Source organism: Microbacterium sp. MYb64, from assembly GCF_002979495.1.
Lineage (GTDB): Bacteria > Actinomycetota > Actinomycetes > Actinomycetales > Microbacteriaceae > Microbacterium > Microbacterium azadirachtae_A.
On record NZ_PCOW01000023.1, the window covers coordinates 1 to 52,904 of the forward strand.

68 protein-coding genes and 2 tRNA genes (1 of these 70 running past the window's edge) are annotated in these 52,904 nt (G+C 68.1%); 19 read left to right on the forward strand and 51 right to left on the reverse strand.

Features of this window, described 5'->3' with window-relative positions; genetic code table 11:
* Positions 1-29 precede the first annotated feature (29 nt).
* From CQ044_RS16305 to cydD, 5 genes are all read left to right on the forward strand, one after another.
* The gene (locus CQ044_RS16305) at positions 30-302 is read left to right on the forward strand and encodes a DUF6457 domain-containing protein (protein ID WP_105689440.1); all 273 of its coding nucleotides are present in this window, start codon (positions 30-32) and stop codon (positions 300-302) included.
* A gap of 152 nt (positions 303-454) precedes the next feature.
* The gene (locus CQ044_RS16310) at positions 455-1,180 is read left to right on the forward strand and encodes a metalloregulator ArsR/SmtB family transcription factor (protein ID WP_105689441.1); all 726 of its coding nucleotides are present in this window, start codon (positions 455-457) and stop codon (positions 1,178-1,180) included.
* Positions 1,167-2,579, forward strand: a complete 1,413-nt coding sequence (locus CQ044_RS16315; protein WP_045270734.1) for a cytochrome ubiquinol oxidase subunit I — start codon at positions 1,167-1,169, stop codon at positions 2,577-2,579. The genes CQ044_RS16310 and CQ044_RS16315 overlap by 14 nt, the downstream gene beginning before the upstream one ends.
* Before the next feature lie 14 nt (positions 2,580-2,593).
* Positions 2,594-3,619 (forward strand): cytochrome d ubiquinol oxidase subunit II, encoded by a 1,026-nt coding sequence (gene cydB, locus CQ044_RS16320; protein ID WP_105689442.1) that lies wholly within the window; start codon positions 2,594-2,596, stop codon positions 3,617-3,619.
* Positions 3,620-3,848: 229 nt separating this feature from the next.
* Positions 3,849-7,277 carry a thiol reductant ABC exporter subunit CydD gene (gene cydD, locus CQ044_RS19895; RefSeq protein WP_105689443.1) on the forward strand — a complete coding sequence of 1,143 codons (3,429 nt, stop codon included), beginning with the start codon at positions 3,849-3,851 and terminating at the stop codon, positions 7,275-7,277.
* Between the two features lie 237 nt (positions 7,278-7,514).
* On the opposite strand, the gene CQ044_RS16330 is transcribed toward cydD, so the two are convergent.
* On the reverse strand, positions 7,515-7,886 hold the full coding sequence (locus CQ044_RS16330; protein ID WP_258133351.1) for a DUF4406 domain-containing protein: 372 nt from the start codon (positions 7,884-7,886) through the stop codon (positions 7,515-7,517).
* A gap of 47 nt (positions 7,887-7,933) precedes the next feature.
* Here CQ044_RS16330 and CQ044_RS16335 point away from each other — a divergent pair, with 47 nt between their 5' ends.
* Positions 7,934-8,689: a DeoR/GlpR family DNA-binding transcription regulator gene (locus tag CQ044_RS16335; RefSeq protein ID WP_105689445.1), complete on the forward strand. Its 756-nt coding sequence runs from the start codon at positions 7,934-7,936 to the stop codon at positions 8,687-8,689.
* Between the two features lie 62 nt (positions 8,690-8,751).
* On the opposite strand, the gene CQ044_RS16340 is transcribed toward CQ044_RS16335, so the two are convergent.
* Positions 8,752-9,528 carry a hypothetical protein gene (locus CQ044_RS16340; protein ID WP_105689446.1) on the reverse strand — a complete coding sequence of 259 codons (777 nt, stop codon included), beginning with the start codon at positions 9,526-9,528 and terminating at the stop codon, positions 8,752-8,754.
* A 120-nt stretch (positions 9,529-9,648) separates the two neighbouring features.
* Here CQ044_RS16340 and CQ044_RS16345 point away from each other — a divergent pair, with 120 nt between their 5' ends.
* Positions 9,649-10,701, forward strand: coding sequence for a hypothetical protein (locus CQ044_RS16345; RefSeq protein WP_105689447.1), 1,053 nt, complete (start codon positions 9,649-9,651; stop codon positions 10,699-10,701).
* Between the two features lie 173 nt (positions 10,702-10,874).
* A tRNA-Ser gene (locus tag CQ044_RS16350) sits at positions 10,875-10,965 on the forward strand.
* 242 nt (positions 10,966-11,207) lie between these two features.
* Here CQ044_RS16350 and CQ044_RS16355 read toward each other — a convergent pair.
* The 3 genes from CQ044_RS16355 to CQ044_RS16365 all read right to left on the reverse strand — a co-directional run bounded on the left by CQ044_RS16355 (position 11,208) and on the right by CQ044_RS16365 (position 13,017).
* Entirely contained in the window at positions 11,208-11,405 is a 198-nt protein-coding gene (locus tag CQ044_RS16355; protein WP_105689448.1) for a hypothetical protein, read from the reverse strand.
* Positions 11,406-11,713: 308 nt separating this feature from the next.
* Positions 11,714-11,917, reverse strand: coding sequence for a hypothetical protein (locus CQ044_RS16360; protein ID WP_105689449.1), 204 nt, complete (start codon positions 11,915-11,917; stop codon positions 11,714-11,716).
* A 299-nt stretch (positions 11,918-12,216) separates the two neighbouring features.
* Entirely contained in the window at positions 12,217-13,017 is an 801-nt protein-coding gene (locus CQ044_RS16365) for a sulfite exporter TauE/SafE family protein (protein ID WP_219844987.1), read from the reverse strand.
* Positions 13,018-13,100: 83 nt separating this feature from the next.
* On the opposite strand from CQ044_RS16365, the gene CQ044_RS16370 reads away from it, so the two are divergent.
* On the forward strand, positions 13,101-13,859 hold the full coding sequence (locus CQ044_RS16370) for a helix-turn-helix domain-containing protein (RefSeq protein ID WP_105689450.1): 759 nt from the start codon (positions 13,101-13,103) through the stop codon (positions 13,857-13,859).
* A gap of 589 nt (positions 13,860-14,448) precedes the next feature.
* Positions 14,449-15,195: a GNAT family N-acetyltransferase gene (locus tag CQ044_RS16375; protein ID WP_105689451.1), complete on the forward strand. Its 747-nt coding sequence runs from the start codon at positions 14,449-14,451 to the stop codon at positions 15,193-15,195.
* A 77-nt stretch (positions 15,196-15,272) separates the two neighbouring features.
* Here the strand turns inward: CQ044_RS16375 and CQ044_RS16380 are convergent, their stop codons facing one another.
* The gene (locus CQ044_RS16380) at positions 15,273-16,583 is read right to left on the reverse strand and encodes an isochorismate synthase MenF (protein ID WP_105689452.1); all 1,311 of its coding nucleotides are present in this window, start codon (positions 16,581-16,583) and stop codon (positions 15,273-15,275) included.
* 74 nt (positions 16,584-16,657) lie between these two features.
* On the opposite strand from CQ044_RS16380, the gene CQ044_RS16385 reads away from it, so the two are divergent.
* Both CQ044_RS16385 and CQ044_RS16390 read left to right on the forward strand, forming a co-directional pair.
* Positions 16,658-17,308 carry a hypothetical protein gene (locus CQ044_RS16385; RefSeq protein WP_105689453.1) on the forward strand — a complete coding sequence of 217 codons (651 nt, stop codon included), beginning with the start codon at positions 16,658-16,660 and terminating at the stop codon, positions 17,306-17,308.
* Between the two features lie 120 nt (positions 17,309-17,428).
* Positions 17,429-18,154 carry a class I SAM-dependent methyltransferase gene (locus CQ044_RS16390; RefSeq protein WP_258133352.1) on the forward strand — a complete coding sequence of 242 codons (726 nt, stop codon included), beginning with the start codon at positions 17,429-17,431 and terminating at the stop codon, positions 18,152-18,154.
* Between the two features lie 62 nt (positions 18,155-18,216).
* Here CQ044_RS16390 and CQ044_RS16395 read toward each other — a convergent pair whose 3' ends face one another.
* Positions 18,217-18,630 (reverse strand): ester cyclase, encoded by a 414-nt coding sequence (locus CQ044_RS16395; protein ID WP_105689454.1) that lies wholly within the window; start codon positions 18,628-18,630, stop codon positions 18,217-18,219.
* Positions 18,631-18,776: 146 nt separating this feature from the next.
* Between CQ044_RS16395 and CQ044_RS16400 the strand changes: the two genes are divergently transcribed.
* A complete protein-coding gene (locus CQ044_RS16400; protein WP_105689455.1) occupies positions 18,777-19,838 on the forward strand; it encodes a polyprenyl synthetase family protein in 1,062 nt (353 codons plus the stop codon).
* Between the two features lie 28 nt (positions 19,839-19,866).
* A complete protein-coding gene (locus CQ044_RS16405) occupies positions 19,867-21,240 on the forward strand; it encodes an FAD-dependent oxidoreductase (RefSeq protein WP_045271017.1) in 1,374 nt (457 codons plus the stop codon).
* A gap of 46 nt (positions 21,241-21,286) precedes the next feature.
* Here the strand turns inward: CQ044_RS16405 and CQ044_RS16410 are convergent, their stop codons facing one another.
* Positions 21,287-21,721, reverse strand: coding sequence for a hypothetical protein (locus CQ044_RS16410; RefSeq protein WP_105689456.1), 435 nt, complete (start codon positions 21,719-21,721; stop codon positions 21,287-21,289).
* A gap of 88 nt (positions 21,722-21,809) precedes the next feature.
* Here CQ044_RS16410 and CQ044_RS16415 point away from each other — a divergent pair, with 88 nt between their 5' ends.
* Positions 21,810-22,853: an alpha/beta hydrolase gene (locus tag CQ044_RS16415; RefSeq protein ID WP_105689457.1), complete on the forward strand. Its 1,044-nt coding sequence runs from the start codon at positions 21,810-21,812 to the stop codon at positions 22,851-22,853.
* Positions 22,854-22,890: 37 nt separating this feature from the next.
* On the opposite strand, the gene CQ044_RS16420 is transcribed toward CQ044_RS16415, so the two are convergent.
* The 3 genes from CQ044_RS16420 to CQ044_RS16430 all read right to left on the reverse strand — a co-directional run bounded on the left by CQ044_RS16420 (position 22,891) and on the right by CQ044_RS16430 (position 24,391).
* The gene (locus tag CQ044_RS16420; protein WP_258133353.1) at positions 22,891-23,517 is read right to left on the reverse strand and encodes a GntR family transcriptional regulator; all 627 of its coding nucleotides are present in this window, start codon (positions 23,515-23,517) and stop codon (positions 22,891-22,893) included.
* Positions 23,518-23,702: 185 nt separating this feature from the next.
* Positions 23,703-23,987: a DUF1905 domain-containing protein gene (locus tag CQ044_RS16425; protein WP_105689459.1), complete on the reverse strand. Its 285-nt coding sequence runs from the start codon at positions 23,985-23,987 to the stop codon at positions 23,703-23,705.
* Positions 23,984-24,391 (reverse strand): VOC family protein, encoded by a 408-nt coding sequence (locus CQ044_RS16430; RefSeq protein WP_105689460.1) that lies wholly within the window; start codon positions 24,389-24,391, stop codon positions 23,984-23,986. Before CQ044_RS16430 ends, CQ044_RS16425 begins: the two co-directional genes overlap by 4 nt.
* 252 nt (positions 24,392-24,643) lie before the next feature.
* Here CQ044_RS16430 and CQ044_RS16435 point away from each other — a divergent pair, with 252 nt between their 5' ends.
* Positions 24,644-25,801 (forward strand): Fic family protein, encoded by a 1,158-nt coding sequence (locus tag CQ044_RS16435; protein ID WP_105689461.1) that lies wholly within the window; start codon positions 24,644-24,646, stop codon positions 25,799-25,801.
* Between the two features lie 16 nt (positions 25,802-25,817).
* Here CQ044_RS16435 and CQ044_RS16440 read toward each other — a convergent pair whose 3' ends face one another.
* The 6 genes from CQ044_RS16440 to CQ044_RS19650 all read right to left on the reverse strand — a co-directional run bounded on the left by CQ044_RS16440 (position 25,818) and on the right by CQ044_RS19650 (position 28,941).
* Entirely contained in the window at positions 25,818-26,303 is a 486-nt protein-coding gene (locus CQ044_RS16440) for a YajQ family cyclic di-GMP-binding protein (RefSeq protein ID WP_105689462.1), read from the reverse strand.
* A 9-nt stretch (positions 26,304-26,312) separates the two neighbouring features.
* On the reverse strand, positions 26,313-26,537 hold the full coding sequence (locus CQ044_RS16445; protein ID WP_146116814.1) for a DUF3263 domain-containing protein: 225 nt from the start codon (positions 26,535-26,537) through the stop codon (positions 26,313-26,315).
* 115 nt (positions 26,538-26,652) lie between these two features.
* Positions 26,653-26,886 carry a hypothetical protein gene (locus CQ044_RS16450; RefSeq protein WP_105689464.1) on the reverse strand — a complete coding sequence of 78 codons (234 nt, stop codon included), beginning with the start codon at positions 26,884-26,886 and terminating at the stop codon, positions 26,653-26,655.
* Entirely contained in the window at positions 26,883-27,356 is a 474-nt protein-coding gene (locus CQ044_RS16455; RefSeq protein WP_105689465.1) for a DUF2746 domain-containing protein, read from the reverse strand. Before CQ044_RS16455 ends, CQ044_RS16450 begins: the two co-directional genes overlap by 4 nt.
* Positions 27,353-28,201, reverse strand: a complete 849-nt coding sequence (locus CQ044_RS19645; RefSeq protein ID WP_181158348.1) for a peptidoglycan-binding protein — start codon at positions 28,199-28,201, stop codon at positions 27,353-27,355. Before CQ044_RS19645 ends, CQ044_RS16455 begins: the two co-directional genes overlap by 4 nt.
* A complete protein-coding gene (locus tag CQ044_RS19650) occupies positions 28,198-28,941 on the reverse strand; it encodes a hypothetical protein (protein WP_181158349.1) in 744 nt (247 codons plus the stop codon). Before CQ044_RS19650 ends, CQ044_RS19645 begins: the two co-directional genes overlap by 4 nt.
* 66 nt (positions 28,942-29,007) lie before the next feature.
* On the opposite strand from CQ044_RS19650, the gene CQ044_RS16470 reads away from it, so the two are divergent.
* Both CQ044_RS16470 and CQ044_RS19925 read left to right on the forward strand, forming a co-directional pair.
* The gene (locus CQ044_RS16470) at positions 29,008-29,196 is read left to right on the forward strand and encodes a helix-turn-helix domain-containing protein (RefSeq protein ID WP_105689466.1); all 189 of its coding nucleotides are present in this window, start codon (positions 29,008-29,010) and stop codon (positions 29,194-29,196) included.
* A 5-nt stretch (positions 29,197-29,201) separates the two neighbouring features.
* Complete coding sequence (locus tag CQ044_RS19925; protein WP_146116815.1) at positions 29,202-29,705, forward strand: hypothetical protein; 504 nt, start codon at positions 29,202-29,204, stop codon at positions 29,703-29,705.
* Here CQ044_RS19925 and CQ044_RS16480 read toward each other — a convergent pair.
* From CQ044_RS16480 to CQ044_RS16535, 11 genes are all read right to left on the reverse strand, one after another.
* Positions 29,693-30,376 (reverse strand): hypothetical protein, encoded by a 684-nt coding sequence (locus tag CQ044_RS16480; RefSeq protein WP_105689468.1) that lies wholly within the window; start codon positions 30,374-30,376, stop codon positions 29,693-29,695. The genes CQ044_RS19925 and CQ044_RS16480 overlap by 13 nt on opposite strands.
* The gene (locus tag CQ044_RS16485) at positions 30,376-32,145 is read right to left on the reverse strand and encodes a hypothetical protein (RefSeq protein ID WP_105689469.1); all 1,770 of its coding nucleotides are present in this window, start codon (positions 32,143-32,145) and stop codon (positions 30,376-30,378) included. The genes CQ044_RS16480 and CQ044_RS16485 overlap by 1 nt, the downstream gene beginning before the upstream one ends.
* Before the next feature lie 27 nt (positions 32,146-32,172).
* A complete protein-coding gene (locus CQ044_RS16490) occupies positions 32,173-33,249 on the reverse strand; it encodes a hypothetical protein (RefSeq protein ID WP_105689470.1) in 1,077 nt (358 codons plus the stop codon).
* A gap of 10 nt (positions 33,250-33,259) precedes the next feature.
* Positions 33,260-34,111, reverse strand: coding sequence for a hypothetical protein (locus CQ044_RS16495; RefSeq protein WP_105689471.1), 852 nt, complete (start codon positions 34,109-34,111; stop codon positions 33,260-33,262).
* On the reverse strand, positions 34,108-36,963 hold the full coding sequence (locus tag CQ044_RS16500) for a hypothetical protein (RefSeq protein ID WP_105689472.1): 2,856 nt from the start codon (positions 36,961-36,963) through the stop codon (positions 34,108-34,110). The genes CQ044_RS16495 and CQ044_RS16500 overlap by 4 nt, the downstream gene beginning before the upstream one ends.
* 254 nt (positions 36,964-37,217) lie before the next feature.
* Positions 37,218-37,598: a hypothetical protein gene (locus CQ044_RS16510; RefSeq protein ID WP_105689473.1), complete on the reverse strand. Its 381-nt coding sequence runs from the start codon at positions 37,596-37,598 to the stop codon at positions 37,218-37,220.
* An 80-nt stretch (positions 37,599-37,678) separates the two neighbouring features.
* Positions 37,679-38,386, reverse strand: a complete 708-nt coding sequence (locus tag CQ044_RS16515) for a phage tail tube protein (protein WP_105689474.1) — start codon at positions 38,384-38,386, stop codon at positions 37,679-37,681.
* Positions 38,387-38,498: 112 nt separating this feature from the next.
* Positions 38,499-38,571: transfer RNA gene (locus tag CQ044_RS16520), tRNA-Trp, on the reverse strand.
* Between the two features lie 33 nt (positions 38,572-38,604).
* Positions 38,605-38,790: a hypothetical protein gene (locus CQ044_RS16525; RefSeq protein WP_105689475.1), complete on the reverse strand. Its 186-nt coding sequence runs from the start codon at positions 38,788-38,790 to the stop codon at positions 38,605-38,607.
* An 18-nt stretch (positions 38,791-38,808) separates the two neighbouring features.
* Positions 38,809-39,267, reverse strand: coding sequence for a minor capsid protein (locus tag CQ044_RS16530; RefSeq protein ID WP_105689476.1), 459 nt, complete (start codon positions 39,265-39,267; stop codon positions 38,809-38,811).
* Complete coding sequence (locus tag CQ044_RS16535; RefSeq protein WP_105689477.1) at positions 39,264-39,683, reverse strand: minor capsid protein; 420 nt, start codon at positions 39,681-39,683, stop codon at positions 39,264-39,266. The genes CQ044_RS16530 and CQ044_RS16535 overlap by 4 nt, the downstream gene beginning before the upstream one ends.
* On the opposite strand from CQ044_RS16535, the gene CQ044_RS16540 reads away from it, so the two are divergent.
* Complete coding sequence (locus CQ044_RS16540; RefSeq protein WP_105689478.1) at positions 39,682-39,885, forward strand: N-(5'-phosphoribosyl)anthranilate isomerase; 204 nt, start codon at positions 39,682-39,684, stop codon at positions 39,883-39,885. The genes CQ044_RS16535 and CQ044_RS16540 overlap by 2 nt on opposite strands.
* 11 nt (positions 39,886-39,896) lie before the next feature.
* Here CQ044_RS16540 and CQ044_RS16545 read toward each other — a convergent pair whose 3' ends face one another.
* The 23 genes from CQ044_RS16545 to CQ044_RS16670 all read right to left on the reverse strand — a co-directional run.
* Positions 39,897-40,883 (reverse strand): hypothetical protein, encoded by a 987-nt coding sequence (locus CQ044_RS16545; RefSeq protein ID WP_105689479.1) that lies wholly within the window; start codon positions 40,881-40,883, stop codon positions 39,897-39,899.
* Between the two features lie 16 nt (positions 40,884-40,899).
* Positions 40,900-41,358: a hypothetical protein gene (locus tag CQ044_RS16550; protein ID WP_105689480.1), complete on the reverse strand. Its 459-nt coding sequence runs from the start codon at positions 41,356-41,358 to the stop codon at positions 40,900-40,902.
* Positions 41,359-41,422: 64 nt separating this feature from the next.
* Positions 41,423-41,740, reverse strand: coding sequence for a hypothetical protein (locus tag CQ044_RS16555; protein WP_105689481.1), 318 nt, complete (start codon positions 41,738-41,740; stop codon positions 41,423-41,425).
* On the reverse strand, positions 41,740-42,105 hold the full coding sequence (locus CQ044_RS16560) for a hypothetical protein (protein ID WP_105689482.1): 366 nt from the start codon (positions 42,103-42,105) through the stop codon (positions 41,740-41,742). The genes CQ044_RS16555 and CQ044_RS16560 overlap by 1 nt, the downstream gene beginning before the upstream one ends.
* 16 nt (positions 42,106-42,121) lie before the next feature.
* Positions 42,122-42,970 (reverse strand): P22 phage major capsid protein family protein, encoded by an 849-nt coding sequence (locus CQ044_RS16565; protein ID WP_105689483.1) that lies wholly within the window; start codon positions 42,968-42,970, stop codon positions 42,122-42,124.
* 21 nt (positions 42,971-42,991) lie between these two features.
* Entirely contained in the window at positions 42,992-43,768 is a 777-nt protein-coding gene (locus CQ044_RS19655; RefSeq protein ID WP_181158350.1) for a hypothetical protein, read from the reverse strand.
* Between the two features lie 66 nt (positions 43,769-43,834).
* Positions 43,835-45,004 (reverse strand): phage minor capsid protein, encoded by a 1,170-nt coding sequence (locus tag CQ044_RS16580; RefSeq protein ID WP_105689486.1) that lies wholly within the window; start codon positions 45,002-45,004, stop codon positions 43,835-43,837.
* Positions 44,979-46,601 (reverse strand): phage portal protein, encoded by a 1,623-nt coding sequence (locus tag CQ044_RS16585; protein ID WP_105689487.1) that lies wholly within the window; start codon positions 46,599-46,601, stop codon positions 44,979-44,981. The genes CQ044_RS16580 and CQ044_RS16585 overlap by 26 nt, the downstream gene beginning before the upstream one ends.
* Before the next feature lie 32 nt (positions 46,602-46,633).
* Entirely contained in the window at positions 46,634-47,923 is a 1,290-nt protein-coding gene (locus CQ044_RS16590) for a PBSX family phage terminase large subunit (RefSeq protein WP_105689488.1), read from the reverse strand.
* On the reverse strand, positions 47,920-48,429 hold the full coding sequence (locus CQ044_RS19465; RefSeq protein WP_146116816.1) for a hypothetical protein: 510 nt from the start codon (positions 48,427-48,429) through the stop codon (positions 47,920-47,922). Before CQ044_RS19465 ends, CQ044_RS16590 begins: the two co-directional genes overlap by 4 nt.
* Positions 48,430-48,589: 160 nt before the next feature.
* Positions 48,590-48,775 carry a hypothetical protein gene (locus CQ044_RS16600; protein ID WP_105689490.1) on the reverse strand — a complete coding sequence of 62 codons (186 nt, stop codon included), beginning with the start codon at positions 48,773-48,775 and terminating at the stop codon, positions 48,590-48,592.
* 282 nt (positions 48,776-49,057) lie between these two features.
* Complete coding sequence (locus CQ044_RS16605) at positions 49,058-49,312, reverse strand: hypothetical protein (protein WP_105689491.1); 255 nt, start codon at positions 49,310-49,312, stop codon at positions 49,058-49,060.
* Positions 49,305-49,616, reverse strand: a complete 312-nt coding sequence (locus CQ044_RS16610; RefSeq protein WP_181158352.1) for a DUF4326 domain-containing protein — start codon at positions 49,614-49,616, stop codon at positions 49,305-49,307. The genes CQ044_RS16605 and CQ044_RS16610 overlap by 8 nt, the downstream gene beginning before the upstream one ends.
* On the reverse strand, positions 49,616-49,801 hold the full coding sequence (locus tag CQ044_RS16615) for a hypothetical protein (RefSeq protein WP_105689493.1): 186 nt from the start codon (positions 49,799-49,801) through the stop codon (positions 49,616-49,618). Before CQ044_RS16615 ends, CQ044_RS16610 begins: the two co-directional genes overlap by 1 nt.
* Entirely contained in the window at positions 49,794-50,126 is a 333-nt protein-coding gene (locus tag CQ044_RS16620; protein WP_105689494.1) for a hypothetical protein, read from the reverse strand. Before CQ044_RS16620 ends, CQ044_RS16615 begins: the two co-directional genes overlap by 8 nt.
* Positions 50,127-50,666: 540 nt before the next feature.
* Positions 50,667-50,885 (reverse strand): hypothetical protein, encoded by a 219-nt coding sequence (locus CQ044_RS16635; RefSeq protein WP_105689497.1) that lies wholly within the window; start codon positions 50,883-50,885, stop codon positions 50,667-50,669.
* Positions 50,878-51,252, reverse strand: a complete 375-nt coding sequence (locus CQ044_RS16640) for a hypothetical protein (protein WP_181158353.1) — start codon at positions 51,250-51,252, stop codon at positions 50,878-50,880. Before CQ044_RS16640 ends, CQ044_RS16635 begins: the two co-directional genes overlap by 8 nt.
* Complete coding sequence (locus CQ044_RS16645) at positions 51,249-51,497, reverse strand: hypothetical protein (RefSeq protein WP_146116817.1); 249 nt, start codon at positions 51,495-51,497, stop codon at positions 51,249-51,251. Before CQ044_RS16645 ends, CQ044_RS16640 begins: the two co-directional genes overlap by 4 nt.
* Positions 51,494-51,766 carry a hypothetical protein gene (locus CQ044_RS19660; protein ID WP_181158354.1) on the reverse strand — a complete coding sequence of 91 codons (273 nt, stop codon included), beginning with the start codon at positions 51,764-51,766 and terminating at the stop codon, positions 51,494-51,496. The genes CQ044_RS16645 and CQ044_RS19660 overlap by 4 nt, the downstream gene beginning before the upstream one ends.
* Positions 51,717-51,977, reverse strand: coding sequence for a hypothetical protein (locus CQ044_RS16655; protein ID WP_105689500.1), 261 nt, complete (start codon positions 51,975-51,977; stop codon positions 51,717-51,719). Before CQ044_RS16655 ends, CQ044_RS19660 begins: the two co-directional genes overlap by 50 nt.
* Positions 51,974-52,210, reverse strand: a complete 237-nt coding sequence (locus CQ044_RS16660; RefSeq protein WP_105689501.1) for a hypothetical protein — start codon at positions 52,208-52,210, stop codon at positions 51,974-51,976. Before CQ044_RS16660 ends, CQ044_RS16655 begins: the two co-directional genes overlap by 4 nt.
* Positions 52,203-52,478, reverse strand: coding sequence for a hypothetical protein (locus CQ044_RS16665; RefSeq protein WP_105689502.1), 276 nt, complete (start codon positions 52,476-52,478; stop codon positions 52,203-52,205). The genes CQ044_RS16660 and CQ044_RS16665 overlap by 8 nt, the downstream gene beginning before the upstream one ends.
* On the reverse strand, positions 52,475-52,904 hold the 3' portion of the coding sequence (locus CQ044_RS16670; RefSeq protein ID WP_105689503.1) for a hypothetical protein. Its footprint extends 197 nt past the window's final position; the window shows 430 of its 627 coding nt (coding positions 198-627); its start codon lies off the right edge, out of view — the gene reads right to left on this strand; its stop codon occupies positions 52,475-52,477. Before CQ044_RS16670 ends, CQ044_RS16665 begins: the two co-directional genes overlap by 4 nt.

Sequence of the window (52,904 nt, forward strand, 5' to 3'; positions counted from 1 at the left end):
CCGCACGCCCGCCCTGACGAGGAGCCCCGATGACCCCGAACGACCGCACCCTGCCCCCCGAGGCGCTGGACGACTGGGCCGCCGAGCTGCGCGAGCGATTCGACCTGGCCGAGGAGGACGTGCCGATCGCCCTGATCCTGGACCTCGCGCGCGACGTCGCGAACGGCGTCGCGCGTCCCGCCGCGCCGTTCAGCGCCTTCGTCGCAGGGCTCGTGGCCGGCCGCACGGGCGGGAGCCCCGACGACGTGCGTGCAGCGGTCTCCGCGATCTCGCAGCTGGCCCTCGCGCACGGCCGGGACTGATCGCTCCCCGCGAGCGAGCGCCGAGCGTCCGGACGTCCGGGCGTCGGGGTATCCGGGATCCGCATGGTGGTGATCCGAACCTCCTATCGCGTACGGCATTATTCACGGCCGAAGTCCCCGTCGGCGGGGAGGCGCGATGCGAGTATGGAGCCATGGCCAGCGCCGGGCCCGTCTGCGGGCCGATCTCCAGCTATTCGCGAGTACGGATCCTGCACCTCGTGCAGGCGCGTCCGCACCGCACGATCGGCGAGCTGTGCGAGGCCACCGCGCTGCATCCGAACACGGTGCGCGAGCACCTGCAGCGCCTGATCGAGGGCGGCTACGTCGTGCAGGCGACCGAGCACCGCACGACCCGCGGACGTCCGCGCGTGCTGTACAGCGCCGCCACGGGAGCTCCGGAGGCGTCGAGCCCCGTCGCCAAGCAGAAGGTCGATGACGCCGCCCGCCGCGGGGACCTGCTGCGGCGCATGCTGCAGATCGAATCCTCGGGCCTCGGCCAGCAGGCGGTCTACCAGCTCGACGCTCTCGTCGAGCACCTCGAGGAGAGCGGCTTCGAGCCCGTGATCGACGAGGACCGGCTCACCGTCGAGCTCACCCCGTGCCCGCACGCCGCCGCCCGGCCGGAGCACCGCCCGGTGCTGTGCCAGGTGCACCTCGGCCTCATGCAGGGCGTGCTCGCCCAGGCCGGCGGCCCGCTGACCGCGCGCTGCGTGCGCTCGGCGGCGCGCCCGGAGGAGTGCACGGTCGAACTGGACCGGGTCGGCGGATCCCGCTTCGCCGTCGACGACCGCGTCGGATCCCCGACCGGATCCGCTCACCGCACAGGATCCCGCACCGGATCCACGAACGCAGGAGGCTCCGCGCATGGATTGGCTTGATCCGCTCGTCCTGTCCCGCTGGCAGTTCGGGCTGACGACCGTCTACCACTACCTGTTCGTGCCGCTCACGATCGGCATGGCCACCGTCACCGCGATCTTCCAGACCGCGTGGGTGCGCACCGGCAAGATCGAATACCTGCACCTGACCCGGTTCTTCTCGAAGATCTTCCTGATCAACTTCGCCATGGGCGTGGTGACCGGCATCGTGCAGGAGTTCCAGTTCGGCATGAACTGGTCGGACTACTCCCGCTTCGTCGGCGACGTGTTCGGCGCCCCGCTCGCCTTCGAGGGACTGCTCGCGTTCTTCCTCGAAGCGACGTTCATCGGACTGTGGATCTTCGGCTGGGACAAGCTGCCGAAGAAGGTGCACCTCGCCACCATCTGGGGCGTCGCGATCGGCACGATCCTGTCGGCGTACTTCATCATCGCCGCGAACGCGTTCATGCAGAACCCGGTCGGCTACACGTACAACCCCGCCACCAACCGTGCCGAGCTGACCGACTTCGTGGCGCTGCTGACCAACAAGGTCGCGCTCGCCGCATTCCCGCACACGATCTTCGGCGCGTTCATGCTCGCGGCCGGCGTCGTGATCTCGGTCTCGGCCTGGCACCTCGCCCGCGGCCAGCACGTCGCGACCATGCGGAAGTCGCTGAAGTTCGGACTGTGGGCGATCCTCGTCGCGACCGCCGGCATCGTGCTCTCCGGCGACCAGTTGGGCCTGGCGATGTACGCCACGCAGCCCATGAAGATGGCCGCCGCCGAGGCGACGTTCAACACGGTCTGCGGCAAGGACGCGGCGTTCAGCCTGTTCACGCTCGGCACCCCCGACGGCAAGAGCGAGTTGTTCTCGATACGCGTGCCGTATCTGCTGTCGCTGCTGTCGAACCACACGATCGACGGCTGCGTGCACGGCATCAACGACCTGAACGCGGAGTATGCGCAGAAGTTCGCCTCCACGGGCCTCACCGAGTTCAACCCGGTGCTGTGGGTCACGTACTGGGCCTTCCGCTGGATGATCGGCCTCGGTATGGCCCACGCGCTGGTCGCCGTGGCCGGCCTCTGGTTCACCCGCAAGAACGCCAAGCGCGAGCCCGCGCAGTGGATGTGGAAGATCGCGATCTACTCGTTCCCGTTGTCCTTGGGTGCGAACATCGTCGGCTGGGTCTTCACCGAGATGGGCAGACAGCCCTGGATCGTGTTCAGCCTGATGACGACCAAGAACGGCGTCTCGCCCGGGGTGAGCGGGGTCGAAGTGCTCATCTCGCTCATCTCCTTCACCGCGATCTACGCGGCCCTCGCGGTCGTGGAGGTCGGGCTCATCGTCCGCGCCGCCAAGAAGGGGCCCGACATCACAGAGAAGCACGACGAGGACGCCCCTGTCCCGTCGGTCGTGTACTGAGGAAGGAGACGGACATGGATCTCGCAACGCTCTGGTTCTGGATCGTCGCCCTGTTCTTCGTGGGCTACTTCGTGCTCGACGGCTTCGACTTCGGGGTGGGCATGTCGCTGCCGTTCCTCGGCAAGGACGACATCTCGCGCCGCCAGGTGATCAACACGATCGGCCCGGTCTGGGACCTCAACGAGACCTGGGTGATCGTGGCGGGCGCCTGCCTGTTCGCGTCGTTCCCCGAGTGGTACGCCTCGCTGTTCAGCGGCTTCTACCTGCCGCTCCTGGTGATCCTGCTCGCGCTCATCCTGCGCGGGGTGTCGTTCGAGTACCGGCACCAGCGGGACGACCCGCGCTGGAAGCGCCGCTTCGACACGATGATCGTGATCGGATCCGCCGTCCCCGCACTGCTGTGGGGCGTCGCGTTCGGCAACATCGTGCAGGGCGTGGCGCTGGATGAGAGGCACGTCTTCCGCGGATCCGTGTTCGATCTGCTGAACCCGTACGGGCTGCTCGTCGGCGTCACCACGCTGCTCCTGTTCTTCCTGCACGGGCTGTACTTCGTGGCGCTCAAGACCGACGGCGTCGTGCACGAGCGTGCCCGCCGGGTGGCGCGGCTCGCCGCCCTGCCGACGATCCTCGCTGCGGCCGGGACCGTGGTGTGGACGATCGCGATCGCCGCCGGACGCCCGTCGCTGCTCTGGGCCGTGATCGCGCTCGGCGCCGTGGCCGCGGTGTTCCTCATCGTGTCGGTGGTGTTCTCGCTGCGCGGCCGCGACGGCTGGGCCTTCGCCGCCGGGGTCGTCACGATCCTGACCGCTGTGCTCATGCTGTTCTCCGCGCTGTTCCCGAACGTGCTGCCGTCGACGATCGATCCGGCGAACTCGCTCACGATCCAGAACGCGTCGAGCACGCCGTACACGCTGCAGATCATGAGCTGGACCGCGCTCGTGGCGATGCCGCTCGTCCTCGCGTACCAGGCGTGGACGTACTGGGTGTTCCGCAAGCGCGTGCGCCGGTCGACGATCGAGGCGGCGCCCGCGCACGCATGAGATCCCTGCCGTCCCTGCCGTCCCTGCCGTCACGTCTGTCCGGGCTGTCCGTGCTGTCCGCGCGCCGCCCCGCGACCGCACCGCCCGCCCGGGGCCCCCTCCACTTCCGGGTCGTCCCTGTGAGCGGACCCTATGGCGTGCGCTCACAGGGACGACCCGGAAGTGGAAGGGCGGCTGAGGGGCGGGCGCATGCGTGCGCGTGCGCCGACGTGGCGGCGGAGCGGATCCGATGAAGCCGATCGATCCGCGGCTGCTGCGGTGGGCGCCCGCCGCGCGGACCTACCTCGCGGTCTCGGCGGGCATCGCGCTCGTGCAGACCGCGGTCACGATCGCGTTCGCGGGACTGCTCGCCGCGGGGATCACGGACGTGGCGGAAGGACGCTCGCCGCTCGGCCACGTGCCGTGGCTCGCGCTCGTGGTGCTCGTGCGCGCCGTGCTGCTCTGGGTGTCCGAGGCCTGGGGCGCCCGCGCCGCCGCGCAGGCCGGGCGCGAGCTGCGGACGGCCCTGCTCGATGCGATCTCCCGCCGCGGCCCGGCCTGGCTCGGCACGCGCAACCGCGCCGCGCTCGCGGTCACCGCGGGGCACGGGCTCGACGCCCTGGATCCGTACTTCGCCCGGTACATTCCGCAGCTCGTGCTCACCGCGATCGCGACGCCCGTCATCGTCGCCGTGATGTGGTGGCAGGACTGGCCGAGCGGACTCGCCGCGATCGTCACGCTGCCGCTCATCCCGCTGTTCCTCATCCTCATCGGCATCGCGACCCGCAGCGTGCAGCGCAAGCAGCTGCAGGTGCTGCACGCGCTCGCGGCGCGGTTCGCCGACACCGTGCAGGGTCTCGCCACGCTGCGCGTGTTCGGGCGGGAGCGCCGCGCGGCCGCCCGGATGCGCGAGACCGCCGACCAGTACCGCCGCGAGACCATGCGCGTGCTGCGGTACTCGTTCCTCTCCGGCTTCGCTCTCGAACTGCTCTCGTCGCTCGCGGTGGCGATCATCGCCGTCTCGGTGGGCCTGCGCCTGCTGGGCGGCGAACTGAGCCTCGGCGTCGGCCTGTTCGTGCTGCTGCTGGCTCCCGAGGCGTTCCTGCCACTGCGCCAGGTCGGGGTGCAGTTCCACGCCGCGGCCGAGGGCGTCGCCGCAACGGAGGACGTCTTCGACGTCCTGGAGTCCCCGGCGGCCGAGTCCGGCGTTCAAGGCGCGCACTTTGCTGCACATGGGCCCGGGATCCAGCCATTCGCGCGCTTCGAAACAGGACGTGGGATCCGGCTGGTCGTCGACGGGGTCGCGGTGCGGCACGGGGAGCGGCGGCTGCCGGGGGTGTCGTTCACGGCGGAGCCGGGGACCGTCACGCTCATCGAGGGGCGGAGCGGATCCGGAAAGTCGAGTCTGCTCGCGGCCCTGCGCGGGGCGGCGGCGCACGACGGGACGGTCGTGGCCGAAGGCGCGGCGGATCCGGATCCGACCACATGGCTCGCCTGGGCGGGCCAGCGCCCGGGGCTCATCCGCGGCACGATCGCCGCGAACGTCGCGCTCGGCGACCCCGCGCCCGATCTCGAGCGCGTGCGTACAGCGCTCGTCGAGGCGGCCGCGCCCGACCTGGATCCGGCGCAGGAGCTCGGCGTGCAAGGGGCGGGACTCTCGGGAGGCCAGGCTCAGCGCGTCGCCGTGGCGCGTGCCCTGTACCGGCTCGGATCCGGAGCGAGGGTGCTCGCGCTCGACGAGCCGTCGAGCGCCCTCGACGGCGTGACCGAGCAGCGGTTGTGGGCGTCGCTGCGCCGCGCCGCAGATGACGGGGCGACGGTCCTGCTCGTCTCGCACCGGGAGTCGTCCCGCGCGATCGCCGACCAGGTGGTGCGCGTGGGAACCCCGTCCGCTCCCGCTCAGGTCGCAGTTTCGGTTGCTCCGGGTCGTCCGGAAGAGCCGAAACTGCGACGTGGGCCTGCGCTGGATCCGGATCCGCGATCAGAGTCGCGTGAGGATCCGGATCCGATCCCGGATCTCCCGGCCTCCGTCGGCGGGATCCTCCGCCTCGCGATGCCCCGCACCCGCCGGTTCCTGCCCGCGGTCCTGGCCGGGATCGTCTCCGCGGCGGCCGCGGTCGGCCTGCTGCTCGTGAGCGGCTGGCTCATCGTCACCGCGTCGCTGGTCGACAACCTCGTGCCGCTCTCGGTCGCGATCGTCGGGGTGCGGTTCTTCGCCGTGACCCGCGCCGTCACCCGGTACCTCGAGCGGCTCGTGGGGCACGACGCCTCCCTCGGCCGCCTCGCGGATCTGCGCGCGGCGGTCGTGCGTCGACTCACCCCGCTGGCCCCCGCCGGACTCGGATCCACGGACCGCGGCTCGGTGCTCGCCGCCCTCATCGACGACGTGGAGAACCTGCAGAACCTGCCCCTGCGCGTGGTGCAGCCGCTGCTGACCGGGGGCGTCGTGGCCCTCGTCTCGATCGGCGTCCTCGCCGTCATCGCCCCCTCGGCGGCGCTCGCACTCGCGGTCTGCCTCGTGGTCGCCGTCGTCGGTGCTGTCGTGCTCGGCGGCATCGCCGGAGGCCGGGCCGAACGTGCGCTCAGCCGCGACCGTGCAGAGCTCGCCGGAGCCCTCGTCGACGAGCTCACCGCGCTCGACGTGCTGCAGGCCTACGGTGCGGAGCCGGTCGCACTCGGACGGATCAGCGCCGTCGACGAAGCGCTGCGGCGCACGACCACCCGGGCCGCGGTCGCGCAGGCGCTGTCGTCCGCGGTCGTGTCGCTCGCGGCCGGCGCCGCCTCGATCTGGGCGCTCGCGGTCGCGGCGCCGGGGCAGGCCGGAGGCGCCGTCGACGCGCCCTGGTTCGCGGTCGCCGTGCTGCTGCCGATGGCCGTGTTCGACGTGTTCTCCGCCGTGCCTCAGGCCGCCTCCGCCTGGCGCGGTGTGCGCGCCGGCGCGGAGCGGATCCACGCGCTGCTGCCCTCCGCGCTGCCGGCGGAGGTGCGCGGCGACGAGGGCGAGGGGCGCATCGAGGACGGCGCTCTTCGCCTCCGCGGCGTGACCGCGGCGTGGCCCGGCGCCCGCACCCCTGCCCTCCGCGACCTCGACCTGGACGTCGCGCCGGGCGAGCGGATCCTCGTCACCGGATCCAGCGGCGCGGGCAAGTCGACGCTCGCCGCCGTCCTCGTGGGCTTTCTCCGGTTCGGCGGCTCGTATCGCATCGGCGAGAGCGACGCGGTCCTGGTGCCGGGGCCGGAGCTGCGCCGCCACGTCGGACTGTGCGAGCAGGATCCGATGCTCTTCGACGAGGACATCCGGCAGAACCTGCTGTTCGCGCGCGAGACTGCGACCGATGCCGAGCTGTTCGCCGTGCTCGACCGGGTCGGCCTCGGTCCCTGGGCGCGCGAACGCGGCGGGCTCGACGCGCGGGTGGGGGAGCGGGGCGCCCTCGTCTCCGGTGGCCAGGCGCAGCGCATCGCACTCGCCAGGGCGATCCTGCGCGGATTCCCCGTGCTCGTGCTCGACGAGCCGACGGCGGGGGTGGATCCAGACGCGTCCGATGCGCTGCTGCGCGACCTGCTGGGCGCGGCCGGATCCCAGACCGTCGTCCTGGTCTCGCACGTGGAGCCGCCCGCCAGCACGATCGACCGGACCGTCCGGATCGACGCGGGGCGGATCCGGGCCGTCGAGGCCTGAGTCGTCCCGCTCCCGCCGCCGGGTTGGCGCGGCACCGCCGTCGGGCCTGGCGGGTCTCGCGGTCGACCCCGCCCGAATGCAGGATCCATCCGCCAAGTGCAGGACGAAGGTCCGCGAAGAGACCGTTTGCAGGACGGATCCGCGCTCGCGGCGGGTGTTCGTCCTGCAAACGGCCGGGGTGCTCCTGCAGTCGGCGGCATGAGCCGGTGAGCCGGCGCCCGGGCGGACGAGCGCGGGTCAGGCGGCGATCCCCGGCACCTCCTGGAGGCGGCGGTAGACCGGGATCCCGCGACCCTCGGCGATGGCAACGTCCTGATCGGCCCCGCGGGATTCTCCGGGCAGGCGCAGCACCGCGTCGCAGTGCTGCAGCAGGCGCTCGGCCGTCGGGTACATCACCTCGGTTGCGAGGGGATCTCCGGGGCCGGTCGCGCCGGCGCTGGACAGCACGGGAAGAGCGACCCACTCGCCGATCATCGGGATGTGCCCTGCACGGAAGATCGGCCAGGCCGCCTCTTCGAGGCGGGCCAGGTTCTGCGCCATGAGCGCGGGGTCGCCGCCGGTGCCCGACGCATAGGGGCCGGCGATGAGGATCATGAGTGGCTTCGTCATATCCGGTACAATACAGCAGAAACGTGCATGAATCGGAAGGACTCGGAATGCTTGCTGCCGCACGCAAGGACATGCTGCTCGAACGACTGCGCCGCGACGGCCGCCTCGTCGCGAAGGACATCGCCGCCGAGCTGGGCCTGTCGGAGGACAGCATCCGCCGCGATCTGCGCGAGCTCGATGCGGCGGGACTCGCGGTGCGCGTCTACGGCGGCGCGCTTCCGGCGTCGCCCGCAGTGGTCGACTACGGGCGTCGCACGGCCGTGGCCCCGGACAGCAAGGCGCGCGTCGCCGCCGCGGCCGCAGCTCTCATCGAGCCGGGCGCCACCGTGATCCTCGACGGCGGCACCACGGCGCTCGCGATGGTCGCCGAGATCCCGCTCGCGCTGCCATGCACGGTCATCACGCACAGTCCGACGGTCGCCGCCGCGCTGCTCGATCATGCCGCCGACGTCTTCCTCATCGGCGGGCAGCTGTTCAAGCACTCCGCCGTGGCGTGCGGGGCGGCGGCCGTCGAGGCCGCGCAGCGGATCAGCGCCGACCTGTTCTTCCTCGGGGTCACAGGTGTGCATCCGACGGCGGGGCTGACCACGGGGGATCCCGAGGAGGCGGCCATGAAGCGCGTCCTCGCCTCCCGCGCCGCGGAGACCTTTGTGCTCGCGAGCGAGGAGAAGATCGGGACGGCCTCGCGGTTCGGCGTCGTGGCGATGGACGAGGTGGCCGGCATCGTCACGGACGCGGATCCCGCGGATCCGACGCTCCGCGAACTCGTCGCGGCGGGTGTGCGCCTCATCGCGGCCGACTGATCAGGATCCCGCGTTCCGATCCCGCGACCCGGAGTCCAGCTCCCGAAGGGCCACAGGCGCCGTCAGGGCCAGAGCGGAGCGGTGGGCTCGAGCACCTCGCCGAGCGCCTCGAAGGCGTGGCGGCGCTCCTCGATGCGGCGGTGGAGCTCCTGCTGCGCGTCGTCGACGACGTCCGGATCCAGCGGCACCGACGTCACGTCGGAGCGCGCGTGCTCGGCGGCGAGGTGCGCGTCGAGCTCGGGGCCCGAGGTCCAGGACGTGATGAGCGCGTAGCGCGGCGCCGTGCCGCGGTGCCAGACCGCATGCCAGAAGCGCTGGGTGTCGACGACGATCCGCGACCCGGCCGGCAGTGGCAGTCGCACCTCGGTGGCGGGGTCGAAGCGGTCCTGCCGCAGGATGAGCAGCGACTCCGGGTCGTCGGTGAGGTTGAAGAAGCCCCGCACGACCCAGCCCGTGCCGTCGGGGTTGAGGCGGTTGTTGTCGTCCTGGTGCAGGTTGAAGATCGCGTCGGCGTAGGTGTTCGGCTGAAGCTCGACCACGCGGCAGCGCCCGATGTTCGCGCCGGCCTCCTGTGCGCGCCGCACGAGCGTCGGCGCCAGGGCGGACTGCGCCGCGACCCAGACGCCGTCCTTGTCGGCGCGCGGCGGGGTGCGGTTCCAGAAGCCGTCGCAGTCCGCGTCGCCGGAGTGGCTCGCGAGCGCGGCGAACCGGGTCACGCCCGACGAGCGCCACGGCGTGTACGCGAGGTCGAGCCATTCGGCCGGGTCCGCGGTCTGGTCGTACGGGTCCAGCACCACGTATCCGGTCTTCTTCAGCGCGGGCGAGTGGATGTGCGACATGGCGAGGACCTCCGATCCGTCTTCGCAACCTACTTAGGGCATCCTAACTCGTCGGCGTGCGACGGATGCGGGACGCAACCGTGCAAAACCGGCTCCGGGAACCGTCCTACGCTGTCAGGCATGACCAACCCCCGCGGAGCGCTGCTGGTCGGCAGCGTGAACTACGACGACGCCGAGACCACGATGCGCACCGCCGCCGAGATCCTCGGGCCGCGGTTGCGGCGCATCCCCGACGGCGAGGTCGGCGTCCGCTTCCACTGGATCATGTTCCAGCCCGATGTGCTCGGGCAGGCGCAGGGGATCGAGCGGGTCGGTGCCGAGCGGATCCCCTTCGGCGCGGGTCTCGACGCCCGGCCTCTGCGGATCGCCGATGGCGTGGACGCGTCCGAGATCGTGCTGCCGCCGCTCGGCTATGCGTCCGCGGCGCTCGAGTCGTACGAGGTCTTCCGCCGCCTGCGCGCGGCGGGCGCGATCGCCGAAGGTGTGCGCTTCCAGGTGTCGCTGCCCACGCCGCTCGCCGTGATCTCGTCGTTCTTCGCGGGCGACGACCGTGCCGCGATCGAGCCGGTGTACACGGCGGCGCTCCTCGGCGAGCTCGACGAGATCCTGGGCGGGATCCCGCACGCCGACCTCGCGATCCAGTGGGACGTCGCGAGCGAACTGGGCATCATCGAGCGCGCTGCCGGCTACGGCAAGGTCATGGAGGCGTGGTGGCCGGGGGATCCGTTCGACGGCCTCGTCGCGCGCCTGGCGGCGCTCGTCGACGCGGTGCCCTCGGGCGTCGAGGTCGGCGTGCACCTCTGCTACGGAGACGCTGCCGAGAGGCACTTCATCGAGCCGGTCGATGCCGGCACCCTGGTCCGCTACGCGAACGCCGTGGTCGCGGCGACCGGACGTCCGCTGACCTGGCTGCACCTGCCCGTCCCGATCGAGCGCGACGACGACGCGTACTTCGCCCCGCTCGATGCGCTCGCGCTCGGGGACGGCGTCGAGCTGTACCTGGGACTCGTGCACCGCGAAGACGGTGCCGAGGGTGCGGAGCGCCGCATCGCCGCGGCCTCCGCGCACGTCGCCGAGTTCGGCGTGGGCACCGAGTGCGGCATCGGACGCGCCCCCGCCGGATCCACCGAGGGCATCCTGCGCACCCACGCCGAGGTCGCCGCGGCCTGGTGACCGTGGCGGGGTCAGTCCTGACGTCGCCGAGTGCACGGGATCCCGTCGAGTGCACGGGAAATCTGCGTCGATAGGCCGTGCACTCGGCAGGATTCGGTGGACTCGGCGGGCGGCGCGCCCGGGCGGCGTCGCTCGATTCGCGATCGATCCCGCCGTCGCGTAAGCTATTCCGCGGTGACGTGTCCGAGCGGCCGAAGGTGCAACTCTCGAAAAGTTGTGTAGGGTAACCCCCTACCGTGGGTTCAAATCCCACCGTCACCGCCATGAAAACCCCCGAGAGATCGGGGGTTTTCGCGTATCCGGTGGTGCATGCTGCACGAACCGTCAGAAGTGAGCCGCGAGTTCAGGCAGTAGCGTCAGGCAGCTGTCTCATCTCGAAAGCCCATGTCCACGTTGTCTGTCGATTCCTCAGCGGGGTCGCTCAGAACACGTGCCGAAGAAGTATCCAGACGAACGGCAGCGAAGGGGAGGGGCGGACAGCCAAACAACGCTGCCCGCCCCTGAGGTCACGCGCGTTCCGCAGAGAACCGGTTCTCCGCCGCGTCGAAATCGATCACGCGCAGGTTCAGCTGCTCGCCGGGCTTGCCTTCGGCGCCTTTCGCGAGGCCGGCAACGCCGGCGTACTCCACGAGAACACCGAACGGCAGCGACTTCGTGATGGTCGCGGCGATGATGTCGCCGGCCGCAAGAGTCTGATCATCCATGTATTCACCCCCTCTCCCAGAATCGGGCGAAGGAGGACAGGAGGATCACGGGGCGGGCGGGCAGCCCTTCCCATACGTGCCGCGCATCGCGTCCAGCACCATCCCGATCTTCACGGGTTCATTGTAGATCGCTGCATCGCGCGCGTCTCGTCGGCACCTCACACGGGATCCATCTCCGTGCCGTGAGAGTCCGGAGCCCCCTCGGATACGTTGAGTGCGGACCCGTCGACGAACGACGATGAGCGGTCCCGAGCGCAGGGGGCTCATGTGAAGAGAGGGACCCTCAACGGGAACCCCTCTTGAAGGGATCAACGGTGTTGATCGTCGCCGGCGGGCTCGTTCCGTTCTCGGTTGCGCTTGGCGACCATTGCGAGCGCTGCCGAGCCGCCGACGACGACCACGAGCGTCGCGACCTTCAACCACGCGAGGTCCGCACTGATCGCGACGGCGAGCCCGGCGGCAAGAACCACGATGAGCGCGACCTGACTTACTGCCCAGTGCCAGAGCTTCATGCGGAGTCCGTTCTAGTAACTTTCGCAGTGGTCGCCAGCTCCGAGACCGCTGATCGGATAGGTCTTCAGATTCTGTCGGCACAGACCATTCTGAACGCCGGATGCCGCAGGATCTCGCGACTTTCTGTCGCCGATTGAGCATCGTCCGCCGCGCTGCGCATGCTTCGAGGCTATCGGGACCGCTTCGTCGGGCGCTCCGGACTCCCGACGCGTCATTCGCCTCCTCGGTCAGGACTCCCAGCACCATGGCCGGGCGGCACACGATGCCACCCGCCGCGACGTCGCCTCCCCGGTCCCGTTCACCACAGTGACGCGATCATCGCCCCGAGCACGATCAGCAGGAGGGCGAGATAGGTCCACGCGTGCACACGATCGGGGATCGGAAGCGGTCGCCGGCGCAGGAGGACGATGACGGGGATCGACCCCGCCAGCAAGAGTGCCGCAGCTCCGATGTCGACGATCCCCACGGAGAGGAAAGACGCGTGGACGGGTACCGCGTGAGGGAGCGCCATGAAAGCAATGCTCGCAGGCAGGGTGATCGCGAGAGTCAGCGGGTTCGCGAGGGCGGTCGCCTCGCTCATGGGCAGGCCGGAACGTCGCAGCAGAGGCACCGTCATCACGCTGCCGCCGACGCCGAGCAACGATGCCACGGCACCGATAGGCACTCCGAGAGAGGAGGGAATCCGCACCGTTGCCCCCGGCGAGCTCTCCCGAGCCGCGCGACTGAAGAAGCCTGGGCGCACGGACACGTCGACGATCGTCACCGCCAGATAGGCGACGAAACCCCACGAGACCACCGCCGCGGGCACCGCGGATGCGACGGCGGCACCGCACAGCCCGCCCACAGCGAGCAGGAGGAGTAGCGCCCTTCGGCCCCGCAGCCGCTCAAGTACGGCGACCGGGGTGGACACCGTGGCGATCGCCGCATTGACGACCATGACCAGCGCGGAGGTCGCTACGGCGATCATGACGGCATCGGAACCGACCGCGGCATCTGCCCAGACGATCACGGGAACGGTGACGAAGCCGCCGCCGAAGCCGAACAGAACGGTGGTGAGCCCGGCGAAGGCTCCGATCAGGAGAAGCGTGAAGATTGTCATCCCAACCAGCCCAGCACTGGTCCGTTCGTCCCGCAGTCGAGGATCGGGCATCTTCTTTCGAATCCCGGCCATACGATCAGTTCATGCGCAACGTCTCCCTGGACCGCGTCGATCGACTGCCGGTATCGGTCCTCCCGATCGCGACCGACTACGCTCCAGGGCACCTGCTGGCGTGGCACGAGCATCGGCGAGCACAGTTCCTGTACGCCGCCTCGGGCACCATGCTCGTCGAGACCCGCGACGGCGCGTGGACGGTTCCGGGAGAGCGCGCGGTCTTGATCCCGCCGCGGACCCGCCACCAGGTCCGGATGCTGGATGTGCAGACCAACAGTCTCTACATCGATCCCCGCAGCGCTCCCTGGTGGCCGGAACGGTGCGAGGTGGTCGTGGTCCCGGATCTCCTGCGAGAACTTCTCCGGGCAGCAGCAGATGTCGATGTCGAGGCGTTGACCGACGGCCGCAGTCAGGCCGTGTTCGCGCTGCTCCTGCACGAGTTGTCCGCGCTCGTCGAAGTGCCGATGTCGATCCCCTTTCCCGAGGACGTCGTGCTGGCGGGTCTGTGCCGCCGCTACATGTCCGCGCCGGATCTGCACGTGGACAACAAGGCCTGGGCGCAGGAGGCCCGCATGAGCGAGCGGAGCCTGACGCGCCGGTTCCGCGCACAGACGGGGATGAGTCCGGCCGCCTGGCGCGCCAAGGCTCTGTTGCTCGCGGCGATCCCGCTGCTGGCTCACCGCACCGTCACCGATGTCGCCGGCGCGCTGGGCTATTCCTCACCTGCCGCGTTCTCCTACGCCTTTCACCGCGCATTCGATGTGACTCCGATGTCGCTGCGTCAGTGACCCCACGGCCTTTCCACCTTCGAGTCGTCCCCATCAGCGGACCCCATAGCGTGCGCTGACGGGGACGACTCGGAAGTGGGGTGTCGGTCGCCGGCGGCGGCGGGAGACTGCCGGCATCGCGCACGGGCGCACGGGCGCGCGGGCGCACGTTGCAGACTGCAGCCGCGCGGCTTCCCGGCGGAGCGCGTTGCGGATTCGGCAAGCGCATTTCGTGGATCGATGCGGCTGCCGATACGTTCGGAAGGCGGTCCGCGGGCCGCACGACTGCCCATCGACGGATCGGATGACCGGTGATTTCCTGACGACGCCTATGCACTGGCGGGCTCGCGCACGCGCGAACCCCTGCGACCGCATCCAGAGAATGGAGTGCGATCGCCGTGCGTCGTCCTCAGGGCGTCCGTTCCGGGCGCCCGGCACCTTTGTCAGTCCACGTCGGCAGGGCCCTTTCGAGGCCGTCGCCGTTCGACGATCGACGCACCCCGCGGGATCCCGACGATCCCGAATCTCACACTCCGGCCCGTCGCACACGCACCGGAGAACCGTCGCATGCGTCGGCCTGCGGGCCGGCGCACGTCCTGAGAGGACCATCGTGACCATCCAGACCATCCCCGCACCCGTCGTCCGCCAGACGTGGATCGACCCGTTCGCGGGCGGAACCGAGATCCGCGCGCTCCACGGCTTCAGGCTCGCCCACACGGAGAACCCGGAGGAGGGCTTCGCCGTGCAGATCCTCGGGAGGCCGTCGGGCACGAGCGTGCTCGTCTCCTCCGAGATCGCCGAGTTGGAGGGCGTCCGGCAGTCCACGAGCGAGGCGGAACTGCGGGCTGCGCTCACCGCCGCCGGCGTCGAGATGAACGGGGCCGACCATCTGTTCTTCCTGCCGGACGCCCGGAAGCAGGAGGTGCGAGCCGCGCACGACGCGTCGCACGTCCGGCGGCTCACCGCTGACGACGAAGGGCTTTTCGAGGCGTTCGTGGCGAGCGCACCCGAGGCGGATGTCGACGAGGCGTGGGTCGAACTCGATCAGTGGGTCGTGTTCGGCGCCTTCGACGGCGACCTCCTCGTCGCCGCCGGCAGCGCCTTGCCCTTCCGCGAGGACAGCCTCCTGGCCGACATCGGCGTCCTCACGCTGCCGAGCCATCGCGGCCAGGGGCATGCGCGAGCGATCGTCCTCGCGCTCTCCCGCCACGCGCTCGCGGAGGGGTATGAGCCGCAGTACCGCTGCCAGCTCGACAACACCTCGTCCGTCATCCTGGCGGAGCGCTCGGGGTTCCTGAGCATCGGAACCTGGGACGTCCCGCTTCCCTCGGAGGACGACGACGAAGACGAGGACTAGGACGAGAACGCGGGGCCCTTTCCCGGACGGGAGAGGGCCCCGCGTCGACACGAGGGCGAAGGATGACGCGGCGCGCGTCAGGCGAGGGCGTCGACGATCGGGCGGAACTTCACCCGCGTCTCGAGCAGCTCCGCCTCGGGGTCGCTGCCGGCGACGATCCCGGCGCCGGCATAGGCGGTGAGCGGGATCGGCTGACCGGATCCGGTCCCGGTCACGTCGAACTGCGCGCACCGCAGCGCGATCGCCCACTCGCCGTTGCCGTGCCCGTCGATCCAGCCCACGGGGCCGGCATAGCGCCCCCGGTCGAAGGGCTCGAGTTCGCGGATCGCCGCGATCGCGGCATCGGTCGGGGTGCCCGCGACCGCTGCCGTCGGATGCAGCGCGGCGGCGAGGTCGAGCGCGGAGGCGCCGTCGCTGAGGCGCGCGCGCACATCGGTGGCCAGATGGAACAGGTTCGGCAGCTCGAGGATGAACGGGCCGCCCTCCGCGTCGAGCGCGGTCGTGTGCGGGGCGAGAGAGGCCACCACGCTGCGCACCGCGAACGCGTGCTCGTCGTTGTCCTTGGGGCTGTCGGCGAGCGACGCCGCGGCGCGGGCATCGGTCACGGCGTCCGCACCGCGCGCGGCCGTGCCGGCCAGCACTCGGGCGGTCACCACGCCGTCCTGCGCGGTGACGAGAGTCTCCGGGCTCGCGCCGATCAGGCCGTCCACGGCGAACGCCCACGTGTCGGGGTACTCGGTGCTGAGCGCGCGCACCAGGCGGCGCAGGTCGGATCCGGCCGGCACCGTGCCGACGAGATCGCGCGCCAGCACGACCTTGCCGTACCGGGCGTCGGCGATCGCGGCGAGCGCCTCGCGCACCGAGGCCTGGTACCCCTGCGCCGTCTGCGCGCCGGGGCCGAGCGTGCCCGCCCAGTGCGGGCCGAGGGCGGTGGGTGCCGGAACGCCGTCCGCGACAACCCCATCCGCGGGGACGCCGCCCGCTGGATCGCCGATGGAGGCACCGCCCGAACCGGCATCGACGATGCGCGTGATCCAGGTGCGACCGCCGTGCCGGCCGATCACGGTGCGCGGCACGATGAGCACGCTGTCCGCGGCGGAGGCCTCGTCGAAGACCAGCGCGGCGAACGCGACGAGGCCGGTGCCGGGCAGGCGCACCGCGTCGTCGATGCGGGCGGAAGAACGGATCCCGTCCCAGGCGCGGCTGAGGGCGGCCGTACGGGGCTCCGTGCCGGAGGAGATCCGGACCACGGCCGCGGTCTCGGATCCGACCGCGACGATCCCGTCGCCGCGGCGCAGCCACGCCCGCGGATCCGCCGGATCCGCGTAGGCGAGCAGGTCGTCGGCGAGGTCGAACTCTCGCGTCTGAACGACCAGGCCGGCACTCACGGATCCAGCCTATTGCGTGCCGGAAGCGCCGCCGTGCCCGGGGAAGCGTCAGGGGTGCGCCATAGAGTGGCACCGTGACCCCAGAGCGCCCCGCATTCGGAACCGAGATCGTCTTCCAATGGCGCAAGTGGGACGGTTCCCCGCACTGGCGCCACGAATGCGTCTACCTCGGCGCGGACGAATGGGGCGACTGGGTGGGCCAGCCCGGCGGTTGGGGGAGCGCGCGCCCGGGCCGCACCTTCACGGCGCACGGGCCCAACGTCACGCTCGTGCCGCCGAGCGGCGACTACGCCCTCACCGTCAACCGCGACCACCCCAAGGGCATGCGGATCTACATCGACCTCGCCTGGGATCTGCGGCCCGTGAACCCCGGCGGAGAGCCCTCGGACGACCTCGGGCACCGGATCCCCGGCGCCGTCGAGGACGACGAGTCCGTCCCGCGGCCCGAAGGGGCGCCGGTGCTGTTCACGGGCATCGACATGGACCTCGACGTCGTGCGCATCGAGGGAGAGCGCGGCACCTGGATCGACGACGAGGACGAGTGGGACGAGCATCGCGTCCAGTACGGCTACCCCGCTGACGTGCAGCGTCGCCTGGAAGCCCTCGCCGCCGACCTCGAGCAGCGGGTGCGCGCCCAGCTGCCGCCGTTCGACGACGCCACGGCCGACGTCTGGCTGGACCGGCTCGAGACGCTCGCCCTGCCGGCGCGCGCAGAGCATCTGTAGTACTCCACCATTCCGAGTCGTCCCTCTGAGCGCACCCTATAGGCCGCGCTCAGAGGGACGACTCGGAAATAGGGGGCGCTCCAGGGAGGACTCGGAATCGTGGCCGCGTAGGCTGGACGCGTGAGTGCGAACGAACAGCCGAACCGCGCAGACCTCGGCAAGGATCCGTCCCGCGTCAGCGGCATGTTCGACCAGGTCGCGGCCGGCTACGACCGCACCAACACCGTGATGACGGTCGGCAACGATGCGCTCTGGCGCGCGGCGACGACCCGCGCGGTCGCGCCGAGGAAGGGCGAGCGGATCCTCGATCTCGGGGCCGGAACCGCCTCGTCCTCGGCCGCGCTCGCGCGCAGCGGCGCCGACGTGGTCGCGGCCGACTTCTCGCCGGGCATGCTCGCCGAGGGGAAGCGTCGGCACGGCGACCTGCCGAACCTCAGCTTCGTGGAGGCGGACGCGACCGATCTCCCGTTCGACGACGACTCGTTCGACGCGGTGACGATGTCGTACAGCCTCCGCAACGTGCAGGACCCGAAGAAGGCCATCGCCGAGCTGTTCCGCGTCACCAAGCCGGGCGGTCGTGTCGTGATCAACGAGTTCTCCACGCCGCCGGCCAAGCTGCTGCGCGGCTTCTACAGGATCTACAACGCGCAGGTGCTGCCGCGCGTCGCGCGTCTGGCCGGCACGAACAGCGAGGCCTACGACTACCTCAACGAGTCGATCAGCGCCTGGCCGGACCAGCGCACGCTTGCGAGCTGGCTGCGCGAGGCGGGCTGGATCGACGTCGCCTGGCGCAACCTGTCCTTCGGCATCGTCGCGCTGCACCGCGCCCGCAAGCCGAGGGCCTGAGCAGCCGCGGGCCTGAGCGGCCCGGGCCTGAGCCGCCGAGGGCCCGAGTCGCTCCGGCGCGATCAGTCGCGAGGCGGCGCGGTCAGGAGCGCGGCGATGTCCGCGATCTCCCACGCCTCGGCGATGAGTCCGTCCCTGAGATGGCAGATGATCGCCTGATCCAGCGTGAAGGCGCGGCCGGCGCCGGTGGCCTCCGTGGTGACGCTGCCGAGGTCGCCGACGATCGTCCCGGTCACGATGACCCGCGCCATCTCGGTGTCGCCGTCGGCGAGGATCTCCTGGATCTCGTGCCGCAGCCCGTGCAGCGAGGCCAGGGCGTCGCGCCAGACCTGCTTCTCCTCATCCCGGCTGGTGGTGGACAGCCCGGCCGGGGCGTGGACGACGACGTCGGCGTGCATGAGCCGATCGAACTCGTCGAGGTTCCCGCTATCTCCGGCGGCGAGCCAGCGCGCCGTGACGGAGGACCCGGAGATCATGGACGACAGCCTAGAACCCGGGCGCTCGGGTGAGAAGAGCGGCGCGGACGCGGGGATCCGGACTCTCCGCCGGTGATCCGCGGATCCCTGCGCTGCCGCGACATGAGGGAACCGGGCACGGGTCGCGCCCAGGTAGGCTGGACGACGTGACTTCGAGCCCCGCCGCCACGGGTTCGCGCCTCGCGAGCCGTCTCGGTTTCAGCGACCGCGTGTTCGTCGGCCCCGCCGCGCGCAAGCTCGCCCGTGAGGTCGAGGCGGGCCTCGACCTGGTCGAAGAGGGCCTCGCCGTCGACCTGCGCGTCGCCGACTCGATCGCCGACGCCCCGAGCCGCTACCTCTACGAGGCGGGCGGCAAGCGCGTGCGCCCTGTGCTCTCGCTGCTCACCGCGCAGCTCGGCGCCGGAAACGTGCCCGCGGTCATCGACATCGCGAAGGCGCTGGAGATGACGCATCTCGGCTCGCTGTACCACGACGACGTCATGGACGGCGCGGACCGCCGCCGCGGTGTGCCGGCCGCGCAGACCGTGTGGGGCAACAACATCGCGATCCTCACCGGAGACATCCTGTTCTCCCGGGCGAGCCAGCTCATGTCCCGCCACGGCGACCGCGCGATCCGGCTGCAGGCCGACACGTTCGAGCGCCTCGTCCTGGGGCAGATGCACGAGACGGTCGGCCCGCAGGAGGGCGACGACCCGGTCGAGTTCTACATCCAGGTGCTCGCCGACAAGACCGGATCTCTCATCGCCGCGTCCACGCAGGCCGGAGCGATCTTCTCCGGCGCTCCCGCCGAGTACGAGGAGCCGCTGCGCAACTACGGCGAGAAGGTCGGCGTGGCCTTCCAGCTGCTTGACGACGTGATCGACCTCTCCGCGAAGCCCGAGGACACCGGCAAGGTGCCGGGCACGGATCTGCGTGCGGGCGTTCCGACGATGCCTTCGCTGCTGCTGAGCGTCGAGACGGATCCGGAGTCTGTCGCGCTCGCCGCGGAGATCGACGCCGGCGTGCAGCGGATCGCCGAGGGCGAGGATCCGGCGATCCTCGACGACGCCCTCGCCCGCCTGCGCGACCACGCCGTCACCCGGAAGACCCTCGACCTCGCCCGCAGCTGGACCCAGGGCGCGATCGACGAGCTCGCCGTACTGCCCAAGGGGCCCGTGCGCGATGCCCTGACCCGGTTCGCGGAGTCGCTCGCGGACCGCAGCAGCTGACGTCCTGCTGCTGCCGAAAGGAACCACTATGACCAAGCTCAGGCTTGCCATCGTCGGAGCCGGCCCCGCCGGCATCTACGCCGCCGACCTCCTGCTGAAAGCCGAACGGCGCTTCGACGTCTCGATCGACCTCTTCGAACAGCTGCCCGCGCCGTACGGCCTGGTCCGCTACGGCGTCGCACCCGACCACCCGCGCATCAAGGGCATCATCACGGCACTGCGCGACGTGCTGGACCGCGGCGACATCCGCCTGTTCGGCAACGTGAACTTCGGCACCGACATCACCCTCGAGGACCTGAAGCAGCACTACAACGCGGTGATCTTCGCGACCGGCGCCCGGCGCGACACCGGCATGGACATCCCGGGCATCGACGCCGTCGGATCCTACGGCGCCGCCGACTATGTCAGCTGGTTCGACGGGCACCCCGACGTTCCGCGCGAGTGGCCGCTCGATGCCGCGTCCGTGGCCGTCATCGGCAACGGCAACGTGGCGCTCGACGTGTCGCGCATGCTCGCGAAGCACGCCGATGACCTGCTGGTCACGGAGGTGCCGGCGAACGTCTACGAGGGCATGAAGGCCAGCGCCGTCACCGACGTGCACGTGTTCGGCCGCCGCGGGCCCGCACAGGTGAAGTTCACCCCCCTCGAGCTGCGCGAGCTCGGCGAGCTGCGCGATGTCGACATGGTCGTCTACGACGAGGACTTCGACTACGACGACGCATCCCGCGACGCGATCGCCAGCAACAAGCAGGTCATGGTCATCGACCGGGTGCTGCAGGCCTGGCGCAAGCGCGACTCGGTGAACAACGCCGGCGGATCCGCGTCTCGTCGTCTGCATCTGCACTTCTGGGCGCGCCCGGTCGAGGTCCGCTCGGATGAGGACGGCCGTGTCGCCGCCCTCGTCTACGAGCGTACGAAGCCGGACGGCACGGGCGGCGCTGTCGGCACGGGAGAGCTGCGCGAGGTGCCGATCCAGGCGCTGTACCGCGCGGTCGGATACTTCGGCTCGCCGCTGCACGGCGTGCCGTTCGACAAGAAGCACGGCGTGATCCCCAACCGCGAGGGTCAGGTGCTCGCGAAGGACTCCAACCAGCGCGTGCCGGGCATCTACGCCACCGGCTGGATCAAGCGGGGACCCGTGGGGCTCATCGGCCACACCAAGTCAGACGCGATGGAGACCGTGCGCCACCTGATCAACGACCAGGGCTCCTGGTGGCAGCCGGAGGACCCGTCCGAAGAGGCGATCCCTGCGCTGCTCGCCGAGCGCGGCGTGCGGTGGACCGACCTCGACGGCTGGCACCGGCTGGACGAGCACGAGATCGCGCTCGGCGCCCCTGAGGAGCGCGTCCGCGTGAAGCTCGTGCCGCGCGAGGACATGATCCGCGTCTCCCGCGGGGAGTGACGCCCGCGGTCGAGCCGGGTCTCTGAGCGAGCCGCGGGGCGGTCCCTCACTTCTTGGCGGTCACCTCGACCGTGAACGCAACGTGCTTGCCCGAGGCGCTGTTGTCCATCGTGACCTTCGTCGTGCCCTCGGCGAGGGCGTCGAGACCAGGGTTGAACTGGGCGGACCCGTCGTCCTTGCCCGGTACGAACGAGACGATCTTCGCGTCGGCGATATCGGCCGTCCAGTGCGTGAAGTCCTTGTCGTCGCCGGTGAGGTCGATCGTGTTGCCGAGGGGCACCTGGACCGTGGTCCCGTCGATCGAGCCGAGGTCGGCGATGATCGGCGGCAGCGCGCCGGCACCCGTGGTCGAGGGGGCGCTGCTCGTGCTCGCGGCGGGCGTCGTGCCGCCGGAGCAGCCGGCGAGCCCGAGAGCCGCGGTGGCGAGTGCAGCACCCGCGACGAGGCCGGCGATCGAACGGTGCAGTCGAGTGCGGATCATGATTCCTCCTGTGCGGTGCGCGTCGATGTGCCCAGCGTAGGGGAGAGGTGCCGCGAACGCCGCGGGGCGACGTGGATACTCTGGGTCCATGAGCCGCTCCGATCCCGCTGCATGGACGGCCGACGTGCTCGGCGACGAGTTCGAGCAGCTCACGCTGCCGCTCGGATCCGATGACGAGGGCGAGGTCGTCGCGACCCTGGTGCGTGCGCTGCCGCACCGCACCGCGTGGCAGCGGCTCTTCGGAGACGGCCGGCAGCTCGCCGACACCGATGTGCTGTACGTGCACGGCTGGTCGGACTACTTCTTCCAGAAGCGGCTGGCGCGGTTCTGGACCGGTCGCGGCGCCCGGTTCTTCGCACTGGATCTGCGCAAGTACGGACGGAGCCTGCGCGACTATCAGACTCCGGGCTACATCGGGAGCCTCGACGACTACGACCAGGACATCGCGGCGGCGCTCGCCGCCATGCAGGCGGGCTCCGACGCGGTCGGCCGCCGGCTGGTACTGCTCGGTCACTCCACGGGAGGGCTGATCCTCAGCCTGTGGGCCGCACGGAACCCCGGTGTCGCCTCGGCAGTGGTCCTGAACAGTCCGTGGCTGGAGTTCCAGCTGTCGCGCTTCACGCGCGAGACGATCACTCCGCTCGTGGGGCTGCGCGCCAAGTACCGCCCGCTCGATCGGGCGCCCCAGGTCGATCTCGGCTACTACACCAGGGCGCAGCAGGAGGCTGCAGACCCGGCGGATCCCATGGACGTGAACCTCGCCTGGCGGCCGGCGCAGACGATGGCCGTGCACGCCGGTTGGCTGCACGCGATCCTGGCAGGGCACGCGACGATCGCCGCGGGGATCGCGATCGGCGTTCCGGTGTGCGTGCTCCTCTCGCAGCGCAGCGCCGTGCCGACGGCCTGGTCGGACGACCTCACCCGCGCGGACAGCGTGCTGGTCGTCGACGACATCGCCAGGGCCGCGCTGAAGATCGGCCCCTCGGTCACGATCGAGCGGATCGACGGCGCGCTGCACGACGTCTTCCTGTCCCGACACGAGGCGCGCGAGCTGGCCTACGACCGGCTCGGCTACTGGGTGGACGGCTGGTCCGCCGCGGATCGCGCCGCGCGGCGAACGGCACCTGCCTGACGGACGCACCGGACGCGGACGCGGATCCGTCCTGGACTCACTCCACGAGGTGCATGGCGCGCATGAGGTGCTCCGCCGCGTGGCCGTCGCCGGCGAGGATCGCCTCGGACAGGGCGGCATGCCGCCCGCGCATGACGTCGCGCTGCGATGCGTCGACGGACCACGGCCGCAGGTTGCGCGACAGCGGCATGCTCGTCTCATCCAGGACGGAGCTGAGGATCTCGTTGTCGCACCGCTCCGCCAGGTAGTGCAGGAGCGCCCATCGCTCCGCCGAAAGCGCGGCCGGATCGTCGAGGCCGTCGTCCAGGGCGCGGGCCAGAGCTGCGGCCTCCTTGCGCTCGGCGGCGCTCAGCCGGGGCACGGCGATCGCTGCGACCGCCCCGCCGAGATAGCCCGCGTACTCCAGGGTCTTCGCGGTGAGCTCGGGCGGGACCTCGGTGACCTGCGTGTACCGGCTCGGATACATCTCGACCAGGCCCACCCGCTCGAGCCGCTGCAGCGCCTCGCGGATCGGCATCCGTGAGACGCCGAACTTCTCGGCCAGATCCGCGTCCCTGATGCGCGTTCCCGCAGGCAGAGTGCCGTCGATGATCGACGCACCGACCTGCTGATACACCTCCTCCGCGAGGAGCTGCTTCGTCGCCGTCAGCGGCGTTTTTCCCACGCCAGTCAACGGACCGCGTTCGTCCATCACTACCCCCAAGTAGTTACCCCAGAACAGCACTATCTCACTGGGAGAGGGCAAACCCAAATACCGGTATCGATGCGACGAACGGGTCGTGCATTCCGCGACATCGAGCGGTGCTTCCGCGACGTTCCGGCGAGTTGTGGGGTCGGGGGGGGGACGGCTCAGCTGCGTCGGCGGGTCAGATGCACGGCGACGTCGTCTCCCTCCGCCTTGCCGATCGCGCGGCGGATCGTGCTCGAGACCGGGAGCTTGTGCGTGCCGTCGCCCAGGGCCATGAAGGCACCGTCGAACGGGTGCCCATCGACGGTTCCGGACACCTTGACGAGTCCCCGCGTCCCGAAGATCGCCGCGGAGTCCGGCAGCTGCACGCAGATCCAGGTGTCGCCCTCGCGGACGCGCCCGAGCGTGGCGGTGAAGGCGATGTCCAGCGGCCCGATCGTGCTCATGATGCGATCCTCTCACCGGCGCCCTGCTCCGTCCCGGGGTCGGTGCCCGTGATCGAGAACGCATTCCCGTCCGGGTCGCGGAACGCGAACATCGCCGACACTCCGGGCCACCGCAGGATCTCGTCGACATCGATGCCTTCGGCCAGCATCGCGGCGTGGGCGGCGTCGACGTCGTCGGACGTGAACCGGATCCCGATCGATCCGCGGTGCACGTCGGGATCCGCCGGCTCCAGCGTGAGGATCACGTTCCCGCTCCCGGGTGCGAGCTCGATCCAGCGCCCGTTCGGCGTCGGTGCATCGCGCAGAACCGCGAAGCCGAGCCGGCGGTAGAACCGCAGCGCGTCGTCCTGGTTGTTCACCGGGATGCTGACCGTGCGGACTCCGGTGATGTGCATGCTGTCCATGAGTGTCCCTTTCGGATCGGAGGTTCCGTTCAGAAGGGTGACGATCGAGGAGGCGCGCGATCGACATGCCGCCTCGGATTCGAGGCGGCGATGGTCGCAGGCGCGGTAACCGCATTGTGATGGCGAGACATCGGCGTCCGCTCGGCCTTCCAGGACAAATATGGCGATGACTCGAGAGCAAGTAGATCGTGCGGAGTAGGCTCATTGAAGCCTGATTTTCCAGGCCTCGAGACAAATCCGAGGTGATCGCGGGTGCAAGAAGCAGAGTTCGGTCGTGACAAGTACGAGTTCCCGCGCGTCGCGACCGACTCCGAACTCATCGTCAGAGCGTTTGAGCTCGAGAGACTGCGTGGCAACTTCGGAGTGACGGCGACCACGCCGCCCGACTTCCTCGTCAGCTTGCACTCTCTGTTCCAGATCCTCATGAGTGTTGTGTCAGCCAGGATCGAAGGCAACCGGACAACCGTCTACGACGCTGTTCGGGCTATCGCGAAGCCAGACCCCTCGGAAGGCGAGCAGGAGATTCAGAACATCCGCCAAGCGATGACCTTCATCGACGGGTTGGAGCCGGGGAAAGCGTTGAACCACGTGACGGTCCGAGAGCTGCACCGCATCTCCGTAGAAGGGCTTACACGTGAGGGGGATCCGACGCCGGGACAGTATCGAGGGCAGGACGTCGAGATATCCCGGGCGGCGCATGTTCCTCCCTCGCATCCGTACGTGCACTCCGAGATGACGGGGTGGATCGACTTTGCGAACCGAGAGCTTCCGACTTCACAGCACATGCTTCATGTGGCGATCGCGCATCATCGGTTCCTCTGGATTCACCCCTTCAGGAACGGAAACGGCCGCGTGTCCCGTCTGCTGTCTTACGCGATGTTGCGGCGGCACGGATTCGTCAGCCCCGTCGGGCTGCGCGCGGTCAACCCAACAGCGGTGTTCGGCAACGATCGTGACGGCTACTACAGCGCTCTTGCGGCGGCCGACTCGCTGAGCAACGAAGGAACTGTCGAGTGGTGCACGTTCTTCGTGCGGGGAATCCACGAGGACCTAGAGCGACTGTCCCAGATTCAAGACTTCGCTTTCGTGAAGTCTTCCCTGCTCGAACCGGCGATTGATCGCCTCGTCGTGACCGGGAGCGCCTCGCTGCGGGAAGGTGCGGCGCTCAAAGAAGCCATGCGAAAGGTGGTGGTGCGAGCCGGCGACCTCACCGCTGCGTTGCCGGGTACCCCGTCCCAACGTTCTCACGCCATCCGCAGTCTGCTGGAGCGTGGCTTGCTCATCGCAGAGCGCCCAGGGGCGAGGACCTATCGCCTAAACATCCTTGGTGAGCTGTTCGGTCCGCTCCTCGTGCGACGCCTTGATGAGGTTGGGTTCCTGCCTCGTATCCTGCAGGGTGACACCCCCTGAGCGTCAGGGATAGCCCTCAGCGGAAGTTGATGAACTGCAGATCGAGATCCAGGTCGGATCCCTTGAGCAGCGCGATCACGGCCTGCAGGTCGTCGCGGCTCTTGGACTGCACGCGCAGCTCGTCGCCCTGGATCTGCGACTTCACCGACTTGGGGCCCTCGTCGCGAATGATCTTGCCGATCTTCTTCGCGTTCTCGGAGCTGATGCCCTCCTTGAGGGTCGACTCGAGGCGGAACTCCTTGCCGCTCGCGGTCGGCTCGCCGGATTCCAGGCTCTTGAGCGAGATGCCGCGCTTGATGAGCTTGGTCTGGAACACGTCCAGCACAGCCCGCACGCGCTCGTCCGAGTTCGCCAGGATCACGATCTTCTCGCCGCTCCACGCGATCGAGGCGCCGACTCCCTTGAAGTCGTAGCGCTGCTCGATCTCCTTGCGCGCCTGGTTGAGGGCGTTGTCGGCCTCCTGGCGATCCACCTTGGACACGATGTCGAATGAAGAATCCATACGGCCAATCTACCGAATCGACGCATTCCATCGCTGTCGCGCCGGCGTGAAGCTCGTCACGCGGTGCGCGGTCACCGGATCCGCGATCTGCCCCTCCCGGCTCGCTGCAGCACGCTCAAGCAGCACGACATACCGTGCGGGGGAGAGGCCAAGCTCTTCCCGGATCCGGGTCTCCTTGTTCCCGAACCACGTCGGGTTGTGGTGTTCGAAGGCGAGGAGGTCAGCGGGAGTCATGCGGGTGATGATGCCACGGGCCACGGACACTCTGACGCGTCCCTGTTCTGGGGTAGGAACGCCGAAAACCCCCGCCACCGGCACATGGCCAGGGCGGGGGTTCTTCGAGGGTCGGTCAGCTGTTGGTGTTGGCGACGGCGAGAGCACCGATACCGATGCCTGCGTACGCGGCGACAGCCTGCGCACCGACGACGATCTCGGGCAGCGGGTGACCGGTGCCGAGGAAGTAGGCGGCGACACCACCGATGATGAACGCGCCGATCGCGTAGGCGCCGTAGACGACCTTGCGGGCGGTGGGGTTGGTGATGACGCGGCCGAGGGGCGGCTGCTCGGGGGTGGGGTTACTCATGGGTTCTCCTTCTTGGTGATGATGTCAAGTGCACGGCCGATGTCTTTTCGGAGGCCGCGCACATCAGCGCGAACCTCGCCGGTTTCGAGGCGTCCGGCCTGGACGTCCTCACGGAGCTGGGTGACATTCGCGTTCGTGTCACGGTTCGCGCGGACTGCATGTTGGGCGATCTCCCGGACCTGCTTGATCTCTCGGCGTGCGCTGTCCAGGTCGTCACGGAAGTTCGTGCCGTGGTCGTTCTTGACCTGGTGGCGTACCTCGCCGAGGCGAGACACCAGCAGGCCCATGAAGGTGCTGGCGGCGCCGATCAGCGCGATCAGGATCTTCGCGACCGTCCCGTCCAGCAGGGGTGTTCCGTCTGTCGGGTCATGCAGCCCACCGGACCAGACGATCGCCGCGCCTGTTCCGATGACGCCGATCGCGACGATCGCCCAAGAGGGCAACGGCCTGCGCGGTTTCGACCCGGTCATACCGCCCCCTTGTAGATCGGGATCCCGCCGAGCCTCTGCGTGAGGTCAGTCAGCGTCTTGGTGCCGGGGTCTCCGTCCACCTCCAGGCCGAACTTGCTCTGGTAGATCTTCACGACACGAGCCGTGTCAGCGCCCTTGTCGCCATCGACTACCAGGTGCTCACCGAGGACCTGGTTCAACGACTGTTGTAGGGCGTGGACCGTCCACAGCGGCGTCCGGACGTTGAGGTCCAGGTCGCCGTCGTAGCCGGGCATCCTGCCGACGCTGGTGTACTGCCAGAGGTCCGCGGTCGGCCAGTGCCCGACGAGCGGGACAGACGAGCGAGTGCCGTCGTTGATGCCGTAGTCGGCGACCCACACGGCCAGCCCGAGCGTGACGACCGGAGACCAGTCGACGGCCCGCGACACGGCCGCGGACAGGTACACGCCTTGCCTCTTCAGCGGGACACCTACCGCGGCGAGCAACTGCGCTGCCTGGACTACCTCGGCGGGCGTCCAGTGCGGGGTACTGCCCTCGTCCTCGACATCCCACCAGAACCGTTCACCGGTGGCGAGCGGCGTCACGGTCAGGTAACTGCGGATCGCGGAGACCTGCATGGGGATGTTCCCGCCGTCGTCGCCGTTGAACCAGTACCGATCGGCGGGCAGCCCGGCAGCGTACGCGGCAGCGACCTGCGCACGGTGCGTGTCCGACTCGTAGATGCCGTTGTTTCCGCCGCCGAGCTTCACGACGATCCGGCCGATCGGCCAGGAGCGGAGGACGTCGGCGGTGAACGCGGGCTGCCAATGACTGATGTCGACGAAGGCCGGGTTCTCCGGCGTGGACCCCGGTCCCTCCGGGGTCACGCTTTTGGGTCGAGAGCCTTCAGGATCTCGGGCAGCAGCGCGGCCTTCAGATCATCGACGATCTGCTTCCGCTTGCGATCCCAGCGCCGCTGCGCGATCGCGACGGTGATGTCGAACTGGCGATCGTTCAGCTGAATCGGGGCGCCCCAGACCCCCTGAGCGGACCCGATGAACTCACCCAGGTCGATGTCTGCGGTCTTGTAGTCGCCGAGATGATCGGGGCCGAGCTCGTCAGCGAAGTAGATCGTTCCGTCGGGGCGTCGGATCGTGTTCATGCTCATGTCGTCCTCCTTGGACAAGTCGATGTGCGGGGTGATGGAAGCAGCGTCTTTTCCCGCCGCGACGTTGATGGGGCAGTCGAAGATGCTCGAGGTCCAGCCGAGGTACTCGCGGCTGATCTCGTTCTCACGCTCATCGAGAGTGCAAGAACCGGTGACGGCGCCCTGGCCGGGAGCCTCGGTGACAGCGACGCGCCCGTCGCCCAGGCTGATGACGACGTCCCCGTCGAGATTCCCGTCCCAGGTGCGTCGACCCCACCAGACGGCGGCGCCGGCGGGAGGGTTCCTGTCGCCGGGGCGCTTCCCATCGGACTGCTCCCATGCCGCGTATGCGGTCTGAGCGCCCATGGACGTCGACGCCCCCTGCGCCTTGTACGCCTGCCAGACGTAGTACAGGCACATGCTCGGCCGGACTGATCCGTAGTTGAGCAGCCACTGCGCGGCCGCTGTTCCGTCGATCATGACGAGTTCCTCTCGTTCCACGGCGCGCTGCCGCATCAAAAGTCGTACAAGAATTAGACTGTTCGTATGGACCCGATCGCGAACCTCACCGCCATACGCACCGTGTGGGACCAGCGCGCCATGTGGGTCATTGAGGCACGAAGCCAGGGCATTCCGTGGGAGCAGATCGCCGACGCGATCGGATTGTCCCGGCAGACCGTCATCAATCTGCACAAAACTGCATCTAGAAATTCGACGTCGGGCGGTGTACGGTGACGGTCATGAACAAGAAGCTGCTCGTCGGGGGACTCAGCACAGCGGGCGCCGCGGTGATCATCGCTGGTCTGGTCGTGTTCGGTGTGAACGCGCAGGCCGGTGCAGGTGATGCCCCGGCACCGACTCCGATCGTGGAGACTGAGACGCCTACGCCGAGCCCGACCGTCACGCCGACCCCGACGGTCGCGCCCGCACCGGTCCCGGAGCCTGCACCGGCGGATCCGGCACCTGCACCCGATGACACGACGCAGGCGGACCCGCAGCAGGCCGACCCGGCACCAGCCGACCCGCCTGCACCGGAACCTGAGCCTGCCCCGCCGGTCGTGACCTATCACGGCCCGGTGCAATGGGGTGGCGCACCTCAGCCTTCTGGAACGCCCCTGCCGCTCACGCTTGACGATGACCCGAACAGCGCCACCTACGGGCAGATGGTCTTCCAGTACGATCCGGGCAGCTACTGTGCCGCGCAGTCGGGGACGACGCGGGACGGGCAGGGTCAGTGCACCTGAGCCTCTAGGGTGACTACTCGCTGCTGCAGTTGGGCGGTCTGTGCGAGTAGCAGGCTGATGAAGTCGATCGAGTCCGGTAGTGGCTCCCCGTCGATCTCCGCGTAGACCACGAACCGTTGAAGGGCCGGATCCGCCGCGAGGTGCTCCGCAATGTGTCCGATCCTGACCGTGTGATCTGGATCGGACCGCATTTCGAACTCGTTCAGCTGCGGGAAGATCGGTCCGAGAGACGCAGGGTCCACCGGTTCGATGTTCACCTTGTACCGTGCTGATGACGCGCCCTTCGACAACCTTCCGTCGCCGTTGATGTAGGCGTTCGTGTATGCGGTGACGGCGGGAGTGGCGTTCGGGGTGAAGATATCGCCCGTCGCCGTCGTGGTGCCGCCCACCGACAGGTTCCCGGAAGCTGCCACGTTGCCGGTGACGTTCGATCCGGACGGGGGGTTCGCGACCAGGTTGTCGATCTGCGGTCTCGTGTACGAATTCGCAGAGATCGCAGCGGTGACGGTCGTGTTGATGTTCGCGATCGCTTCCTGCACCTGATCCACGAGCGAGTTCACTGACGTGCCGGTCGGGGTCTCCAACTCGGCGAGGCGCTCCGCAAGACGGCGCAGTTCGTCGGCGAGGACCCCGTACTCGCCCTGTGGGGGGCTGTCGTATCCGTTGCCCATCAGATCACCGCCTGTGTTGTGACGCCCACGGTGATGCCTTTCGCGTCACCGGAGAGTGCTGTGATGCGCCGTTGGAACGCCCCGCCCTCGAACAGGTACGGGTCACCGGAGTCGTACTGCTGCATGGTGCGGGTCGAGTAGGTCGACGGCGAGGCGTTGGGCGTCGCGGTCCACGCGTACTGCTCCACGTCCGATGACGACGAGTTACCGTCGAAGATCATCCCAGGCGTCGGGGCGAGCTCTGTGAGCGTGTGCGGGACGACAAGGCGAGACCCTGCCGCCGCGGTCACGTACAGGTTGGACCGGACGCCCGTGGTCGACGCGCCCACTGCCCTGACCGACGGCGCCTGCACGATCACATCCTGTCCAGGCTGGATGACCACAGGACCCGAGTCAGCAACGATCACGTTCTCGCCATAGCTGAACACGCGCAGGCTGACCGTCACCGCTGGGAACCCCACGGGGACACTGATCTCGCGGGCGGCAGACCACATCTGCCCAGCTGCCGCGGATATCACAGTCGTCGAGTACATGGTCGGGATGCTTGTCGCGGCACTCGAGAAGTCGATCTGCGCACCCGCCAGCGTCGGTGTGAGCGTGGACGGGGCAGTCGGAGACCATCCTGCGGTGGACGCCATGGGCGACGGGTTGATGTCGTAGTTCGTCCGGACAGCGTTGACCCATGGCGTGTACGTGGTCTTCCCGTACTGGCCCAACGTGAGCGTGCAGAAGTCGCCCTCCCAGTACGCCCCAAGGAACGGCTGCCGGGCCGCCTCCACATCGAACGACCAGAGCTCAAGCGCTGACCGGCCGATCGTCGTCGACTCACCCGCATACCCATCGAGAGTGCCCTGCTCGGACACGCTCGAGTGGGACGAGTCCAGGGACTCGAACGCCGCGTACCCGAGGTCCGTGAGCGTCGAGTCCACGGACCGGGACACGAGGACCGTGTCCGCCGAACGACCGGCCGTCGCCCAACCGAGCGTCGCGAGGCGTGTAGCGTCCGCGGTCACCTTCAGTGACGACACGGGCGACCGGGGGACATCCATCGGCCATTCGAACACCGTCGCCGACGCGAGCAGAGGACTCGCGTCCGTGCCGGTCTGCAGCGCCCATTGGATACCGAGCATGTCGGGAGTGAACTGCGGCATGAATCGGATATCCGGGCCTCCCTCGATCTGCGACAGCTGTGCGAGGACGGTGCCGAGGTTCTTGAAGTCGGAGCCCTCGAAGTTCCGCTCACGGGTGCCGACCCGGTCTGCTTCGAACACGATCGGGACGTTCCCGCCAGTCCATGCCTGCGCCTGCTGCACCCACCGTTTCGCGATCGTCCCGTACTCGAGACCGGTCAGATAGGTGCCGACCGCAGGGTTCGGCTTCGTCTTCCCAGCCGCGGACGGGTCCGGGATGATGAACTGCGTCGTGTCGATCGATGCGGCGGCAAGGGGCAACACGTACCGGTGGTCGAAGTACGACCACATCCCGAGAGCGTCCAGTGTGAGGACCTTCTGGTCACGGTCGTACGTGTGCGACCAGATCGGCCCGCCGGCGAGGATCGTGTCACCGATGGCGCAGGCGAGGACGGTGCGTCCCGGGGCCATGGTCTGCCGGGGGCGAAGAGCCACCGTGGCCGGGTCTCGCATGTCGAGGGAGGCCGTCAGCCGTTCCGGCTTGTTGATGGACCGGGACCAGGTCGAGGACGTCATGACCTGCACGTCGGCGATGTCACGCCCGGTGAGCAGGTCAGCGATGAACCAGCGCAGTCCCATTCGTGATCCCTTCCGTGCAGTGTGCGGTTACGGTGCGACCCAGCGGGCACCCCACTGGGGCGGCTCTGTTCCGGTCGACACCGCACGGATCGTCATCACCGCGCCGTTCCCGTAACCCCACAGGGTGAGAACGTCGTTCGCGTTCAGGTAGACGCGGCTGGAAGCGGAACCGCTCGAGACGACACCGCTGACGACCGGGCCGAGAGCGTGCAACTGGTCACCACCAGGGGTGCCGGAGGCGTTCACGGCAATGCCGATGAGGCCGGACGGGGTGGTGCCGGTCATCCACACGGTCCAGAACACCTCGTACCAGCCGGGCTGCGTGATCGTGATCCCGCTGCTGTACGTGGCGCCGCGGAGTGCGCCGCCGGTGCTCGTCCAAGCGGCGGTGGCGGAGAGGTTGCCGTACGAACCGTTCGGTGCGGCGAGCGTGGTGCTCGTGCGGCGCATGACCGCGATCGGGGTGAGCCCACCCGTGATCGACCATGCGCCGGCCTGCCGAACCCAGAGGACACTCTGGTCGATCTGCCATGCGAGGGAACCGTCCGCGGGAGTCCACGCTGCGAGCTCGGTGCTGTTCCGGACAGGGACGACGCCACCCTCACCGGCCGTGAACTGTGCCGTCTGGGTGATCGTCACACCGACGGCGTTCGTCGCTGCGACGCCGGCCGGGACCTGGACGGTCGCGAGCTCGAGAGCCCCGGTGGGCAGGGCGGCCCGCGCCAGCGCGAACGACGTCGTCGAAAGCGCCGCACCGAGCACGGGCAGGTTGTTCGCGTCCGTACCAGGCGCGGTCTGCTCGTTCTGCTTCACGTACACGACGTAGTAGTTCGTGCCCGACGCCGGTGAGACCAGCACCGAGGGCAGCTGCATGGTGCCGTCGTTTGAGAGGAGGATCGGTCCACCGAACTGTACGGCGATGCCCTGGAACGCGGCGACGTTGACGTTCATGTCGGCGCGTGCCGTGACGATCGCTGCCAGTGTGGACGGGAACAGTCCAGCACGCGCGACTGCACCGCCCTCGACCAGGCCTGCGAGATCGATCCGGGCGTCCGTGGTGGACGTGACGTTGGTGGGCCCGGGCCACGAGTTCCGAAGCGTCATGAGGTGCCTTTCAGTTCGCGGGGGCCCACGAGAGAGTGAGCGTGGGCGTGCCGGTCTGCGTGCCGAGCGGGTTGAACTGGACAGTCGACTGTCCGAACTTCGGGACCTGGAAGCCGTCCCACTCGCGGCGGGCGAGGAACCCGGAGATGTCGTTCGTCGGGGTGTCCAGGTAGACGCGGCCGATGGACGCGTCGAACACCGCATTCGATCCGACCGGGATAGGACGGTTCAGCAGCAGGCGGGACCCGGTGGTGATCTCGACAAGCTCCACACCAGCGTCGAGGCCGCCGGCGACAGTGAGGGTGAGGGGGGTGGGCTGGCTGCCGCTGTTCACGGCTGTCACCCGGCCACTGTTCCCGGGGGTGCCCCACGGGGCTGGCCAGACTTGCGGCCACGGCTGCCCTGTTCCGGCTGTGGGGACGCCCGTGGACGCGGTCTGGGTTGCGCCGTACATCAGCGGATCCGTCGCGACCATGATCACTTCGAACTCGAGGATGCTCACACCCGGGTTCGGGGACGGGGTGAACCGTCGGATCGACACCTTCCGGTTCGACACGCCGAGCTCGTCGTTCACGGTGGCTGTGACCTGCTGGCCGGCTCCGAGAGCGGCGCGCAGAGAGGCGAGCTGGGAAGCCCAACCCGCCCCTCGGACACGACCGTTCGCGGTCAACGGCAACGCTGTCCGGTAGTCGCGATCGATGCCGAACGCGCCATCCCGTGAAGGACGTTCCCGGACATCCGACTTCGAGTCCGAGATCGAGTACCAGTCCTGGAAGAACTGCCCATCGAGCTGGATCACGTTATCGGCATGCTGGTTGACGCCATACATCGGGATCCCGGCGAGGGTCAGCATCGAGGTCACTTCTTCACCCCCACGAGAGATCGCTTGATGGCACCGCCTGCGATGGCACCGAGAACTCCCGGCTCCGTCTGCTGAACACCAGTCACCTGTACGGTCACGTAGATGTCGCCACCCGACATGACCGAAGGGGCGGTCTGCGTGACGCCTGCAATGCGGGCTGCCTGACCGGCAACCTGCCCTGCGGAGTCGTTGCGGTTGATCGCCTTCAACAGCGACCGCCACCGACCCGCCTGCCCGACCGTGTTCGACGTGACCTCTTCACCGTTCGCGAGACGGTACATCCCAGCGGTGTCCGACCATGCCGAACCGCCACCGCGTACGGTGCCACCTGTGCCGCCCATTGCGAGGCCCTGGATGCCCGAGCTGGAGGCGGTGCCACCGTACGCGCCCGCGGGGGACACCGTCGTGTTCCCCACACGGAACGACTGGCCGCCTTCCGAGTCGACGAACACCGTCACACGGCGCCTATCGTTCAGGGTCACGAACCGGTCGATTGCGGACTGCGCCTGCCCAGTGTTCGCGAGGATCTCGAGCTTCTTCTCCGAGGGCATGCCGAACACCTTGTCCGCAAGCTTCTGCACCTCATCGGCGTTGAAACCAGCAGCACCGGCGGAGTCGATGAAGGCCTGACGCTGCGCCGCGAGAGTTCCCGCGTACTTGTCCGTCGCGTCCTTCGACGACATGGTCTGAATGTCGAGGTCGAACTGTGCCTTTGTGGCCGCCTGAGCATCTGCGGCAGCCCCGGTGAGCATCGAGCGGTTCGCGGACCCGGACGCCGTCGCGGCGTCAAGCGACAGAGAGAACCCGTCGAGCGTGCCGTTGGCCTGCTCAAACGCGTCCCGCTGTTTCTGCGCGTCCTCCGTGATGCCCGCGAGAGACTTCTGCCAGCGGGCGTTCGTCTCCTCCGCGGACTGCCCGATACCGTTCAGCCGGTTCGTCGCATCGATGAGCCCGTTCAGCTTCGACATCGCCTCATCCGCGGCGGACGCTTCCTTCTGGAATGCATCCGCAGCGCCCTGAGCGGTCAGTCGAGTATCGGACTGGGCCGTCGAGGAAGCGTTGAGCGCCTGCGCGTACTCCTGCTGCTTGATCGTGCCGTCCGCGGTCGCCTGCGCGCCCTCGTTCACCACGTCGCGGAGCAGCCGCGCGGTCTTCTCGTTGTCGCTGTACTCGCGGCCGGCACGCCCACTGGAGTCGATATACTTCTCGGTGGCGGACTGCACCTCAGCGATCGCGGCCTTGTTGCCCATATACGCGGCGGTGACCGTGTCAACGCTGATGCCGAGCTTCTTCGCGGCGTCGACCGCCGAACCGGACGCACCAGTCCAGAAGTTGTCACGCGTCAACGACAGCTGCTCTGCGACGAGTTCGCGCGTCGACTGGGTGACCTGACCGGTGGCCTTGTCGAGAGTGTCCGCGTAACTCTTCGCACGAGCATCGGCCTCAGCGTTCGCCTGCGCGACGGCGGTGAACACGACTGCGAGCGCGGTCAACGCGATCCCGACGGCGCCACCGGCGAGCGACAGGGTCCGCATCGAGACACCGAGAGTGTCAGCGACGGCCTGCACACCCTGGAGGACGCCGGTGACGCCCTTCCACAGCATGAACGCCGTGTACCCGGCGATCGCAGCGCCGGCCATGACGGTCAGCACGGGGACGGGGATGGCGTTGATCGCGTTCGCGATCCCGTCGAGGGTGGCGAGGACGACCGTGCCGATCGGAGCTGTCGCCTCAGCGATATGGAGGATCGCGGAGGCCAGGTCACCGATGGTGCCGATCACCTGCGGGAGTACAGACTGTGCATAGTCGGCGAACCTCTGCAATCCACCGTTCGACGCCCACGACGAGAACCCGTTCGCCATGTCCTGCACGACACCAGCACCCTGAACGAACAAGGGGTTGAGGACATGCAGGGCCGTGATGGCACCTTGCAGAGCGGTGACTCCTGCGGTGCCGAGGATTCGGGTGAACCCGGCAACCTCAGAGTTCAGCTGCGGCATCGACGCGTTGATCAGTGCGACGGAACGCTGGAACGAGGTCAGCAGGCCGGACGAGGCGGTCGCCGCGAGGGCGGACATGTCAGCTTTGAGGGTCTTCAGCCCCGCCGACCACTCGGCACCAGCCTGTGTGCCCTGCTTGACGGCCTGCACTGCACCGATGATCCCGAGGACGCCGGCAGCGCCGAGCCCTGCCAGACCACCAGCAACACCGACGAGCGCACCCGTGAGGGGTGCGGCGACAGCGGTGAGCGCGACAACAGCGGCAATGATGAGCTGCGTGCGCGCGTTCGCACGACCAGCGGAGTCCGCGACCTTGTCGTTTCCGGCCGCTGCGACTTCCGAGGCGGCGGCCTGCTTCAGGGCAGCGTTCGCGGTCTCCTGCTGTGCCTGCTCGAGCGCGACCTCCGCCGCGGTCGCCCGCATGTTCGCCTTCTCCAGGCGACCAAGAGCCTCCGCAACGGCAAGTTCCGCCGCAGCCATAGTCGACGCCTTCGCCCGACCAGACTCCTGCGCCTCCGAGAGACGCAACTGCGCGATGCGGGCTTTCTCATAGGCGACATCGGCGGCCTGGTTCGCGGCGGCAACCTTCGCCTGCGCAGCCGACACATCGTTCGCGGACCGCTTGACCCGCTCACCAGCGGTCGCAGCGGACTGGCCCATAGCCTGCGCTGCAGCGTCCACGGCAGCCATGGAAGCCTGCGCCTTGCCAGTGTTCGCGTCGACATCGATCGTCGGGTGTTCCTGGCCAAGCTCGCGTGCTGCACGCTTCAGACGGTCGAGGTTCTCAAGCGCCCGTTCGATTGCGAGATTGACGTTGCCGTCAATCGATCCAACGGTCGTGGTGCCGGTCACGGTCGCCTCCTACGTTGTCGGTTCCGGCGCGTAGCGGCGGTTGAGGCGTGTGTCGGTGGAGAGGAGGCCGATGCAGCGGATCGCGAACCACCGCCAGGAACAGGTGCGGATCCGGGCCTCAAGGTCGATGCCGTACACCTCCTGGAAGTCGGCTTCGACGTCCTTCCACGCTTCGAAGATCTGTGCCCAGGTGACCGGGTTCGACGGGGCGGTGACTTCGGCGGGGATCTCCTCGTACCACTCGTAGAGGCCGGTTACGGGGTCTTGCTCGCCGCGGCCGTACCTTTCGATCGCCTTGCTGCCCGGTTCGGCTTCGGGGCCATCTCCTGGATCGCTTTTGGGTCGCCACCGGTCTTCCACATGATCTCGGCCATGCTTCGTCCGACCTGGAAGTCCGCGAGGGCGGTTTTCCCTGCCCGGTCGATCGCGGTCGCCGGTACGTCGTCGATACGCATCTCGTCGAACGCGGAGCCGAGGACGAGTCGGTAGAACTCCTCGTCGCCCATCTTCTCGGCGCCGCCGACGATGCCGTTGATCCGGACGCCGGCCTCGAACGATGCGGGCGGGATCGTGTACTGCTTCCCGTTGATGGGGAGGACGAGCGGGTCGTACAGGTCGTTGAAGTCGTTGAACACTGGGATCTCCTTCACTGGGTGCTGGGTTGAGGCCCCTGCCGTCCCGACCCAGTAGCGGGACGGCAGGGGTGTTGAGAGGGCTACGCGCCGCGCGTGTACGCAGTGGCCAGCGATGCGCCGACCGGGTTCGTGACCGTGACGGTCGTCGCACCAGCGGAGCCGGCGGGCACGATCGCGACGATCTGAGAGTCCGACTGGACGATGTAGGAGGTCACGTTCGTCGCGCCGACCTTCACACCAGCAGCGCCAACCGTGCCGGTGAAGCCGGTGCCGATGATCGTGAGCATCGTGCCGACCGACGCGCCCGTCACGGGACTGAACGCCGTCAGGACCGGGATCGCGGGCGCCGCGAACGGGTTCGCGATCGTCGTGATCGCACCGTCAGCGGTGAACGTGATCGTGACCTCATCGAGGTCCGCAACACCCGACTTCGACTGGTTCCAGTCGACCAGGGCGAGCATGGTGAGTGCTTCGGTGCCGCCGTTGCGGTCGTACCAGCGGACGTACAGGCGTGCCGCGGTGCTGAACTGGAACCGGGTGGCGCGTGCGAGTTCCTGGCCCGGGTCGGACGGGACACCCGCCGTGGTCGGACGGAGAACCTTCGCGACGAGCTTCCCTCCGGTCATCGTCTTCTCGAACGAGTTGAACCCGTTCGTGTCGTACGTGTCCGCGGGCTGCAGGGTCGCGTTCTCGCTGGGTGCGAGATCCTCGATGCCCTTCAGGCTGATCCAGGTGATGTTGTCGGCCGAGACGTCGACCTTGAAACGGCGTGCGAATGCACTGGGCATGATGCCTCCAGGTGTTGAGGGGTTGGTCCCCCCCACAAGGGGGCGGAGAGTGCACCGGGCGGTGCGTTCCCGCACTGGGCAGCGGAAGAAGGTGGGCAATGAGGCCCGGGAGCGCCGTCCGCAGGGGTCGAACCTGCAACCACCGGTTTTGGAGACCGGAGCTCTGCCAGTTGAGCTAGAACGACTGGGCCCCGATTTGCTCCGGGGTGGGAGTGCGGCTACCAGTTGCCGGCGAACATGGTCACTTCGACATCGACCGGGCCCAGGTAGCGGCGGGTTATGCACTCGATTCCGTTGCGACTGCTGGTCACGGAGTACTCACGCACTCCGACCATCGAGACCCCGTCGAGCGACAGCCTCTTGCGATATCGCAGAGTGGTCATGAGCTTGCTGAGAAAGCGCATCTTCTTCTCCTTGATCCGCTACCAGTTGCCGCTTGCGGGGCGTCCCGCGGTTGGCGTGTATGCCACGTCGAGGGTGTAGTTGTCGGTCCAGTCCCACCGTTTCGAGTCGTCCATGCCGAGAGGGGCACGAACCCGGTCACGGACCTGCATGATCTGCACGGTCGCGGACAGCGGAATCGTCAGCTTCCCGAGGAACAGCACGGCGATCTGATCGAGGAGTTCGAGGGGACGGCGCGGCTTGTTCGCGGCTCCCCGGCAGCGAACCTGCAGCAACCCAGACCCTTGCGGCATCGACTGGTGTTCAACCTGCGGCACCCACGTGAGGACGATCACCTCATCCGGGGTTGCAGGCATCAGCATGTGGAAGATGCCTGTCGCACCCGCCGGGTAGGTCCCGGGCGCGTTGAACGCTGTTCCAGGGACGCCGGAGACGATGATGTTGGAGACACCGTCGAGCAGATCCAGGGAGTCGGTCATCCCATCGCCTCCCGAATCGTATCCGCCATGATCTGGAGGCACGCGTCTGCCTCGGTGAGCATCGGCTGCTGCAAGAACAGTGCCTGCCCGCCCTGCGGGTGCCGAAAGTCCAGACCGTAATGCTGGTAGCGGGCGTATGGACCCGGGTAGTAGACGCGTGCGCTCGTGTGACTGACGGCCTTCACCTCAGCGGACGCGCGCAGGTTGCCCGTGAGGACCGGGGCGAGCCCGGTTGACACTGCACGGACGTGTTCCGCGGCGCGGCCGACAGCGAACGGGGCACTGTCTCGGAGTGCGTCAGCGACACTGTCGAGCAGTGCTTCGAACCCACCCGTATCCCAATCGAGAGCCATGGCGGGCCTCCCGAAGTCGAGCGGTTGCGATAGGGGCGCCGCATCCTGCAAGATGAGGCGCATGTCCGCGTGGGTAGACCAGATGTTCAGAGCACAGCAGTCGATGAGCGGCGGGGTTGTGCGCCGAAGCATCGATGACGTCATGCAGTATGGCGCCCTCGACGAGATCATTGCTCGAGCCCAGGAGAACGGCTGGCATGTCATCGAGACCGGTGACCAGATCGTCGTGCTGTGCCACCCAGGCTCGATGCAGATCTTCTGCTGACCGGATCTCACTCAGGTGAGTGAGATCACAGCGTGATCGGGGAGGTCAAGATTCCCGGACGTGTTCGTGTTCGTGCGGATCACCCGCGACGTCACACCATCGACAGTCACCCGCGAGTCAGCAGGGAACAGCGCACCGTTCTCCGGGCGTGTGTAGAACTGGCCCTCGGAGACCACCTGTTCCGCGGTCTGAGAGCGCACCAGGTGCCGGGTGTCATCCAGGAACCCGCCTACCGCGACGGCCGGTGCGAACGTGTCTTCCCCGTACCCGTTCGTGCCAAGGAACGTCTCCACAAGCACCGAGTGCACGTAGAACTCGGCGAGCTCGTCATCGTCTGTGGACGGCGGCGCGGTTGACGCGTCGGCGAGCCACTGCACCGTGAAAGGGGCCCACGGGCCGGCGCTGCCAGCCCCCACGCTCACACCCAGAGCAGACCCGAACGCCGGGGTCTCCATGACGGTGATGAACCAATTACCCGGTTCGCCGTACGTGCCGGCGGTCTTGAACTCGTACGCGGCGAGATTCCCGCTCGGGCTGAACATGATCGGGAGGGGCAACGTCACCAGGACCGTGTTCGGGTTCGTGCCCGGGACGGCCGCAGCCGTGACCACGTTCCCGACCCTGGACAGGGTGACGGTCGATCCGTCGCTGAACGTGAGGGTTGTCGCGGCGCCGGCCGGGGTGTCCGACGTTGCCGGATCCGCGAGCCACCGGGCGGTAAACGAGCCCGCGACGGTCGGGGGGCTGTTGTACCCGCCGAGACCAATCCCGGCATCGCCGACGACCACGCTGACCTGCATCGTGATCGTGCCGGGTGCCGAGTAGTTGCCCGTGCTGACGAACGTCAGGTCGCCGGCAGTGGGCTGGAACGCGACTGGCAATGCCTGGAAGCCAGAGGGCGCGGCTGCAGCGTACGAGACGACGGCGGTGACCATGTCCCCAACGCGCGACAGTGTGACGGTCGCGTTCGTGAACGTCAGCGTGATCGGAGCGACCATCAGATCACCCTCTCCATCAGCCGCGGTACGCCGGTTCAGCGCCGAGCAAGTTCCGCTGTTGCAGGAACCGTGCCGCCTCGGGAACGAGGCTCACGTAGGCGGCCGCACGGGCAGCAGCAACAGCCTGAACCTCAGCATCGGAGTATTCGATCGCCCCTGTCGCGAGCTTCTTCGACCTCACTGCCTTCGACGTCTGAAGGACACCACCAGTCGTCGGATCGATGTTCAGGGCGACCCACGCGGATGCCTGGATGCAGGTTGCATCACGGAGTGCAGCAAGCGTTGCCGGATCCGTGGCGAGCCCTGTTGTGGGGTTCACGTCGTAGATCGCGCCTTCGGTCGCGTCGAGGATGAGTGCCGTGCAACTGCGGAGCACCTGCACGATGTTCGCCGGGGCCACCAGGCCAGACCACGACGCGTAGTCGGCAGAGGACGCGAGAGTCGTTGGGACGATGAAAGACGGGTACAGGGCCACAACGTCACCTCCGGTTGGTACCAGTGGGCGGGGTGCCATCACGGCTGCCCCGCCCACCAGGCGGTTACTGCTCGGTCGTGCCGAACCGTTCGATCAGGTCGGTCTTCGTGAGCGCTTCGGCATCATCCGGGGTCATGCCCTGGACGACAGCCCACGACACCCAGTCGGGTTTCAGGGCGGTCAGAGCAGGACGGCTGGTGACGGTGCCCGCGTCCTCACCGGTGTAGACGCCACCGTCAGCGTTCGCGACACGGGTGAGATACCCGCGGTGCAGACGCTGCTCGATCGTCTCGTGGAGGGGCAGGTCGAGCTTGAAGACCGTCCCGCCCTCGCCGCGGACGAAGATGTGCCCCGGCTCTTCCGGGGCGGTCTTCTTGCCCATCAGCCGACGTACCGGCCGTCGAGAGTAAACGCGGTCACGGTCATCGCGACCGACGTGTCGACCGCGAGGGAACCGTCCGGCTGACCGAAACGGGCCGACTCGAACGGGCCAGCCCACTGGGTGCCGGCGCCGCCGAACGTGACGGTGGCGTTGCCCTGACCGGACGCGATCGCCGAGGGCTGCGAGCCCGCGACAACCGTTGCCGTACCGGCACCAGCGGCGACGATGCGGAGGATGACGGTCTTGCTGCCGCCGTACGGGACAGTTGCGCCGTTGCCAGCACCGACACCGGTGGCGGTGCCAGTCGGGTCGGTGAGGGCACCGTTCAGGACGAACGCGGCCGGGGTGAGAGTTGCACGAGCCATGATGGGGTCTCCTTCCTCAGGCCGTGACGGTGACGAGCGCGCTCGCCAGCGAGTCGGGGCGGACGTTCTTGGCGCCGAAGAGCATGAGGCCCTTCACAGCGTCGGAGAACGAGGACTGAGGCCGGTACGCCTCGACCTTGTTGATCTGCTCCGCGAACGTGATCGCACGGTCGTTGCCCGCGATCGTCGCGAACTCGTTGCCGGTCGTGTTCGGGGCGTTGTTCGACAGCAGGATGTCGAAGCCGGCGGCACGACCGACCATGCCGTTGCGGAGTCCCTCGGAGGTGCCCGACTCGTTGACCTTCACGAACCGGGGGTCGCGGAGGAGCACGCCGTGCAGGTCAGGGGTGACCGCGACGGAACGACCCTGCGTGGCAACGTTCGCCTTGTCGAGCTTGACCTTCAGCGGGACGAGGACGTTGTCGTACGCCTGCGTCGGGGTCGCGATCGACACGGAGATCGATCCGAGCTGGTTCTGCGCCTGGATCGACGTGTAGAACGAGGCGACGTACTGGTCCACCACATCGGCGAGACCGTATCCGGCCTCATCCTTGAGCTGGTCCATGATGCCGCCCTTCGCCTGGCGCTTGTCGACGTCGTCGACCTGCACAGCGAAGTACTTGGACTGGTCGATGACGAGGGTGCGCTGGCTGTCGGCCACGGTCTCCGGGGAGATGACGGTCACGCCGGGCACGTAGTTGCCGATCGTGGGGCGGCCGACGGACGTGATGCGGACGGTGTCACCGGCTTCGGCGATCTCACCCTCGTAGTCACGGTTCGTGAACGCCGTGTAGATCAGCTGCTTGCGGAGAGCGACGAGGAGCAGAGCGCTCCAGATCTCCGGCTTGAACTTGTTGAAAGCCACGATGGGCTCCTTTCAGGGGAGTTAGGTGAGCAGGCTCTTCAGGAGGCCCTTGTCGTAGGCGTCCGCGATCTGCTCGGGGGTCATCTGCGCGAGCTGCGCTTCGGTGATCTGGCCCTGCTCGCCGGTCCCGCCGGGAGTTTCGACCGTGCTCGCGCCGGCCGCCCGGGCCGCCTTGAGCGTGGGGTTCGCGGTGACCGCGGCCGTGATGGCTTCGGCGACCTTGGTGGAGAAGTCCGGCGACGCAGGGTCGAGGGACTGCACGCTCGCCAGGAACGTGTTCGAGTCGAGGAGCGCGTCAGGGTTCGCCCCGGCTGCTCCAGCCGCCTTGTAGACGGCGAGCTGTGTCTGCGACTGTCGGTGCGCGGTCTGCGCGGCGGTGAGCGACGCGGTCAGCGCGGCAGGGTCGAGAGCTGCGTCCGGCTTGAGGCCCAGGGCGACAGCGAGCTTGTCGGTGATCGCCTTCTGCGCGTCGTCAGCCGCGGTCTTTGCCGCTGTGCGGTGATCACCGGCTTCCTTGCGTGCGTCGCGAATGACTTTCTGCGCCCATTCAGGCAGGTCTTCGACCTTCTCAGCCGAGGCAGGGGGTGCCGGTACGGCAGGAGCAGCTGGTGCTGCAGGTTCACCCGCGGGCGGAGGCGTGGGAGCCGGTGCAGCGGGCGCGGCAGGAGCCGGACCGCCAGGTGCGCCGCCATCGTCGTTGAAGAAGCGGGCGCCGACCACGTCGAAGCGGGTCGGGCCGATCTGTGCGAGGCTGTCCGCGCCGAGGCGGGCGTAGGTCGTAGGGGTCTGGGGGGACATGCGTGTTCTCCTTGTGAGCGCCAGGCTCGTTCGGGATTGGGATGCCCGCGACATGCGGACGTGTGGTTACCGGGGGATGGTGAGCTTGATGCGCGGATCGGAAAGGTCGACCTGCTCGCGACGCGACTGCCGAGAGAACCCGGTCTCCTGGACGAACTCACGCACCTTCGCCTGCGCGCGACGCACACGCGCCCGCGCATCCGCTGCAGTCTCCGGGGACGCGGCGTACTCGAGCTGCCGCTTCGCTTTCCGCACCTCGAGTTCGAGACGCCGCTGCCTCTGCGTGAGCTCGTACAGGCGCTGATCCTCTGGGGTCCACGTCCGGATCTCGGGGAGCACGGTGACGCCGGGGAAGAACGCCGTCAACGGGTGCCGGCAGTTCGGATGCCACAGGCCCGCAGCGACCGCGTCCGCGATCGTTCCCGAGACCGGGACGGCAGGGTTCTCGACCGGGACAGCGGTCAGCACCTTGCCCTGCCAGGGGAAGCACTGCGGGCAGGTGTGCGCTGTCACCGGGACGGTGAAGTACTCGATCCCGAGGGCGAGCATCCTGTCCAGGTGCGACGAATTGAACGCCCTCACCGACGCGGTGCGGACAGCCATCTCCACGTACGCCGACATCGACCAGTCGCGCCCCGACTTGTCCGTGAACCCGGTCACACCCTGTGACGCGAACACCCGCCACGCCATCGCCTGCGCTTGCGCCGGGGTGACCCCGTTGTCCACCACCTGGTAGATCGCGCCGTGCGGAGCGATCGCCTTGTAGATGTCGTCCGGGAGGCGGGTGATCCGCCGGCGCACGTCCTCCAGCTCTGACACGACGTCGTCACGGATCGCTTGCGCGGCTCGCTCACCATGCGGCATCGACAGGTCGAAGAACCCATCGCTCCCAGACGCGAGAGAACGGCCGGGGGGCACCCGACCGCCACCACCGCCCTGCGAGGCGCTGGAACGTCGGACCAGGGTGGTAGAAGCGGCAACGTGCGCCGCCTGACGCCCCTCGATCGTGGCCGCCGAGATCATCGCGTCGGCGAGCGACGTCGACCCAGCCAGGCGGGCGAGGATCCGCCGCACCAGGAGGCGCAGCTTCGGGACCATGCCCTGCCGGCCCTCCAACGTCGGCGCCGTGCGTCGCAGAACCGTCGTCGCCCCCGAGAGCAGCTCCTGCTCAGCGATCACGTACATGGCGATCAGAGACGCGGTGAGCTGGTCAGCTGACTGGTCCTGCGTTGTCATCAGCCTCTCCCGGGTCGGTCGCCCCCTGATCGAACGGGGTCATCTGCGGATCCGGCAACGGGTGCGCGAACTCAGCCTTGATGGCCGCAACCTCGGCACTGATCTGGTCCTCGTCCCAGTCGGGGTGCAGGATCGACACCCGCTCCTCGACGGACGCGGACTCGGCCGCGTACAGGGCCTGCACGGTCTGCGCGAGCCGCAACTGCGACTCCTGCACACCGTCAGAGAACTCCACCGCCAGATCGGTCGTCTTGTTCGGCTTCGTGAAGAAGACGCGATCCACCTCGAGGAGCTTCGTGACGTGTGCGAGCAGCACCGGCTTCCAGATGCGGATCTTCCGCGCCCGTGTCATCAGCGAGCGGCGCTCACGCGCCTCGATCTCGGTGGCCGTCTTGTCGCCCCGGTTCTCCTGGTTCACACCGAACGTGGACAGGGAGTAGCCGGACATCTGCAGGATCTGCTCGATCAGCATGTCCGCGGTCTGCTTGTAACCGACCGGATCGAACGCAGGCTGCAACACCTGCACTCGGTCGGCCATCGACATGGGCTTCTCGCCCGAGGAGCCAGACATGCCCGTTTCGACGTACGTCTCCTGATCGAGCTGCACGACGGCCGCCTGACCGGGGCCCATCGTCTTCGCGAGTTCCTTCGCCATGAAGACACGTGCGCGGGCTGCGCGACGAGCGCGCATCCAGTCCGACATCGTCTCCGCGAGCTGGTCGAGGAGATGCTCGATGCCGTCCAGGTCCGATCGGCCGAGGTTCTTGCCCACGGGGTCCTTGCGCCAGATCCGGTTCGGGGTCTGGTTGGGGACGTACTGCACAGCGAGACCGAGCGTCTTGGTGTCGATCGTGCCCTCAAGGCCCAGGTCTGTGTACTTGGCGAGAGCGGCAGTTTCTTGACGGAAGTTGAGGCTGACGCGCACGCCGAGCTTGTCCTCTTCGCCCTCGTACAGGCCGTGGAGGATCACACCGTTCCCGCCGGCATCGAGTTCGTGGCGCTCCAGGTGCCGGTACACGCGCTTCCCGTTGCGGGCGATGACCGCCCAGAACGTGACCGCGACGAGCACACCGAAGCGGAACTCCGGGATCGACTCGTCTGCGTCCTTCACGGTCGTGAACGGGCCGTCAGGCTGCAGCGTGTCGTCCCAGGTGACCCGCAGGTAGGAGCCGCCGAGAGCTGCGGACATCTCCGCAGCCTCAGCCATCTTCGAATGGAACGTGTCGTCCAGCAGCGTTTCGAGGCGGTCTTGTGTGACCGGGTCGGTGACTGTGACGGTGACCGGGTCAGAGAACAGCAGGTCCGCGGACGCCTGGCAGATCTCAGCTGCCATCGGCACCGGCAACTTCGTGTTCTGCTGTGCACCGGTCGCCGGCTGCCCGATGAACCAGCGCACCGGACCCAACGAGTGGACCTTGATACCGCCCTCGTCGGATGCGAAGAACCCCTGCCCGTCGTTCAGGATGCCGCCGCCGTACACGGCCTGCAGGCGTCCGAGGTCGTTCGCCCACCAGGCGCCCCACCGGGCCATCGAAGGCAGCAGGTTGTCCAGTTGCTTCGGGGGCCACCGGTCATAGTTTGATGCGGGAAGCGGCATGAGTTGCAGTCCCTTCCTGCGTTAGGCGGAGATCAGAAGTGGTTGGTTCGGGTGCCGACCTCGTCGCGCCATTCGCCCTCTGTGGACGTGATGACGTAGCGGAGCATGTCGAGCGAGTCGTCTTTCGCCTTGATCGGCGCGTCGTCGCCCTTCTCCGCCTTCTTCGGATCCCAGACGTAGTCAGGCATCTCCTTGATGACACCCCAGCACCGGTCTGTGATGAGCAGCAGGCCTCGGGCGAGGAGGGAGGTGACGAGGCCGATGCCGTACAGGACGCTGTTGTCGGCGGGGACCGTGTCGATGCCTTGCGACTCGCGCAGTTCCTGCCGGTAGGCGAGCGCTGCCGGGTCTGCGGCGAGTATCTCTGGGCGGAGGAACCCTTCAGGCAGGTGGTTGATCTTGAGCCAGTCAGCGATCGCTTTCGCCTGTTGGCTGGGCGACTGCCGTTGCGCCGTACCGTCGGACTCGATGCGGAGTTCGTCGATCAGGTACAGCTTCCGGTCGTAGCCGAGGCCGAGGATCCCCACGGAGGTCGCGTGCTGGGTGCCGAAGTCCATGCCGACGCCGAGGAGCCGGTACATGGGCGGCAGTCGCTCCCACGGGATCACGTGCGATACGGGATCCCAACCGTCGTATACGGCTCCCTCAGCTGTTGTCCACAGGCCGCGGATGAACCGGTCGTGGAAGACCTTCGACTTCGCGAACGCGGCCTCCATGGACCGGATGTACGCGGGGCCGGGGTCGCCGCCCTCGAAGTAGAGGGGGTTGTCGTGCATCGTGAAGTGGAACACGACCATGTCCTGCGCGTCAGCGTCGAGGATGTACCGGACCCGCAACCAGTGCTGTGAGGATCCGGGGTTCGTGGTCGCGAGGAGGCGGGCGCCGGCAACCCGGAGTCGGGTGATGAGCATCTCCCAGAACCCCTCAGGGAGCAGGGTTGCCTCATCCACGTAGGCGAGTTCGATGGTGGAACCGCGGATCTTCTCCTCGGAGCGGGCATCGTTCGCACCCACAAGGTGCACGACACGGCCGAGGATGATCGCAGTGTTCGAACCAGGGGTGTGCTTCACCTGCTTCGCGAGACGCCCGAACAGTTCCGGTTTCTGCATCTCACCGATGACGTTGCGTTCGATGGTCTGCAGCGTCTTACCGATGATGACGATCAGGCCACGACCGCGGGCCTTCCGGATCGCGATGAACAAGGCCAGGAGAGACACGAACGTCTTGCCGGCCGACACCGCACCAACCCAGAGGGCGATCTTCCTGGACGCTGCACGCGCGATCGACCACCGCTGCTTACGAGAGAGAGCTGGGGGAGTCACTGCTTCACCCCGAACTCCGCATCATCGACATCCGTGAACTCGGCGTCGATGCCAGCCTCGATCCGGTCAAGGACCGTCTCAGCCTCACCCGTACCCTCAGGCGTGGACTCGACGATCTTCGAGAGCTTGTCGAAGACGATCGCTGCCGACGTGATGATCGTCCGCCGCGCATCCACCGGTGCCGAGACGAGCTCCGCCGAGTTGAACGTGTTGTCGCGCCCACCAAACGCATACACCGTGAACGGCTTGTCCAGCATGTCGAGCATCGTGTTCGCCGCGGCCTCGAGCCGCCACGCGAGATCAGTACGCGCCTGCGCCATATCAGCCGCCCTCGCGCGCGTTGCGTCTTTTGTACTGGCCCGGTCAAAGGCCAGGCCAGCGGCTGTGCAGATTCGGGTTACGGATCCGGTGCTGATGCCGGTTTCGCGGGCGATGGCGTTGCGGGAGAGGCCTTGTGCGTGAAGGCGGGTGACTTCGTCGCGTTGCGCGTCGGTGATCGCCGCCATGTGGTCACCTCTTCGGTGGCGCCAGGCCACGGTCGGGGTTGCTCTGGTCAGAGTCGGGGTGGTTGGTCGCCTCTGCTGAGTGCCCATCCGAGGAGGGGACGCCAGGTGTGGTGCCAGAGGATCGCGGCGGTGATACCGAGTGCGATGCCGGTGGTGAGTTTCATGCTTGGACCATGTGGCGGAGGTCGATGACTGTTGCACCGCTCTTGGTGAGTTCGGGGAGGTATTCGGTGCCGTGGTGGGCACAGTAGGCGAGACCGATGGGCCAGTCGTTGTGTTCGGCGTAGAGGAACGCCCGGGCTCCGCATGCGTCGCAGGTGTCTGCGGCGACGTTCACGGTGCTCATGGGTTTAGTCGTTCTCGTCGTACGCGGCTGGGTCGCAGCATTCGATGGCGAGGATCAGCATCTTGTGCTGTTCTCCGCATGTGGCGCATTCGTAGACGCGCATGGCTGCTCCTGCCGGGGAGGTGGGGGAGGGGCGGTCGGGGGAACGGGGGCCGACCGCCCCTGTGCGTTGGGGACGCGGACAGGGAACGACGAAGGCCCCGCCTGTGAGCCTGGGGCTAGGAGCGGGGCCTTCTCAGAAACCTGTGTACTTTCAACATAGGTGCGGCAAGTACTTTGTCGTCAACCTCTAACTTCCTCGGCGTGTCGCATGATCTCCTCGGCCAGATTCTTCCTCAGCCTCCACCGGTGCGTGGGCCAATTCATCAGCCTGTCCCGGAACCATGCCTGCAGGACCTTCTTCTCCACGACCCGGACCATCTGCCCGTCACGTTCGACGAGCTCGGTCGCCATGCCCTGCGACTTCCAGTAGCGGATCGTGCGCGGCGACCGCTTCACGAGAGCACCCGCCTCCCGGTAGGTCAGGTACTCAGTCATCAGGTGCCCTGTTCGCGAGCTCGAGCAGCACGTCCGCGTGGCACGGCTGGTCGAGTGGGCACCAGCAGGCGAGGTTCTTCCCTCCGAGCTCGGCGCGGATCTGTTCGGCGGTCGGGTACTTGAACGCCTCGCGCGCCTCGGCGTCGGTCGTGAACATCTCTCGGAACCGCGACACGGCCAGCGCGCGACCGCCAGGGATGAGGATGAGCCACGGGTTTCCCCAGCGTGTGGGCCTCGACACCACGACCGTGTTCTCCGACTTCCGCCAGCCCTTCCGGCGGGACAACTGCACACGCTCAGGCATCAGTCGTCCTCCGGGGTGTCGAATCCGTCGGTCTCGATCGACGTAGCGACACCATGCAGGAAATCAGCAGCCCACCCGGCCGGCATCCGCGGGTCGGACTCGATCTCCACCCCGTACGCTTCGTGCCCGTCTGGGAGACGTTCCGCGGTGACCGTGACCTGGAGTACCTGCTTGACGTCACTCATCGGTACTCCCATCCGACCAGCCAAACCATCGATTGATCTCTCCTCGCAACCACGTATCAAGCCACGCCTGGACCACTCCCCGATCGAAACTGCGCGTGCGCATGCTCCACCTACTTCCGTGCTTGCGGGGCATCAGGAACACGAGCGTGAAGCTCGGTCCCTCGTCGTCGTACTCGCCGTCATCGAAGAACCACGACAGCGGCAGATTCAGCGAATCCGACGCGGACTCTGCGTTCTCGCGCAACGCCTCGAATGTGGCGTGCGCTTCGGCTGGATACGTCGAATCCAGCGGGTACATGCCCTCCGGGCACCCGTCGTCGCTCATCGTTCACTCCTGTCCGTGCGAGGCGCACGCTTCGCCGCGTCGTCGTAGCTGTGCATCCAGCAGGCCGCGCAAGTCGGATCTCCCGCGCCTCCACACGAGTGCTCCGGCTCCCACTCACCGATGTACTCGTCGTCCTCGGGGGCGCTCTCCTGTGGGTCGATCTCGCGCGCCATGAGCAAGGCGATCTGTCGGGGCGTGTAGCGGCTCATCGTGTCTCCTCACTCCGGCTCGTGCGGTTCGTGATGGCCGCGACTACCGACCAGTGCATGCCGTAGAACGGGCACGCTCGCGATCCGTGGACGCCTTCAGGTGTGAGCCGCCAGCACTCGCACACTCCGCTGCCGCTACTCATCGCTCGCGCCAATGGTGCGGTTGGAATGGCAGTCGCACGGGCATGTGTCGTGCTTCCCGAGCGGCGCGCAGAGCGGAAGGCGACAGTGCCCGCACCGCGGAAGGCTCTCGTCCGCACTCGGATCCGCAAGGTCGGGGTGGTGATCGAAGCCGTAGCGGTCCACCCAGCAGCGCATCGTGCACTCGTGCTCAGCCATTGTTCTGCTCCTCACTCCGGATCGTGCGGTTGGCGCGCGCCTCGTCCAGCCGCGTCAGTAGACGACGAGCGTTCTCCCGGTGGTATTCCCGGGTGACCTCGTCGATGTGTCCCCACGGGAAGTCGCGCGCCGACCGGCCAGTGTGAGCGTGCAGTGTCTTGGCGACCATCTCAACGTCGTCCGACGCGTGCTCGCTCTCGTGCTCAGTCATTGCTCTCTCCTTCGTTCTCGGTGGTGGGGACCGGCTCCCACGGGCCAGCCTTGCGACGACGCACGAGCGCCACCCGCCCACGGGCTTCCGGGCGCAGCCGGGGCTCACCCGCCAGGTGCCATGCGACCATCTCTTGGGCGGCCTTCAGGCTGGGGTGCGGGTTCGTGCCCTGCGAGTGCTGTGCGCCGTACTCCCATTCCGATTCACCCTGCTCGGCCAGGACGGAAGCACACACCTTAGCCGTGTAGTCGGCCAGCCAGCGGTCGAACTCGGCGTAGCGCTCTTCGATATCCGTTGTGAGCGGGAACGGGTGCCCCTTCGCCCAGGTGTGGCGAATCGTGCTCATCTTCGGCGTGCGCTCACTCATCGTCCCTCTCCTTCCTCATCCATCGCCCGAAGACGACGGCTCGCCCGCGTGGACAGCACTCCTCCAGGAAACCGATCACCAAAGTCACGCTCCACTCGATCGGCGGCATCACGGATAGCCCTCGACCGCACCTCAGCATCATGAGCAGACAGCCATGCTGCAACATCCGCATCGGTCGGGTCTCCTGCGATGAGCATCGCGAAGCTATCCCGAACCTCGTCGGTCGTCGGCGTGTAGTCGCTCATGCTGCTCTCCTCACCATCTGATCCATGCGCACCAGGGCGCGAATGTCGGCCGGGTCCATCTGCATCGCCCAGAGGCCCGCCTTCGTGTACCCGACATGACGGAAACCCGCCTCGAACCACGAATGGCCCCACGTCTTCCTCCCGCGGATCGGACGTGGCGCGACCTTCGCCGGGTCGATGAAGGACACCATTCCCTGCTGCGGGATCTCCGGCCACTTCTCAGCCGTCGAGAGGACCGCGGCTTGGATCAGGTCGGATGCCCGCGTCATAGTTCACCCCATAGGACATGCCCTCATCCCACGCCGCCGCGAGCGCTTCCCGCTCGTCGTCGGTCGGGGTGTTCGCCTCCTCGAACACGGCGAGAGCGGCGCGGGCAGCCACGTCGGCAAGCCCGTAGGTGCGGTCATCGCTTCTCGCCCGCGCGTTCCACGCCTCCTGAATCGCGCTCTCCGTCTTCTCGATCAACTGCTCACGGTTCATGACTTCTCCTCCTTCGTGCGCGCGGCAAGGATCCGCAGATCGGTGCGCTTGTTCACCCAGAGCCGCCAGTAGTACGCGTCATTGATCGTCGGCAGGAGCTTCCGCGTCTCAGTGAAAGCTTCGGCATCGTTCGACGCGACAACCTCCACGCGCTCCTTCCGCTGACCGCTTGCCACGTAGTACGGGTCTTTGCGCCACGGTTGCGCGATCATGTCGTAGGCGTACTCAGCCATTACCCTTCTCCTTCGTGTCGATGGCGCGGGACAGGATGCGCCAGGCATCCAAGGCGACCCCGTTGAGATCGCCGGACTGGTTGCCGATGAGGTCATGGGCTTCCCCGATCGCAGCGCGGAGGGCGTCACGTTCGGCCTCAGCCGCTTCGAGGGCGTCGGTCAAGCTCCGAATTATCCGCGTGAGGTCGCGCGGCGGCGGGAACGTCGCGCGGCGCTTGTCGCCCATCTCCCGCGCCTCTGCGATCAGTTCGGTGGTCTTGTCGGTCATGAGTTCTCGTTCCCTTCCGGCGAGTACGTAGCCCCGCACGTCGTGCATTCGGCTTCCCCAGTCCCACCGAGCAGCCACGCCACCACCACGGTCTGTTCCCCGCACACGGTGCAGACGCGGCGTCGTGCCGGCCTGTCGATCGGGGGGACGAGGTATCGGGCGGAGAGTTTCCGGATCAGCGCGAACAGGTGGTCTTCGGAGTCGGTGAGCTCGAGGGGGAGGATTCGGGGTGCCCGGTCGATCAACCAGGTGATGATCGTGAAAGATGCGTTTCGAGCGCCCGTACTGCCCAGGTGGGCCGGTATGCCCTGGATGCCCCTGAAAGTGGCCCAGATGTCAGAACCGGTGACAGGGAGAGCATGTTCTAGCCGTTCCGCGACCTCACCCGCATACTCGACCAGGGCGCACCACAGGTCGTCAGCGTCA

Excerpts from the sequence above, each read along its gene's own strand:
- CQ044_RS19650 (WP_181158349.1), bottom strand. The coding sequence starts at position 28,941 with ATGATCGACGGAACAGCGGCCGCGCAGTGGCTGCTCAACTACGGATCA.
- CQ044_RS16395 (WP_105689454.1), bottom strand. The coding sequence starts at position 18,630 with ATGATCTCCGGGTCCTCCGTCACGGCGCGCTGGCTCGCCGCCGGAGAT.
- CQ044_RS16445 (WP_146116814.1), bottom strand. The coding sequence starts at position 26,537 with ATGACTCCCGCTGACCTCCTCGCCTTCGAACACCACAACCCGACGTGG.
- CQ044_RS16430 (WP_105689460.1), bottom strand. The coding sequence starts at position 24,391 with ATGGACAGCATGCACATCACCGGAGTCCGCACGGTCAGCATCCCGGTG.
- CQ044_RS16480 (WP_105689468.1), bottom strand. The coding sequence starts at position 30,376 with ATGGGCAACGGATACGACAGCCCCCCACAGGGCGAGTACGGGGTCCTC.
- CQ044_RS16525 (WP_105689475.1), bottom strand. The coding sequence starts at position 38,790 with ATGCGCTTTCTCAGCAAGCTCATGACCACTCTGCGATATCGCAAGAGG.
- CQ044_RS16440 (WP_105689462.1), bottom strand. The coding sequence starts at position 26,303 with ATGGATTCTTCATTCGACATCGTGTCCAAGGTGGATCGCCAGGAGGCC.
- CQ044_RS16305 (WP_105689440.1), top strand. The coding sequence starts at position 30 with ATGACCCCGAACGACCGCACCCTGCCCCCCGAGGCGCTGGACGACTGG.
- CQ044_RS16515 (WP_105689474.1), bottom strand. The coding sequence starts at position 38,386 with ATGCCCAGTGCATTCGCACGCCGTTTCAAGGTCGACGTCTCGGCCGAC.
- CQ044_RS16425 (WP_105689459.1), bottom strand. The coding sequence starts at position 23,987 with ATGAGCACGATCGGGCCGCTGGACATCGCCTTCACCGCCACGCTCGGG.
- CQ044_RS16535 (WP_105689477.1), bottom strand. The coding sequence starts at position 39,683 with ATGCGCCTCATCTTGCAGGATGCGGCGCCCCTATCGCAACCGCTCGAC.
- CQ044_RS16405 (WP_045271017.1), top strand. The coding sequence starts at position 19,867 with ATGACCAAGCTCAGGCTTGCCATCGTCGGAGCCGGCCCCGCCGGCATC.
- CQ044_RS16410 (WP_105689456.1), bottom strand. The coding sequence starts at position 21,721 with ATGATCCGCACTCGACTGCACCGTTCGATCGCCGGCCTCGTCGCGGGT.
- CQ044_RS16585 (WP_105689487.1), bottom strand. The coding sequence starts at position 46,601 with ATGCCGCTTCCCGCATCAAACTATGACCGGTGGCCCCCGAAGCAACTG.
- CQ044_RS16600 (WP_105689490.1), bottom strand. The coding sequence starts at position 48,775 with ATGAGCACCGTGAACGTCGCCGCAGACACCTGCGACGCATGCGGAGCC.
- cydD (WP_105689443.1), top strand. The coding sequence starts at position 3,849 with ATGAAGCCGATCGATCCGCGGCTGCTGCGGTGGGCGCCCGCCGCGCGG.
- CQ044_RS16635 (WP_105689497.1), bottom strand. The coding sequence starts at position 50,885 with ATGACTGAGCACGAGAGCGAGCACGCGTCGGACGACGTTGAGATGGTC.
- CQ044_RS19925 (WP_146116815.1), top strand. The coding sequence starts at position 29,202 with ATGAACAAGAAGCTGCTCGTCGGGGGACTCAGCACAGCGGGCGCCGCG.
- CQ044_RS16340 (WP_105689446.1), bottom strand. The coding sequence starts at position 9,528 with ATGTCGCACATCCACTCGCCCGCGCTGAAGAAGACCGGATACGTGGTG.
- CQ044_RS16470 (WP_105689466.1), top strand. The coding sequence starts at position 29,008 with ATGGACCCGATCGCGAACCTCACCGCCATACGCACCGTGTGGGACCAG.
- CQ044_RS16655 (WP_105689500.1), bottom strand. The coding sequence starts at position 51,977 with ATGAACCGTGAGCAGTTGATCGAGAAGACGGAGAGCGCGATTCAGGAG.
- CQ044_RS16490 (WP_105689470.1), bottom strand. The coding sequence starts at position 33,249 with ATGACGCTTCGGAACTCGTGGCCCGGGCCCACCAACGTCACGTCCACC.
- CQ044_RS16345 (WP_105689447.1), top strand. The coding sequence starts at position 9,649 with ATGACCAACCCCCGCGGAGCGCTGCTGGTCGGCAGCGTGAACTACGAC.
- CQ044_RS16640 (WP_181158353.1), bottom strand. The coding sequence starts at position 51,252 with ATGAGTGAGCGCACGCCGAAGATGAGCACGATTCGCCACACCTGGGCG.
- CQ044_RS16665 (WP_105689502.1), bottom strand. The coding sequence starts at position 52,478 with ATGACCGACAAGACCACCGAACTGATCGCAGAGGCGCGGGAGATGGGC.
- CQ044_RS16415 (WP_105689457.1), top strand. The coding sequence starts at position 21,810 with ATGAGCCGCTCCGATCCCGCTGCATGGACGGCCGACGTGCTCGGCGAC.
- CQ044_RS16330 (WP_258133351.1), bottom strand. The coding sequence starts at position 7,886 with ATGACGAAGCCACTCATGATCCTCATCGCCGGCCCCTATGCGTCGGGC.
- CQ044_RS16450 (WP_105689464.1), bottom strand. The coding sequence starts at position 26,886 with ATGAGTAACCCCACCCCCGAGCAGCCGCCCCTCGGCCGCGTCATCACC.
- CQ044_RS16455 (WP_105689465.1), bottom strand. The coding sequence starts at position 27,356 with ATGACCGGGTCGAAACCGCGCAGGCCGTTGCCCTCTTGGGCGATCGTC.
- CQ044_RS16485 (WP_105689469.1), bottom strand. The coding sequence starts at position 32,145 with ATGGGACTGCGCTGGTTCATCGCTGACCTGCTCACCGGGCGTGACATC.
- CQ044_RS16660 (WP_105689501.1), bottom strand. The coding sequence starts at position 52,210 with ATGGCTGAGTACGCCTACGACATGATCGCGCAACCGTGGCGCAAAGAC.
- CQ044_RS16555 (WP_105689481.1), bottom strand. The coding sequence starts at position 41,740 with ATGGGCAAGAAGACCGCCCCGGAAGAGCCGGGGCACATCTTCGTCCGC.
- CQ044_RS16365 (WP_219844987.1), bottom strand. The coding sequence starts at position 13,017 with ATGACAATCTTCACGCTTCTCCTGATCGGAGCCTTCGCCGGGCTCACC.
- CQ044_RS16605 (WP_105689491.1), bottom strand. The coding sequence starts at position 49,312 with ATGACTGAGTACCTGACCTACCGGGAGGCGGGTGCTCTCGTGAAGCGG.
- CQ044_RS16560 (WP_105689482.1), bottom strand. The coding sequence starts at position 42,105 with ATGGCTCGTGCAACTCTCACCCCGGCCGCGTTCGTCCTGAACGGTGCC.
- CQ044_RS16315 (WP_045270734.1), top strand. The coding sequence starts at position 1,167 with ATGGATTGGCTTGATCCGCTCGTCCTGTCCCGCTGGCAGTTCGGGCTG.
- CQ044_RS16620 (WP_105689494.1), bottom strand. The coding sequence starts at position 50,126 with ATGAGCGACGACGGGTGCCCGGAGGGCATGTACCCGCTGGATTCGACG.
- CQ044_RS16530 (WP_105689476.1), bottom strand. The coding sequence starts at position 39,267 with ATGACCGACTCCCTGGATCTGCTCGACGGTGTCTCCAACATCATCGTC.
- CQ044_RS16310 (WP_105689441.1), top strand. The coding sequence starts at position 455 with ATGGCCAGCGCCGGGCCCGTCTGCGGGCCGATCTCCAGCTATTCGCGA.
- CQ044_RS16645 (WP_146116817.1), bottom strand. The coding sequence starts at position 51,497 with ATGAGCGACTACACGCCGACGACCGACGAGGTTCGGGATAGCTTCGCG.
- CQ044_RS16580 (WP_105689486.1), bottom strand. The coding sequence starts at position 45,004 with ATGACAACGCAGGACCAGTCAGCTGACCAGCTCACCGCGTCTCTGATC.
- CQ044_RS19465 (WP_146116816.1), bottom strand. The coding sequence starts at position 48,429 with ATGGCGGCGATCACCGACGCGCAACGCGACGAAGTCACCCGCCTTCAC.
- CQ044_RS16335 (WP_105689445.1), top strand. The coding sequence starts at position 7,934 with ATGCTTGCTGCCGCACGCAAGGACATGCTGCTCGAACGACTGCGCCGC.
- CQ044_RS16610 (WP_181158352.1), bottom strand. The coding sequence starts at position 49,616 with ATGCCTGAGCGTGTGCAGTTGTCCCGCCGGAAGGGCTGGCGGAAGTCG.
- CQ044_RS19655 (WP_181158350.1), bottom strand. The coding sequence starts at position 43,768 with ATGTCCCCCCAGACCCCTACGACCTACGCCCGCCTCGGCGCGGACAGC.
- CQ044_RS16545 (WP_105689479.1), bottom strand. The coding sequence starts at position 40,883 with ATGGTCGCTCCGATCACGCTGACGTTCACGAACGCGACCGTCACACTG.
- CQ044_RS16360 (WP_105689449.1), bottom strand. The coding sequence starts at position 11,917 with ATGAAGCTCTGGCACTGGGCAGTAAGTCAGGTCGCGCTCATCGTGGTT.
- cydB (WP_105689442.1), top strand. The coding sequence starts at position 2,594 with ATGGATCTCGCAACGCTCTGGTTCTGGATCGTCGCCCTGTTCTTCGTG.
- CQ044_RS16355 (WP_105689448.1), bottom strand. The coding sequence starts at position 11,405 with ATGGATGATCAGACTCTTGCGGCCGGCGACATCATCGCCGCGACCATC.
- CQ044_RS16615 (WP_105689493.1), bottom strand. The coding sequence starts at position 49,801 with ATGAGTGACGTCAAGCAGGTACTCCAGGTCACGGTCACCGCGGAACGT.
- CQ044_RS16370 (WP_105689450.1), top strand. The coding sequence starts at position 13,101 with ATGCGCAACGTCTCCCTGGACCGCGTCGATCGACTGCCGGTATCGGTC.
- CQ044_RS16540 (WP_105689478.1), top strand. The coding sequence starts at position 39,682 with ATGTCCGCGTGGGTAGACCAGATGTTCAGAGCACAGCAGTCGATGAGC.
- CQ044_RS19660 (WP_181158354.1), bottom strand. The coding sequence starts at position 51,766 with ATGACGCGGGCATCCGACCTGATCCAAGCCGCGGTCCTCTCGACGGCT.